The organism is Nocardia sp. GCM10030253 (assembly GCF_042675075.1).
In the GTDB taxonomy this organism is placed as follows: domain Bacteria; phylum Actinomycetota; class Actinomycetes; order Mycobacteriales; family Mycobacteriaceae; genus Nocardia.
This window is the reverse complement of the sequence record NZ_JBHTDL010000006.1, coordinates 792,010-849,680: the sequence shown is the minus strand read 5'-3', so window position 1 is coordinate 849,680 and position 57,671 is coordinate 792,010. Positions and strand designations below refer to the sequence as shown.

Genomic DNA, 57,671 nt, shown 5'->3' with positions numbered 1-57,671 from the left:
GCGCGTCCAGCACGGCCCGCACGATGTGTTCACGCGGAAAGGCGACGGAGGCGAAGTAACTCCAGATCCTGGCGTCCTCCGGGCCGGGCAGCAGCACCACCTCGGCGCGCTCGGTCCCACGACCCGCACGACCGACCTGCTGGTAGTAAGCGATGGGGGAGGACGGCGCGCCGACATGCACGACAAAACCGAGATCGGGTTTGTCGAAGCCCATGCCGAGCGCGGAGGTCGCGATGAGCGCCTTGACTTCGTTGTTCAGCAGCGCGGTCTCGAGCGCTTCGCGTTCAGCGGTGTCGGTCTGCCCGGTGTAGGCGGCGACATTGTGCCCGTGCGAATTCAGGACGTCGGCGAGATCGTGCGCGGCGGCGACGGTGAGCGTGTAGACGATGCCGGAGCCGGACAGTGCGCCGAGGTGGCCGCTCAGCCAGGCGGTGCGCTCCACCGCGTCGGCGAAACGCACCACCGACAGATGCAGCGATTCCCGGTCCAGGGTGCCGCGCAGCACCAGCGTGTCGGTGCCGATCTGGGTGGCGACATCGGTGACCACCCGATCGTTGGCGGTCGCGGTGGTGGCGAGCACCGGAACATCGGAGCCGAGATCGGCGATCAACGTGCGGATACGGCGATAGTCGGGCCGGAAATCGTGGCCCCAGTCGGACACACAGTGCGCCTCGTCGATGACGACCAGCCCCGCGTCGGCGGCGAGTTTCGGTAGCACCTGGTCGCGAAAGTCCGGATTGTTCAGCCGCTCCGGACTGACGAGCAGCACGTCCACATCGCCAGCCGCCACCTGATCGTGGATCTCGTCCCATTCGGTGACGTTGCCCGAATTGATGGTCGCCGCGACGACTCCCGCGCGTTGCGCGGCCGCGACCTGGTTGCGCATCAGCGCGAGCAGTGGCGACACGATCACCGTCGGCCCGCGCCCCGCCCTGCGCAGCAGCTTGGCCGCGATGAAGTACACCGCCGACTTACCCCAGCCGGTGCGCTGCACCACCAGCGCCCTGCGCCGCTGCACCACCAGCGCCTCGATCGCCGTCCACTGATCCTCGCGTAGCCGCGCCCGCGGTCCCGCGAGTTCGCGCAGCAATTCTTCGGCACGCTCGCGCAGATCTGGCGAGGTGAGGTCGATGGCTTCGCTGTGGGCCGCCGTGGTCATGGGCTCCATCGTGCCGGATGGCACCGACAGCGGTTCAGGCCACCGTCGCCGGGGACCGCCAGCGGCGGACGTGCCCGACGTGATCCAGCCGGCTTGCGGGCGGCGCGATACCCCACGGCCAACCGGTCCGGTGCCGCAAAGGTCCTGCCGTGCGGTCCGAGTACGGTCGGGCACTGACGTGGTCCTGGCCGCCCGCTGTCCTTGCGGGCATCGGCAAGCCCTGCGGCGAACCGGTCCGATACCGCAGGGGTCCTGCCGTTCGATCCGGACAACGGCGGGCGCCGACCTACCCTGCGGCGGTCCCGTTACGAAACGCGAAATCCCGCTGGACAACGGACAATAGGGTGAGAGGATTTCCTCGGCACCGCGGGATCGCGCAGGAGGCACACCATGTCGAGCAGCTATCAGCCACCGCCCGGTTGGTCGCCGCCCGGCGCCCAGTTCCGCACCAGAGGCAACGGTTCCCGGACGGTCGTCGGCGCCTTGTTCGGGTTGGTTGTGACGCCGATCGGGATCGGACTGGCTGCCAACGGCGCACTGGACACCCGGCAGTGGGTCATCTTCGGTGACGCGGGCGCGCGGTGGGGTTCCACCTTCCAGATGGTCGGCGGCGCGCTACTGCTGTTCCTGGTAGCGGCCTTGGCAGGCTATTCCCCGGCGGGCACGGTGATCGCGGGTCTGGTCTGGGGCATCATCCCGGGCATCGCACACTTCACCTTCCCCGACGACACCTGGCGATTCGTCGAAGACCTACCCCGCTTGTCGGGCGAGATGCACCAAGCACTGCACGCCTGGCTGATGAACGGCTTCGCTCTCATCAGCGGCATGCTCCTGGTCGGCTCCGGCATCGCCGCCACCATGAGACGCCGCTGACCCCAGCGCCCGGCATCCCGGGTTCCGGCACACCGTCCTCCATGAACCGCTCAGCGCCGGGGCAGGGAACTCGTCGGTTTCGTCCCGATGTTCGCCCGCAGGGAACGGTGCCGCCGGACGTCGCCTGGCCGCGCTGGACGCCTCGGCCGCGCCGAACCTGAGTGGATGTGCCGGACGCCGCCAGCCGCTGTGGGCCGCGCCCACACTCGGTGGGCGCGACCTCGAGCCGGCTCAGCCCTTGACACAGAGCACTTGGCGCAGAGTGGCCACGATGTCGACCAGGTCGCGCTGGGCCGCGATGACCTCGTCGATGTCCTTGTACGCGGCCGGGATCTCGTCGACGACGCCTGCGTCCTTGCGGGACTCGACGCCCTCGGTCTGGGCGATCAGGTCGGCGACGGTGAACTGCTTCTTGGCCGCGTTCCGGCTCATCCGCCGTCCCGCACCGTGCGACGCAGACTGGAATGAGGCCGGATTTCCCTTGCCGCGCACCACATATGAGCGCGTTCCCATCGAACCCGGAATCAACGCCAGATCCCCCGCGCCCGCCCGCACCGCGCCCTTACGGGTCACCAGCATCGGCACACCGTCGATCAGCTCCTCCGCCACATAGTTGTGGTGGCAATTCCCGGTAAGGATGTTGTCTTCCAGAGCAAAAGAGTGTGTGCCCTCTACGACAGCGCAGAAGACCTCCGCCACGTCCGCAGTCGGCCTGACGGAACGAACGGTCCATCCCCGTCGCTCGACAGCCTTACTGTTGGCGGCCCAACGCAGGCGGTGCTCCGCATGGACGAAGAACTCGGGAGTGAGGTCGCCGCGCGAGATGCCCATGACGAATATTGCGGTCTCGGACCGGCCGAACCCTGTGCGCACCCTCCGCCGGATCGGGAGGGTGAAGATACCCAATACATCGCAGGCAGCCTTGAAGAATTCGAGATCCTTGCGTTCGACGGACCAGATGGCCGGACGGCCGGTCTTGCCGACCTCGCCGTCTGCCGCGAAATAGCCTGCGAGCCAGCCGTAGAGGTCGGAATCCGATCCGTCGAGTGCGGGGTACTCGCGCTTCCACTCGCGCGGAAGTTCGCCGAGCCGCTCATACTCCTGCACCGTATGGCCGTCTCCGAACACGAAGCCGCGGGCGATGCCGTCCCGAGATGGCTGGAGGGCATCCGCGCGCTTCGGGTAGACGTAGGCGAGGCGATCCCCGACGCGCAAGCCCGAAGTGATTGCCTCGGTGCGATGATGTGCCACCTTCGGTCGGAGCACCCAGCGATGGTCACCTGTCGCGCGGATCGTGCGTTCTTGCCCGTAGCGGCCGATGACCACATCCCAGAGTGGTTGATGCCCGAATGACTTGATGGGCGCTTTCACCCACTCGCCGCCTTCTGTGAGCACAGTGTGCGTCCCACCCGCGAGTTCCGCGATGGGACGGCAACCTCGGTCCGTCATGACCGAGGTCTCTCCTGCAAAGCAGGAGATGGGCTCGTCGAAACGCACCTCGCGCCCGGCGAATTCCGCGCGCACCGCACCACATACCAGGGACAGCATGACCGCACGGTTGCGCGCGGCGTATTCCTGCGCCCAGGTGAGATCGCGCCGGTAAGCATCCATTTCCGGTGTGCTGGAAAGGAATACGGCCAGATCTCGATCGGGCAGGTCCTGGTTGTGCGGCAGTGCACGCGCGACGGTCATATGCCGCTCGGCGAGTTCTTTGCCGATATTGCGGCTACCGGAGTGCAGCAGGATCCACACCGAATCGTGCTCGTCCAGGCAGACCTCGATAAAGTGATTTCCGCCGCCGAGCGAGCCGATCTGCTTGTGCGCCTTCGACTCCAATGCCTGCACGCCCGGATTCAACGAGCCGAATTCGGACCAGAAGCGATTCCAGCCGGTGTTGTGCCGGGCCAGCTCGCCGTGTGAGGTGGCGAACTGCGCCCCCAGCTTCGCGACATCGACCGCATTCTTATGCGACTGGAACCCCACCGGTACCGCCGCTTCGATGCGTGAGCGCAGCGAATGCAGATTGTCCGGTAGGTCGGCGGCGGTGAGGTCGGTCTGCACGCTCTCCATTCCGCAGCCGATGTCGACACCGACGGCGGCGGGCGCCACCGCGTTCTTCATCGCGATGACCGAGCCGACCGTCGCGCCCTTACCGAGATGCACGTCCGGCATCACGCGCACGCCGTGCACCCAGGGCAGTTGCGCGATATTTCGCAGTTGCCGCAGCGCGGCCTGCTCGATCTCGTGCTCGTTGGCCCACATCAGCGTCTGCGCTCTGGTACCGCGCAGCTCGACGGGAAACATGGGGAATGTCCTTCTCTCGATTGATCTGTTTCCACGACGCTAGAGGTCGTTGCCCCGACCTCGCATTCCATTATCCGCCGTTACGGCTCCATGAAGACGGCCGCGAGGGCACATAATTCCCAGTCCCCGCCTCGGCGCGCCATCGTTCCGGTGCGTTGAACACCGTGGCCGAATTCACCCAGAATGAGTGCCCGACGTCGGTCTGTGATGCGGGAGGGGCGGGTAGTGATGCTGTGCGTTGCCGTGTGCGACGGCGGCGACCAGCCGTTCGGCGTCGGCGACGGTGATCGCGTCCGCGGCCAGCCATTCGTCGAGCAGCAGGCCGAGACCGCGGCGCCAGAGTTTCGCACCGAGATAGTGCAGTTCCGGCAGTCCGTAGCCGTCGGAGGAGTAGCACAGCGAACGGAATGGCGCGAGCTCGAGCGTCTCGGCCAGCACAGCCGAAGAGCGATGTCCCACATAGGGAATCGCCAGTCCGACGTCTATCAGCACATGCGGATACGCATGCGCGAGATAGGCGGCGTTGCGGTGGAAGGGCCAGCAGTGCAGGAGCACGACGGTGAGCCCGGTATCCGCGGTCGAACGCAGGAAATCGGTGAGCAAAAGGGGATCGGCGCGTGCCAAGCGCAGGTCGGTGTCGCCGAATCCGGTGTGGAACTGCAGCGGGAGACCGAGTTCGGCGCCGAGGCGCGCGCCGAGTCCGACCAGCGTGCCCAGCATGTCGGGGTCGGTGAGGCGCGGCTCGGGCGCGGCCGGTGACGTATGCACGAGCGGGAAGTCCAAGCCGCACCGATACGCGACTACGGTCTTCAATCCAACCGCGTGCCCGGCTCGCTCGCGCAGGGCTGCCTCGACGTGCTCGAACAGCGTTGCGGGCATGCCGATCTCGGCAATGACCTCCTCGGCAACCTGTTCGAGCCGCACGACCTCGCCGACCTCTCCGTCGGCGAGCGCGGCGAAGTCCGCCAGGTCGTTCGACCCGAAACCGGTGTCAAGGAACCATCGAGTCGTGCCCGCCGCACGCAGTAGGCGCGCCGAGACCTCGCGCCAGCCGAGTTCAGCGCGGCGAGCAAGATAGTCGTCCGCTTCGGTGTGTGGCGGCAGGTCGAGGACGGGCGCGCACCAGCGCCGCACCGCGAGGCCGATCGATGACTCGAACGTCCCGCGCGGCCCCTCGCTGAGCAACTCCTCGAAGTGCGGCAGGTCCAGGTCACCAGCGACCACACCGTGACAGTGGTGGTCGGTGAGCGGGACGTCGTCGGTGAGCACCGCTAGAACCGCCAGCGCGTCAGCTCGGCCAACTTTGCCGGGGTGGTGTCCCGATAGCGTTCGGCCTCGGCGCGGCGCACGGTGAGCAGCGCGTCGTGCAGCTCGGGTCCCATGGCCTCGGCGAGCACGGTGGACTCCGCCAGTCGGTCCGCCGCCTCCGCTGCGGAGGTCGGCAGTCGCCGAACGCCGGAGATCATCAACGCTTCGGCATCGAATGCCGCTGGGTCACCTGTGATTTCGGCGGGCAGGCGAATCTCGTCGGCGATGCCCGCGAGTCCGGCGGCGATGACCGAGCCGACGATCAGGTACGGATTTCCGGTCGCGTCGAAGCACTTGACCTCGGCGTTGGCCGCCCATGGTTCGGTGCCGTGGACGCCGGTGACATAGCGCAGCGCCGCCTCCCTGGTCTCGCGGCCCCAACATTGCCAAATCCCGGCCCACCGTGACGGTTCCAGGCGCAGGAAGCTCGCCGGATTACCCGCGCCGACGGCGACCAAGGCGGGCAGTTCACGCAGCACACCGGCAAGGAACGACTCGCCTGCCGTGCGCATGCCGTACGGGCCGTGGCCACTCGCGAACAGTGATCCTTCGTTGTCGTGCGCCGAAAGGTGCAGGTGGGCACCGGAACCGGCGCCCCCGGGTTCGATGCACGGCGCGAGCAGCGCGCGCCAGCCGTGTTGCAGGCTGACCTGTCGAATGGTGTGCCGGACCAGCACCGCGTCATCGGCGGCCGCGACCGGATCCGCCGCTGCGACAGACAATTCCAGTTGTGACAGCGCGTATTCGGGATGGAACTGCTCGACGGTGATCCCTTGCCGCTGCAGCGCGGTGACCAGATCCTTGGCATAGTCGCCGACCTGACCGAACCGAATGATGCCGTAGGCCGGGCCGTGCACCGCGGGGGTGAAACCGCGGGCGTCGGGATCGTCCCGTCCGACCGACCACTCGGTTTCGAAGGCCATCGACAACCGCACGCCCACGCGCTGCGCGGCCTCGGTCTGCCGCGCCGCATAGGCACGCTGACACGCGGTGAAACGCGCGCCGTCCTGGGTGAACTTGTCGGCGGGCGCCCACGCCCAGCCGGGCTGGCAGGCGAGGTCGGTGAGCCTGGACAAATCCGGAACCAGGCGCAGATCGCCGTCCGGGCCACCGAGATACCACCCGACAGCCATCAGGTCGTCGAACGCGAACGTCTCGAAGCACGGCGACACCCCGACCCCATACCGCGCCGCATGCGCGAGACGGGATTTCGGCACCGCCTTCACTCGGGTGATACCGGCGTTGTCCACGAACGACAGCACGACCAGATCGGCATCCAGCCCGCCGATGACGGCCTCCGCGTCGCCGTCGGCGGGTATGCGCTCCGGCATGGTTGGCATGAACCCCAACGATAGTCGGCGGCGGCCACAGTCGGAGGAGGCTCGGCGGCGGCGTGTTCGAGAGTGCGTTACCGCGTCGGGAGCGCCGCCTCGATGCGTTCCTTTGTCGGTATCGAGGAACTCGCACCGAGTGTGGTTGTCGCCAGCGCACCGGCCGTGCTCGCCCACGCCAATGCCGACTCGGGCCCGCGGTGCCAGGCGGCGGCGAGGGCGCCGGTGAAGGCGTCGCCCGCGCCGGTGGTGTCGATCGCCTCGACTCGTGGGCTCGGCTGTGTCAGTTCCCGGCCGTTGGGGCCTCGGTAGACAGCGCCGTCCGCACCGTGGGTGACCACCAGATGCGCGACGGGATCGAGATCCGAGCCGAGTTGCTTGGCCTCGCCCGAATTGACCACCGCCACATCGACGTGCGCCCACAGATCGGCCATCAGATGTTGTGCCGGAGAGGGATTCAGTACGACGACAGTCCCGTTCGCGCTGGCGTGCATGACCGCGGCCGCCACGGCGTCGACCGGAATTTCCAACTGGCACAGCAGAATATCGGCCGCCGCGATGACCGCCAGATCCTCGTCGGTGAGGTCGGTCATGGTGGTGTTGGCCCCGCCGACCACGATGATGCTGTTCTCGCCATCGGAATCGACCACGATCGCGGCGATTCCGCTCGGACCGGTGACGGTGCGCAATCGCCCGGTGCCGACGCCCGAATCGCTCAGTACGCTCCGCAGCTCACCGGCGAACACATCCGCACCGACCGCACCGAGGAATTCGACGGCCCCGCCTGCCCGCTGTGCCGCGATCGCCTGATTGGCGCCCTTCCCGCCGGGCACCATGGTGAATCCGGTGCCGAGCACGGTCTCACCCGGTGCGGGGCGCTGCTCGGTGGTGGTGACGAGGTCCATATTGATGCTGCCAAGCACGACGATCGCGGGCTTGCTCGGGTCGGCGGTCATACGCGCGACGGTAGTCCGAGTCCGCGGGGGTCCGCGTCACGTGGGGCCATGCGGGCGTGTGCCTCGGCGCCCCGGCCGTGTGGTCTGCCAGAGCGTGGCGTGTGCGTCGGCGTCGCCCTCGAATGAACCGGCTTCGTGCCCTCGTCGGGCCGGTACCGCGGGCCTCGAGCGGGTGAAAACGGTGGCAAACCGGATGCGTAGGCTAGTACCCATGACGTCAGGTACGACGACCGAGCAGGATACCCGCGAAGTGGTGCACGAAGCCGCGCGCAAGGCTCGCGTGGCGTCGCGTGCGCTGGCTCAACTCACCACGGCGCAGAAGGATGCGGCGCTGCATGCCGCGGCCGATGCGCTGCTCGCCGCCGCCGACAAGGTGCTCGACGCGAATGTCGAGGATCTGCTGGTGGCGAAGTCGGCGGGCGTGGAGGAGTCGCTGCTGGACCGGCTGCGACTGAACAAGTCCAGGGTCGACGGCATTGCCTCCGGGCTGCGTCAGGTCGCCGGGCTGCCGGATCCTGTCGGGACCGTGCTGCGCGGCTCGACGTTGCCCAATGGGTTGGAAATCCGCCAGGTGCGGGTGCCGCTCGGCGTGGTCGGCATGGTGTACGAGGCGCGGCCGAATGTCACCGTCGACGCGTTCGGGTTGGCGCTGAAATCCGGCAACGCCGTGCTGCTGCGCGGCTCTTCCTCGGCGTCGCATTCGAATGTCGCCCTGGTCGCGGTGCTGCGGGAAGCGCTTGCCACGCAAGGTATTCCGGAAGACGCCGTGCAACTGCTGCCGACCACCGACCGGTCGAGCGTGACCCATCTGATCCAAGCACGCGGCCTGGTCGACGTGGTGATCCCGCGCGGTGGTGCCGGCCTGATCAACGCCGTCGTCCGCGACGCGACGGTGCCGACCATCGAGACCGGTACCGGCAACTGCCACGTCTACGTGCACTCCGCGGCCGATCTGGAGATGGCCGAGAAGATCCTGATCAACGGCAAGACCCGCCGCCCGAGCGTGTGCAACGCGGTCGAGACGGTGCTCATCGACGACGCGATCGCCACCATCGCGGTACCGCGCCTGATCGAGGCGCTGGACCGGCACGGCGTCACCGTCCACGGAGATCTGCCCGGTCTGGTGCCCGCCAACGAGAAGGACTGGGGCGAGGAGTACCTGACCCTCGATATCGCGCTCAAGGTGGTCGACGATCTCGATGCGGCCGTCGCACACATCAACACCTGGGGTACCGGGCACACCGAGGCCATCGTCACCGGCGATCTTGCCGCGGCGCGCGAGTTCACCAGCCGGGTCGACGCGGCCGCGGTCATGGTGAACGCGTCCACCGCGTTCACCGATGGCGAGCAGTTCGGTTTCGGCGCCGAAATCGGCATCTCGACCCAGAAGCTGCACGCCCGCGGCCCGATGGCCCTGCCCGAACTGACCTCCACCAAGTGGATCGTCTGGGGCGACGGCCAGATCCGCCCCGTCTAGATCTGTATGTAGCGCGCGCCGATGGCGGTGGGGGCCGAGCGTGTGCTTCGGCTCCTCCCGTAGCGTGAGGGGTGGGTTTGGATGGAAGGACGCCACGTGGCCACGGATAGCGCAGTGCAGGAGCCGATCTTCACATCGGTCGACGATGTGATCGAACGGCTGGCCACGACCGGGTACCTGGCCGATAAGGCGACGGCGACGTCGGTGTTCCTGGCCGATCGCCTCGGCAAGCCGCTGCTCATCGAGGGCCCGGCCGGTGTCGGCAAGACCGAGCTGTCCAGGGCCGTCGCACAGACCGCTGGTGCCGAACTGGTGCGCCTGCAGTGCTACGAGGGTGTCGACGAGGCCCGCGCGCTTTATGAGTGGAACCACGCCAAGCAGATCCTGCGCATCCAGGCATCGAGCGAAAACGACTGGGAAGAAACGAAGGCCGACGTCTTCACCGAGGAGTTCCTGCTTTCCCGGCCGCTGCTGACCGCGATCCGGCGCACCGATCCGACCGTGCTGCTGATCGACGAGACCGATAAGGCCGACGTCGAGATCGAGGGCCTGCTGCTCGAGGTGCTCAGCGATTTCGCGGTCACCGTTCCGGAACTGGGCACCATCACCGCGGTCCGTAAACCGTTCGTGGTGCTGACCTCCAACGCCACCCGTGAACTCTCCGAAGCGCTCAAGCGTCGTTGCCTCTACCTGCACCTGGACTTCCCGGATGAGGAGCTCGAGCGCCGCATCCTGGCCAGCCGGGTGCCGGAACTGTCCGCCGCGGTCGCCGCCAAATTGGTGCAGATCGTGCATGTGCTGCGCGGTATGCAGCTGAAGAAGTTGCCTTCGGTCGCCGAATCAATCGACTGGGGCCGCACGCTGCTCGCGCTCGGCCTGAAGGATCTGGACGACACGACCGTGCGCGCGACGCTCGGTGTTGTGCTCAAACACCAGGCCGACCACCAGCGCGCGCTGGCCGAGCTGAAGCTGGCCTGACCATGGCGGCGGGACTGGTCCCCAAGGCGGTGCTGTTGTGAACGACCTGCAAGCAGTCGCTGCCGGGACACCGCTCAGTGCGCCGCATGGGCTGCCGGGCCATCTGGTCGGATTCGTCGAGGCGCTGCGGGCGCGCGGCATTCCAGTGGGCCCGTCGGAGACCGTGGACGCGGGCCGGGTGATGATCGTGCTCGATCTGATGGATCGTGAGGTGCTGCGCGAGGGCTTGGCCTGCGCGCTGCTGCGCCGCACCACGCACCGCAGTATCTTCGACGGACTATTCGATCTGTGGTTCCCGATCGCGGTCGGTGAGCGCAGCGGAGCCCTCGACGACCTCGAAATTCCACACAAGCCCTCGGGCGAGGTCGATATCCAGGCACTTCGAGAACTGCTCGCGGACCTGTTGACCCAGGAAGACGCCACCCAGCAACTGGAGATGCTCGCCGCGCAGTTGGTCGAGCAACTCGGCCAGTACCAATCGTCGCGCGGCCCGTCTTACTCCGCGTACAAAGCGCTCAAAGAGGTACAGCCGCAGACCCTGCTGGCCAAGATCCTGGCCGGCCTGTCCATCGGACCGGATACCAGCGAGTTCGACACCGAGATCGCGCGCCGTGCGGCACGCGAGCGCATCGCCGGATTCCGTGCCACCGTGGAAGCCGAGACCCAGCGGCGGGTGGCGGAACAACTCGGCCGCGATCGCGTCGCAAGCTATGCTGTCGCGCGCCAGGCCGAAGAGGTCGACTTCCTGCGCGCCTCGGAATCCGAACTGGTCGAGATGCGCCGCAGCTCCCAGCGCCTGGCCCGTATCCTCGCCTCGCGTCTCGCGGTGCGCCGCAGGCATTCCCGGCGCGGCGAGATCGATCTGCGCAAGACGCTGCGCAAATCCATGTCGACCGGCGGTGTGCCCATCGACCTGGTCAATCGCAAGCCACGGCCGGGCCGCCCGGAACTGGTATTGCTGTGCGATGTCTCGGGTTCGGTCGCTGGCTTCAGCAACTTCACCCTGCTGCTGGTGAGCGCGCTGCGCGAACAGTTCTCGCGGGTGCGGATCTTCGCGTTCGTGGACCGGGTAGACGAGGTGACCCGGTTCTTCGATCCGCATACCCAGTTGGATGAGGCGATGGCCCGCATCTTCACCGAGGCGCAGGTGATCGGCATGGACGGGCACTCCGACTACGGCAGTGCGCTGGCCGGATTCGCGCAGAACTTTCCCGACGCGGTCACCCCCCGCAGCTCGCTGCTGATTCTCGGTGACGCGCGCACCAACTACCGTGATCCGGAGCTGGAAACGCTGCGATCGCTGGTCGGTGTCGCGAAGCACGCGCACTGGCTCAATCCGGAACGGCAAACCCAGTGGGGCTCGGGTGATTCCGCCGCCGACAAGTATCAGCAGGTGATCGAGATGCACGAATGCCGGTCGGCCAAACAGCTGACCGCCGTGGTGTCCCGGCTGCTGCCGGTCTGAGGAGCGAGCATGGATGACGCGCAGCTGTTGCGGTACTGCCTGGCGAAACCCGGTGCCTGGCAGGACGAACCGTGGGAGGGCGACATTGTCGCCAAGGTCGGCGACAAGATCTTCGCGTTCCTCGGGTCGACCTCGGTCGGGCTGAAATGCGGCCGCAACCGGGAGGAAGCCGACGAGCTGATCCGGATCTACCCGCAGGACGTGGCGGCCTCGGCCTATATCGGCAGGTACGGCTGGAACACCATCAGGCTCGGTGGCACGGTGCCCGGCGACGAACTCGGCGAACTCGTCGACCAATCCTATGACGCCGTCGTGAGCAAGCTGCCGAAATCGAAACGCCCCACCGCCTGAAGGCTGTCAAGCTTTCGTTAAGCCAACCATTGGCGTGCACCACCACTATCGGTCGCCATGGTGAACAGAACGCCGGACGGTACCGCGTCGGTGGGGGACGGGGCGGCGGACCGCGGCTATTCGTTCCAGGTGGATCTACGGGGGATCGTCGATCTGCTGTCGCATCATCTGTATTCGAGTCCGCGGGTGTATGTGCGTGAGTTATTGCAGAACGCGGTCGACGCCGTTACGGCTCGACAGCAGCTGGACCCGTTGGCGCCCACCGCGATTCGGATCATCGTCGACGCGTCGGGACTGCGGATCGTCGATCCGGGTATCGGCCTCACCGAGTCGGATGTACACCGCTTCCTTGCCACCATCGGGCGTTCGTCGAAGCATGACGATATCGAGGGTGCGCGGCGAGAGTTCCTCGGGCAGTTCGGTATCGGGTTGCTGGCCTGCTTCACGGTGGCCGAGACGATCCGGGTTGTCACCAGATCGGCCGCGGAATCCGGGGCAGCGCCCGTCGAATGGTGTGCCGCCGCCGACGGGACCTACGCGTTGCGTCGGTTGGAACTCGAGGAGTGTCCGGAGCCGGGCACCACCGTGTTTCTCACTCCGCGTGTGGGCGCGGAGTCCTGGTTCACGCCGGGGCGAGTTGTTGAACTCGTCCGTGATTACGGGTCGTTGCTGCGGTATCAGGTGACGGTCGAGTGGGACGGTGTCGGACTGCGTGCCACAGATGGCCCGCCGGAGTGGCGGCGGACCTATGCGTCCGCGGCGCAGCGGCGGGCGGCGCTCTTCGAGTACGGAGAGCGGACGTTGGGCTTCACCCCGCTGGACATGATCGATCTCGATGTCGAAGCGGCCGGGGTGAGCGGCGTCGCGTATGTGCTGTCGCAACCGGGTAATCCCGCGGAAAGCAGTGCCCACCGGGTGTATCTGAAGGGCATGCTGCTCGGTGACGCGGTGCGCGGGCTGCTGCCGGACTGGGCCTTCTTCGTGCGCTGTGTGATCGACACCGACACGTTGCGCCCGACGGCCGCACGCGAGGGGCTCTACGAGGACGAGCGTCTCGCCATCGTCCGCGAAGCCCTCGGCGATCGGATACACCACTGGCTCACCGAGATTGCCACTGAGCAGCCCGAGCGCCTGACCGCCTTCCTGTCCGTGCACGCGCTCGGCGTGAAGGCAATGGCACGGCATTCCATCGACCTGCTGCGGATCATGCTGCCGCACCTATTGTTCGAAACCACCGACGGCCGCGTGCCGCTGACCGAGTTCGCGCGTCGTCATCCGATGATCCGGGTGACGACGACGGTGGAGGAGTTCCGTCAGGTCGCCGCGACCGCCGCGGCGCAGGGCGTCGGTGTCGTCAACGGTGGCTATACCTACGACGCGGAGTTGGTCGCACAGCTGCCGCGGATCGTGCCGGATGTGACGGTCGCGAAACTCGACGCGGACGCGGTGACCGCCGCACTGGACACCGTCGACCCGTCCGACGAACTGGCGTTGGCTCCGGTACTCGCCGCCGCACGTGCTGCCCTCGAGCCACTGGACTGCGATGTGATTCTGCGTGCCTTCCACCCGATCTCGGTGCCCGCCCTGTATCTGGACAGCCGCGATGCCCGCAACGACCGCACCCGCGCGGACACCGCACTCGACGCTGACGAACTCTGGACCGAAATCCTCGGCGCGATGCAGACCACCGCCCCGCGCGCCCAGTTGGTGTTGAACCACCACTGCGCGGTGGTCCGCGGTCTGCGCCGAATCGCCGACCCCGTCTTTGCCATGACCGCGGTCGAATCCCTCTACGGCCAAGCGTTATTGATGACCCATCGTCCCCTGCGCCCGGCCGACACCGCGCTACTCAACCGAGCTTTCGGTGAATTCCTCAGCTGGGCAACGCAACGCGCGGTCGGTGGGGGTGCGGCGGAGGGGTGACGTGGAGGGTGGATATGAGAGATCCAGGGGAGGCGTGAGATGGATGTGACGGAGATCCGAGGCGCGTTGGCGCAGAGTCGTTCGCTGCCGCACGGGCGAGTACGAACGGAACGATTGGAGATGCTCGCCGCGGCCGCGAAGGTGGGGCCCGACCGGTCCTTGGAGGGGACAGTGCTGTTGGAGTTGGCGAAAGCGTATACGCAAGGGGGAGAACGGGATCTGGTTCCGGGTGCCTACGCCAGGCTACTGCGGATCTACGACGACTTCCCCGCCGAACTCGGCGCCATAGCGCACTCGGTGCACTGGTATCTGAAGTGGATGACCTGGGGGCTGATCGAGAACCCCGCGGTACCGCTGCCGACGACCTATCGGTGGCTGGACGAGCTCGAAAACCGATATCGGCAGCAGGGATACAGTGCCAGGCCGGTGCTTGCGTTGCGCTCGAATCTGGCTCGGGAACTGGGCCACCACGAGAATGCCGCGCGCCTGCTCGACGCCGCGATGGCCGCGCCGCGCGACGGGATGTCCGACTGTGATGCGTGCGAACGCAACGAATGGGGCGCCAACCGCGCGCGGGCCGGTGACGACGAGGGTGCGCTGGCACAGTGGTGGCCGGTACTGGACGGCGAGCGCCGGTGCTCGGAGCAGCCGCACCGGGTGCTGGCGCATGCGTTGCTTCCGCTGGTGCGTACCGGCCGCGCCGTGCGGGCGCGCAATGCCCACCTGACCGGTTATCCGCTGGTTCGCAACACTCCCGATCTTCGGCACTCGGTCGCCGAGCACATCGAATTCTGTGCCCTCACCGGCAACGAAGCGCGTGGTCTCGAGATCCTCGCCGAGCACGCCGCGTGGCTGACCGATCGGGGTGCCGACGCCGCCGCTCGACTGTCCTTCACGGCCGGGGTGTCGGTGCTGCTGCGCAGGCTCGAAATCCGGGGACTCGGTGCTCTCTCGGTCGGTGCGGGAACGGTGCATTCGGTGCGGGCGGACCTCGATATCGAGATCGGCGAGCTGTCCGATCGATTCGACGCCCGCAACGGCAGCACCATTGTCGGTGCCCGCGTTGCGGCGCGGCTGGCGCAGCAACCGCTGCTCGAACACCTTCCGCTCGGCCTCCGAAATACCTTGCCGCGTCACGCCCGTCCGCTGCCCGCGGCCACTGTACCGGCACAGGTCACCGCCGCCGCCGAACGAAAAGCCGAGGCGCTGCGGTTGGCCGACCTGGCAGCGGCCCGACTCATCGATCAGCCCGAGGTCGCCGAACGGCATCTGCGGCAAGCGCTTTCGATCGGCGCGGCGGTATTGCCCGCCGAGCATCTGGCGCGGCTGAGCTCTCAGCTCGTCATGGTGATGTCCGGGCAGCCGGGGCGCGAGTTCGCACTGGCCGACGCGGCACTCGATGCCGTCGCACGGTGGGAGCGGATTTCGGAGGCGGACGCGGTGCACCTCACCTTCGTCGCCGCGCGGGCCTTTCATCGCGCCGGACAGCACGGCGAGGCCGCGGCATTGTTCGAGCAGCCGATCGCGGCGGGGAAGACGCCCTACCCGCCCGCCGAGATGGCGGTCCTGCGCCGCCAGTACGCCGAGTCGCTGCGCAGACTCGGCCGATTCCGTTCCGCGGCAGAGCAATTCGTCGAGGCCGCCCGCCTGGTGCAGGATGATCCCGAGCGCATCGAGCTACAGGCCGACCTGGCATGGGCGGCGGCCACCGCTCTGGAGAACTGCGACGAGGACGACCGAGCGCTGGCCGCTTATCTGCGGGCCGCCCAGCTCTGGGGTGCGCTCGGCCGGGTGGGTTCGCGGGCCAGGTGTCTGCGCTCGGCCGCTTGGGTGCAGATGTGGAGCCGCGACGTCGAATCCGACGAGCGGCCGTGGCAGGCGACGATGCGCGGGTTGCTCACCGAACTGGAGCAGCTCGCCGACACCGCACCGTCACCGGAGGTGGCCAACGAAATCGCGCATACCCGCAGCCAGCTCGCGGACATGCGGCGCGAGGTCGGCGACCCGCCGGATGCCTGACGTCCATTACTCGTTGATAAGCGAATCGATAGGGTGAAGCGGCATGGTCGGGGTGGACACCGAGACGAGCTCGGTGCGTCGTCGATTCGGGAGCTCCCACATGAAGAAGATCGCCGCAGTCGCCGTCGCAGGCGCTGTCACCGCAGTGTTGACGGCCTGTGGGCCAGGGGACGGGTCGGGAGTGGCAGCGTCGTCGGCCAGTTCTAGGCCGTCGGCGGGCGCTACGTCACCGGCGGGTTCCGCCGCGCCGTCGACCGTCCTTACCTCACCCCAGGCCGACCCGCAGGCCGCCTTCACCCCGGCCTCGATCCGGCTCGAAGGCCCGAACTACACGATCGACGTACCGCAGGTGAATGGCGGGAACGCCGCCGCTCGAGCGGAATTCAATGACGGGATGGGCGCGCTGGCGGGCGAATGGATCGCGCAGCTCGTTCCCGGCACCTCGATCACCGGCGGTGAGAGCAAGGTAGTGCATATCGGCACCCATGTACTCAGCGGCGAGCTGGTCGTCATCGTGTACGCGCAGGGCGCGGCGCACCCGAACAACTTCTACGCGACCCACGTGACGAACGTGGACACCGGCCAGCCGATAACGCTGACCAACCTGTTCACCGACACGCGGAGGGGATTGGAGGTGCTGTCCGCGCAGGCCGCCTTGCTGGTGCCGAAGACGAGGGCGGGCGCGGACTTCAGAAAGGAAGCCATCGCCCCAGAGGTTCGGAACTACGAGAACTGGCTGGCCACCCCGGAAGGCATGCGGATCGTGCTCGGTGAGATCGGGCCGCACGCGCTGGGCAAAATCGAGATCACCGTGCCGTGGTCCGAGCTGGACGGCGTGCTGCAGCCGGGCATGCGGGCAATCGTCAGCTCCTGACGCGGAGCGATACGGCGGCGCGACATGCGGGCGGTCGTCCGCCGACGATCCCGCGTCGAATCACTAGGCTGTACCAGCATCGTCTGGGGAGGTACCGCGAATGAAGAAGATCGCCGCCATCGTGGCCGCTGTGCTGGTCGCCGTGCTCACGGCGTGTGGATCCAGCGACAGGGCCGGTTCGGCCGTGTCGGTATCGACCACGTCCGCCCCGTCACCCGCGCCCGATTCGACCTGGGGTTTCACCGCGACCTCGGTGCGTTTGGAAGGCGTGGGATACCGCGTCGACGTGCCGCAGGTGGCCGGTGGAAAAGAGGACGCGCGAACCGAATTCGACAACGGGATGCGCGCCGAGGCGGACAAGTTCATCCGGAACGCGGGTCCGGATACCAATGTCACCGGATTCCGCAGTGAGATCACCCGTATCGGCCGCCACGTGCTCAGCGGCGTGTTGGGGATCGAGGTCGACACCGGCGGCGCGCATCCGGCCACCTTCAAGGCGACCCACGTGACGAACATCGACACCGCGACGGCGATTGCCCTGCCCGATCTGTTCACCGACCTGCAGCAGGGCCTGAATGTGCTCTCGGTACAGGCGGCGGAGTTGCTACCCAAGACACGGGTCGGAACAAACTTCTACTTCAAGGAAGACCTCGAGCCGAAGGTCCAGAATTACGAGCGCTGGGTGGCGACCCCAGCGGGTATGCGGATCTACCTCGGCGAGCTCGCTTCGCACGCGATGGGCTATATCGACATCACAGTGCCGTGGTCGGCGCTCGACAGTGTGCTGAAGCCTGGTCTGCTGGCAGTCGTCAGCAGTTGACGGGAAGTGCGCCGGCGCATGACCCCCGGTCAGCACACGCTCGTCGACGTCGTGAGCGGGTAACCCGTTAAGCTCGGCACTCATGCACGAGACAGGTCGGCGTCGACGCAAGCTGGGGGTGATGGGTGGCACCTTCGACCCCATCCATCACGGTCACCTGGTCGCCGCCAGCGAGGTCGCGAATCGTTTCGACCTCGATGAAGTGATCTTCGTCCCGACCGGACAGCCGTGGCAGAAAGCGGATAAACAGGTCAGCCCGGCCGAGGATCGCTATCTGATGACGGTGATCGCGACCGCCTCCAACCCGCGATTCTCGGTCAGCCGGGCCGACATCGACCGGGGCAAAGTCACCTACACGGTCGACACCCTGCGCGAGATGCGTAGCAAGCATCCGGACGCCGAGCTGTACTTCATCACCGGAGCGGATGCTCTGTCCAACATCCTGACATGGCAGGATTGGGCCGAACTGTTCGAACTGGCGAAGTTCGTCGGGGTGAGCCGACCGGGGTATGAGCTGAATGCCGATCATCTCGCGGAGCATCTGCGCGGCCTGCCGGTCGATGCGGTGACCATGATCGAGATCCCGGCCTTGGCGATCTCGTCGAGCGAATGCCGTCGCCGCGCGGCCGAGAATCGGCCAGTGTGGTACCTCGTCCCCGACGGGGTAGTGCAGTACATATCGAAGCGGCACCTTTACGTGCCTGCAGGAGCGGAAGGTAGCTGAACGTGAGCGAGCGCAGCGAGGTGGCGGCATGAGCGCATCTGTCGAATCGGTGGAGATGGCGCAGGTTGCCGCGCGTGCGGCGGACGAGAAGCTGGCGTCCGACGTCGTTGTCCTCGACGTCTCCGAGCAGCTGGTGATCACCGATTGCTTCGTGATCGCCTCCGCGCCGAACGAGCGGCAGGTGAACGCCATTGTCGACAATATCGAGGAGAAGCTGCGCGAGGCCGGGCACAAGCCGGTCCGGCGCGAGGGCACCCGCGAGGGTCGCTGGGCGCTGCTCGACTACGTCGACGTGGTGGTGCACATCCAGCACAACGACGAGCGCAATTTCTATGCGCTGGAACGGCTCTGGAAGGACTGCCCGGTAGTTCCGGTGGAGGGCATCGGCGCACCGCAGAACCTGCCCGTCGCGAGCAATGGTGAATCCGTGAACAGCGAAGCGGCGAACGGCGAAGCGGGGGACGACGCCGAGTGAGCAGACATGCCGGCGTCCGCACCCTGATCCTGTTGCGGCACGGGCAGACCGAATGGAACGCTTCCGACCGGATGCAAGGCCAGATCGACACCGACCTGACCGAACTCGGCCGTCGCCAGGCGAAAGAGGCTGCGCGTGAGCTGGTCTCACGCAACGCCATCGCCATCGTGTCCTCTGATCTGCGGCGCGCTTTCGACACCGCCTCCGCACTGGCAGAACACACCACGGTGCCGGTCGTTACGGATACGCGGCTGCGGGAAACCAACCTCGGTGACTGGGAGGGTCTGACCCACCTGGACGTGGATGCCGACTACCCCGGCGCACGCGTGGCCTGGCGACTGGACGCGACGTACACCCCGCCCGGTGGCGAGAGCAAGCTCGAGGTCGGCGCGCGGTCACTTCCTGTGGTGCAAGAATTGTTCGCCGACCGGCAGGATTGGCCGGGCCGGACTATCATCCTGGTGGCGCACGGCGGGCTGATCGCCGCCCTCACGGCCGCGCTGCTCGACCTGCCGCCGCGGAACTGGCCTGCCCTTGGGGGCTTGGCCAACACCAGTTGGGTGCAGCTGAGCAGCCACGGTCCGAGCATTGATCAACCCGGTTGGCGCCTGGATGTGTGGAACGCAGCGGCGAAGGTGGCCCCCGATGTCCTCTGAAGAACCGATTCGACAGGTTCCGGACGAACTATTCCGGCGCATATCGGCCAAGCCCGAGCGGGCTGTCCCCGACGCGTTGTTCGGACCCCCGCCGGTCAAGAAGCCCGTCGAGCCCGAGCCGGTCGAGCCCGAGGCTGAATCCGCGGCCGACGGTGCGTCCGAGCCTGCGGCGACCGCGGTGGAATCCGGGCGCGGTGCCGCCGAGTCCGTGTCCGCCGCTGGGGAATCCGCAGCGGGCGCCGGCGAGCAGGCTTCGGCCGCAGCGAAATCCGTGTCCGGTGCAGACGAGTCGGTGGCAGACGCTGGGCAATCTGTATCCGGTGCTGCCGCGACGGTGGCCGGTGCCGCGGAATCCAAGTCTGGTGCTGCCGAGTCCGCGTCCGGTGCTGCGAAATCCGAGTCGGGTACTGGCTCGTCGGTGTCCGGTGCTACCGAGTCCGCGGGCGGTGCCGCTGCGCAGGCGGGTGGTGCCGGAGAACCTCCAGGAGCCACCGATTCGTCAACTCCTGCGGCGCAGCCGGTGGCCGATGCGGCCGCGGCTGATGCCGACTCTGTGTCTCCGGTGGCTGAGTCCGGCTCTGCCGCAGTGGAATCCGCGTCCGGCGGTGTCGAGTCCATCACCGATGCTGCCAAGCCTGATGCGGGCGCTGGTGCGCCTGCCGACGATGCCGGGGTGCTGGCAGATGCTGCGGAGTCCGTGGCTTCGGCTGTCGAGACAGCATCACCCGCGGCGGAAACTTCCCCCTCCATCGCCGAGTCTTTGTCTGGTGCTGCCGCGTCCGTCAGCGGCGGCGAGTCGGCGAACGGAACCGGATCCGTCGGCCCGGCGGCCGACGCCGCGGAATCCGCCGACGAGGTCGAGTCGGCAGGCCAGGTCGGAGAGACCGCGGCTCCGGCAGCAGCGCTGGTCGGCGGTGTCGCTCCCGAGGGGGCTACTGCTGAATCCGCGATGAGCGTGACTACATCTGGGTCCCTCGTAGGAGAGTCGGTTGGGTCCGCGGCTTCGGGCGCCGAGGTGTCCGTTGCCGAATCCGACACCACGGCAAGCGAATCCGGCAGTGCCGTCGACGCTCTGACCGCTGTGACGGACTCCGCTGTGACGGACTCCGCTGTGACGGACTCCGCTGTGACGGACTCCGCTGTGGCGGCGAAGCCGTCTGCGGAGCGGCCGGTGTTGTTGGTGATCGCGGACTCGCTGTCCTATTTCGGGCCGAAGGGTGGGTTGCCTGCGGATCATCCGCAGATCTGGCCGAACCTCGTTGGCGCCGAACTCGATTGGGACGTCGAGTTGGTCGGGCGAATCGGCTGGACCTGTCGCGACGGGTACTGGGCGCTGATCGGCGACCCACGCGTGTGGGCCGCGGTGCCGCGCGCGGGTGCGGTGGTGTTCGCGGTCGGCGGGATGGATACATTGCCCTCGCCGCTGCCGACCGCGCTGCGTGAGCTCATCCGCTACGTGCGCCCGCCCGCCATCCGCCGGATGGTCCGGGGTACCTATAACTGGCTACAGCCCAAGCTGTCGAAGCTCGGTCGTCCGGTGGCGCTGCCGCCGAAGGTGAGCGTGGACTACCTGGAGCAGTCGCGGGAGGCGCTGGCGCACTTGCGTCCCGACCTGCCGGTCGTCGCGGTGCTGCCGTCGGTGCACAACTGTGCTGCCTACGGCCGTGTGCACTCGGGCCGCGAGCGCGCGGTGAAGGCGCTGCGCAAGTGGTCTGCCAAGACCTCGGTGCCGCTGGTCGATCTCGGCGAAGCGGTACGCGACAACATCTTCTCCGGTGAGGCGAACCCCGACGGCATCCACTGGGGCTGGGCCGGGCACACCGCGGTGGCCAATGCGATGGTGAAGACCCTGCAGGAGGTTCGGTAGTTGGCCGTTGTGGTCGTCACCGATTCCTCCGCCAGCCTCCCTGCCGAACTCGTCGACGAGCTGGGCATTGCCGTCGTCCCGCTGCACGTCCTGGTGGGTGATCGCGCGATCCGTGAAGGCGTCGACCCCATCGACATCGACTATTCCTCGGACACCGTGACCACCTCGGCGGCCTCGCCCGGCGAACTGCGCGCGGTCTACGAACGGGCCCTCGAACGCAGTGGCGGTGACGGTGTTGTCGCGGTGCATATTTCGCGCCAGCTATCGGGGACCTGGGAGGCAGGCAGGCAGGCGGTCCGCGATATGGACGCTGCCGACCGTGTCCGTCTGGTCGATTCGCTCGGCGCTGGCCTGGCCACCGGGCTGCCGGTGCTTGCGGCGGCCCGCCGAGCGCGTGACGGCGCCACACTGGACATCGTCTACGACACCGCCGTTGCCGCATCGAGCCGCTCACGCACCTTCATCCTGGTGAACCGCACCGAGCAGCTGCGCCGTGGCGGCCGATTGAGTAGCGCCGCCGCATTTTTCGGCAGCGAACTGGTCACCAAACCACTGCTCCAGATCGTCCAGGGCCGCCTCGAACTCCGTGAAAAGGTCCGCACCCGCTCCAAGGCCTACGCCAAACTCGTTGCCGCAGCGGTCGATGCGGCTGGCGACGACGGCGCGGCGGTCGCCGTCCAACATCTCGGCGCGGAAGAAGCGGCCCACACCGTGGCCGCCCAACTCCGCGACCTCGTCCCCGGCATCCGCGAACTCATCATCGCCGAATTCGGCCCCACCCTCGGCGTCCACCTCGGCACCGGTGCCGTAGGTGTCCTGGTAGTCCCCGGCGGCTGCGCCTGAATCGCTGGTGTGCCATTCGTGAGCTTGTACTCCGCGTGCGGGGCGGCAGGTAAACAATCTTGTTGATCGCAAAGGGTTTCGGTGACGGCTGGTCCGGTTAGTGTCGCGGCATGACGAGTTTCGGGACGTCGCCGACCCGTCCGACACTGTTCGTGGAGTCGACGGACTGGGAGCACCAGGACGCCGTCACTCTTCGTGCGGAGATGGCTGCCGAGGTCGGTCCTCGGTACGCCTACCTCGCCGAGCAACTGGGCGGCAATCCGCAGGCCGTCGATCCCGCGACGGTGCACCGAACCTTCGTCGCCTATTCGGGTGGACCGGTCGGCCACGCCGCGGTCCGATGGAATGCCGGTGACCTGGAGTTGAAGCGCATGTTCGTGCGTCCCACCCACCGCGGCACCGGCGTCGCCGCCCTCCTGCTCACCGCCGCGGAAGATGCCGCACGCGAACTCGGCCAGCCGCGCCTGATCCTGCAAACCGGCCACCTGCAACCCGAAGCCGTCCGCTTCTACGAACGCAGCGGCTACCACCGGATCCCCCTGTTCTCCCCCTACGAACCCCTGCCCCTCTCCAACTGCTTCGCCAAGCACCTCCACTGACACGGTGCGTTGCCACCGCCGGTGGCGTAAACGTCTCCGCGAGTGGCACATGGCTGCGGCGACACGCCGGATAGTCACTCCATAGTGTGCCGCTCGTGGGTGCGGTGGGCATCTACCATTCGCGGGTGACCGGATACGACCACCTCGATGCGTTCGAGCACCTCGACACCTCGACGCTGCCACTGCGGCAGCAGCAGATTCTCACCACGATTCGGGACTGCGTTGTGCGGCACGGGTATCCGCCGAACACCCGGGAGATCGGCGATGCGGTCGGGCTGCGGTCTTCGTCGTCGGTGTCCAAGCATCTGAAAAGCTTGGAGGACAAGGGGTTCCTGCGCCGCAGCGAGACGATGTCGCGCCCGATCGATGTCCGGATGTTCCTGGCCTCTGCCGCGCCGCGGGAGTTGTCCGACGAATCGGTGGCGGTGCCCGTTGTCGGCGACATCGCCGCGGGCAGCCCCATCCTTGCCGAGGAGCACACCGACGACATGATGACCCTGCCGCGCGAACTCGTCGGTCGCGGCACGGTTTTCGGCCTGCGGGTGCGCGGCGACTCGATGATCGACGCCGCGATCTGCGACGGCGACATCGTGGTGATCCGGAAACAGCATGAAGCCCACTCGGGCGAGATCGTCGCCGCGATGATCGACGGCGAGGCCACCGTCAAGGTGTACCGCCGCCGCAACGGACACGTCTACCTCGAGCCCCGCAACCCCGCCTATGCCGTCATCGACGGTGACGAGGCCGTCGTGCTCGGCAAGGTCGTCTCGGTGATGCGCCGGGTCTGACGCCGCGTCGTCCGCGGCGGCTCATGGTGCTCGCCACACTTCGGCGCCGTGGCGCTGAAATTCCGTTGTTCAGCGCTATGACCAGCTGTAACGTCACTTCGGTTTGTCACAGATCAACCGAAGGAGTCGATGCCGTCATGAAAGCCGTCACCGAACGCGACATCAGGTCGTCGTTCATCAACTGTTCCAAGACCACCGCCAAGAAGCTACCGGTGCCCCGCGATCTGGACGATCGTCCATGGGATGACCTGGACTTCCTCGGCTGGGGTGACCCGTCGCTGCCCGGACGCGGCTACCTCGTCGTTCCGCAGGATGATCGCATCATCGGTGTCACGCTGCGCTACGAAATAGGTGGATTCGGTCGGGCGCAGATGTGCGCGATATGCATGACCACGCACACCAGCAAAGGTGTCTCCTTGATGACCGCGCACAAGGCGGGCGAATCCGGCCGCCGCGGTAACTCGGTCGGCACCTACATGTGCACCGACCTCGCGTGTTCGCTGTACGCGCGCGGCAAGAGAACGCCCGCGCTCGGCAACCGGTACCGCGAAGACCTCATTTCCGTCGAAACGAAGGTCGAGCGAGTCCGGGACAACATCAACGCCTTCATCGCGAGGCTGTACACCTAAAACACTGATCTACCAGGCAGTCAGCGCTGCCGACACGAAACGGAGGTAGATGCCGTGCGCCGACACTCAGGAACCGGCCCCCGACGCATCCCGAGTTCAGCCACACCACCAGAACTCGGGATGCACAGGATTGCTCTCCGGTTGAGACGGCCCGGACACCGACCGGGCCACCCCATCCGGAGAGGAACCAGTCCAGAATCGTGGGAAGCGCCCGTCATCCGGTCACTGACCGCCTACGACCACTAACCAGGGTTCGGACTTACTCGTCTAGCTCGGTTCGGAATGGAGTTCGTCCACTGAGCGGGCCTCGGGGGTGATCCACGTCACTGGTTAATGCTGTCAGGAATTCGGGGGCTGTCTCGTTCAGGGAGCACGCGAACCAGACAGGAGCGAATCATGCAGCACCGTATCGTCGTCCTCGGGGCCGGATACGCCGGAGCCTTCTCCGCCGGATACCTGGCCCGCCAACTCCACTCCGACGACTTCGAGATCACCGTCGTCAACGCCGAGCCCGATTTCGTCGAGCGGCTGCGCAACCATCAGCTCGCCGCCGGGCAGGATCTCCGCCACCGGCCGCTGGCGGACGTGTTCGCGGGCACCGGCATCCGGCTACGAGTGGCGCGGGTAACCAACATCGACGCCGAGCACCGGACTGTCGCCCTCGCCGACGGCGAGGGCATCGACCGGCTCGAATACGACACCCTCCTCTACGCGCTCGGCAGCACCGCCGCCGACCACGGCGTTCCTGGCGTCGACGAGCACGCCTTCCACGTGGCCGCGCGGCCGGCCGCGCTGCGCCTGCGCGCACGCCTGGATGAGCTGGGCGAGGACGGGAAGGTACTGGTAGTCGGCGGCAATCTGACCGCGATCGAGGCCGCCACCGAGATCGCCGAATCCCGTCCAGGACTTCGGGTCAGCCTCGTCACCAGCGGCGAACTGGGCGGCTGGCTGGGCATGAAGGCCCGCCGTCACCTGCTGCGTGCCTTCGACCGATTCGGTATCACGGTCCACGAGCACACCACCATCGAGCGCGTCGAGGAGGCGGCGGCGGTCGCCACCGACGGCACCGCTTTCGCCTCCGACGCGACCGTGTGGGCCGCCGGCTTCGCCGTCCACCCGATTGCCGCCGCCAGCGGCATCGAGGTGATAGCCAACGGCCAGATCACGGTCGACCGTCAGATGCGGTCGGTCTCGCACCCGGATATCTACGTTGCCGGTGACAGCGCCTTCGTCATCGGCGAGAACGGTCTGCCGTTGCCGATGTCCTGCGCTTCCGCTGGACCCACCAGCAAGCAGGCGATCGCCGCGATCATCGGCGACCGGACCGGACGCAAGATCACGCCGACCGCGCTGTCGTATGTCGGCAACCACATCAGCCTCGGCCGGAAGGACGGGATCTTCCAGCTGGTCGACGGTGACGCGCGATCGAAGTCTGGGGCCCTACGTGGCCGGACGGCCGCGCGCGTCAAGTCGGCAATCCTCGATACTGCCGCCTGGGCCGTGAGCCACCCGACCTTCGGAAAGCCGAGTCACAAGTACCGCTTGGCCACTACCCGAGAGCACTCGCTCGACGTGGTCGCCGGATAGAGTCGTGCTCATGGACACTGCCACCGTGGCGTGTTTCGAGGCCAGCCGGAATCGGCTGGCCTCGCTCGCCTACCGTCTGCTCGGCTCGTCCGCCGACGCCGAGGACACGGTGCAGGACGCGTTCCTGCGGTGGCAGGCCGCCGACCGGGAGTACGTCGAGGTGCCCGAGGCATGGCTGACCAAGATCGTCACCAACCTGGCGCTCGACCGGCTCCGTTCGGCGAAGATGCGGCGCGAACGCGCGGTCGGCGCCTGGATGCCTGAACCGCTCCTCGACGGCGACCCGATGCTTGGCCCGGCCGACACCGTCGAGCAGCGCGAATCGGTGACCCTGGCGGTGCTGACGCTCATGGAGCGTCTGTCGCCGGTCGAACGGGCCGTTTACGTGCTGCGCGAGGCCTTTGCGTACAGCCACGCCGAGATAGCCGAGATTCTCGGCATCACCGAGTCCGGGAGTCAGCAGCACACCCACCGAGCCCGGCGTCGAATCACCGCCGCCGGCAACGGCACTGACATCGACCACGCCTCCGCGCGTCGAATCGTCGAGGCGTTCGTCGATGCCGCCTCCTCGGGCCGGACCGAACGGCTGCTGGCGCTGCTGACCGACGACGCGACCGGCATCTCCGACGGCGCCGGGCTGGGGCTCGCCGAGAAGCTGATCCGGTACTCGACCCCGGAGCGGATCGCCGGCGCGGTGCGGGCCGGCTTCAAACCGACTCCGGCCAAGCGGAGACTCGCCGGTGGCTCGCCCTCGATCCATGCCGTCGTGGTCAACGGCTGCCCGGCCATGCTCGCCACGCTCGACGACCGGGTCGTGGGCGTCGTGATCCTGGAGATCCGTGACGAGAAGATCGCAGGCGTGCGCGGCATCGCCGCCCCGGACCGACTCGGTCGCCTCACCGAGGAATGGCAGCGGCATGAGCATGATGTCCCGCTGATCGAATCGTGGTAATCGGCCGTCCGACACTCGATCTCACGTTCGTCCGTCAATTCCCGTCGAACCATTCGGCGAGCACCGCGGCTCGGCCGTGGTCTACGTCGTGGGTGGCGGTGAGCAGGGTGACGTGGTGTCGTCCGGCTACTCGATCGCGTGATGAGCTGCGGACCGAGACTGTTGAGTGATATCAGTCACATGCTGTCAGGATGTTCTTCGACGCGGTGTCTTGTGCTCGAGCCCTACGGAGAGAAGGACACCATGAGCAAGAACATCGATGTGGTCGTGATCGGCGGCGGATATGCCGGTGTTATGGCGGCCAATCGTTTGACGCAGTGCGACGACGTGACGGTGACCGTGATCAATCCGCGCTCGGTCTTCGTCCCGCGGCTGCGCCTGCATCAGCTGGTGGGCGGGACCCACGATGCGGTCGTCGACTACACGGAAGTCCTCGCCGAGGGTGTCCAGTTGGTCATCGACAGCGCGACACGGATCGCCGCAGCTGGGCGCAGTGTGACGCTTGCTGAGGGCGGCGGTATCGGCTACGACTACCTGATCTACGCGGTGGGCAGCGGCAGCGCCGGCCCGCGGGTGCCGGGCGCGGCCGAGTTCGCTTACCCGATCTCCACGTTGGAGGCGGCGCAGCGACTGCGGTCAGTGCTCTACGACACGCCCGTGACGGCCGCGGTGACGGTCGTCGGGGGTGGTCCGACCGGCATCGAGACCGCCGCGGAGCTGGCAGAACAGGGTCGCACCGTCACGTTGGTCTGCGGGGGTGTCCTCGGTCCGTACCTGCACCCTCGAGCTCGACGCACCGCCCGTAAGTACCTCGCCGAGCTGGGGGTCGACGTGTTGGAAGGCTCGGATGCGTCGGTCAATGCGGTGACGCGGGAGTCCGTGGAACTCGGTGACGGCCGCACGTTGGCGAGTCAGGTCACCATTTGGACCGCGGGCTTCGGTGTGCCCGACCTGGCGGCCTATAGCGGCTTGCGCACCGATGCCGCCGGGCGCCTGCTCACCGACGAAACACTGACCAGCATTGACGACGAGCGAATCGTCGCGGCGGGTGATTCGTCAGCACCATCTGACCTGCCGTTCCGGATGAGCGCCTACGCCGCGGGTTGCCTGGGCGCCCATGCCGCCGACACCGTCCTGAACCGGATCGCGGGTGAGCAGCCGGCACCGATCGACCTGTCGTTCCCCGCCATGTGCATCAGCTTCGGCCGCCGCACCGGGATCTTCCAGCTCGGCCACAAGGACGACACCGCGATGCGGATCTACTTCAGTGGGCTCGTGGGCAAGACGCTCAAAGAGTTCTCCTGCGCCGCCAGCGTCAAACACCTGGTCACCGAAGCGCGCAAGCCCGGCTCGCACTCCTGGCCCAAGGACGGCAAGCACCGGCCGCAGCTGCTGCAGGCCCAGCGCAGCGACGCGCCCGCACCGATCGCCTGAGACACCGACACCGCCGTCGTCGTGTCGGTCGCCGGTGATCTCGGCTGCACGATGTGCGGCAGTGCCCGAATCGCGGACGCCGCCGCTCATCGTGTCGCATCGGCGAACCGGCGCGGACCCAACGGCCACTAATAGGAGAGGACTCCATGGACACAACAGGTGAACCCGACAGGCAGCGGCGGGCCGACAGCGAGGCAGCGGGCCTCGACAGCGACGACCACGCCACTGTCGACGCGACGGAGACGTTCGTCGTACACCGCAATCTGCTGTTCACCGTCGCCTACGAGATGCTCGGATCAGCCGCCGACGCCGAAGACGTCCTGCAGGACACCTGGCTGCGATGGGTGAAGGTCGACGTGGGACAGGTGAGCGATCAACGCGCCTACCTGGTGCGGATCACCACCCGGCAAGCGCTCAACCGGCTGCGCTCGATGAAACGGCGCAGAGAGTCGTACGTGGGCTCGTGGCTGCCGGAGCCACTGCTCACCACTCCGGATGTGGCCGCCGACGTCGAACTCGCCGAAAGCGTGTCGATGGCGCTGATGCTTGTCCTCGAGACACTGACCCCGACCGAACGGGCGGTGTTCGTGCTACGCGAAGCCTTCGGGATCGGCTACGACGACATCGCGGCCGCGGTCGACAAGACCCCCGCCGCCGTGCACCAGATAGCCCACCGCGCCCGCTGCCATGTCGAAGCCCGCCGCCCGCGCCGCGCGGTCACCGCACGACAGGCCGAGGTGGCTCTCGAAGCCTTCCAGCGTGCGCTCGAGACCCGGGATCTGCAGGGCCTGCTCGACGTGCTCGCCCCCGACGTTGTCGCGATCAGCGACGGCGGTGGTATCAAGCAGGCCACCCCGCGTCCGGTCGTCGGCGCGGACAAGGTGGCCCGGTTCATCGTCGGCGGACTCACCAGGAACGACGTGCCGCTTACCGTCGAGCCGACCGTGGTCAACGCTGGCCCGGCACTGGCTCTGCACGTCGACGGTGAACTCGACGGTGTCATCGTGATGCATATCGAGGACACCCGTATCACCGGCCTGTACTTCGTCCGCAACCCGCAGAAGCTGACACACATCGAATCCGCGACCCCGCTCACCCTGCGATGAATACCGGTCACGGCCCGACTTCGAGGAGTAGACATGACCCTGCGGGCACCACTCGCCACCGACACACTTCCGTCACGATGGTCGACGGTGGCCGGAGCAGTCGTCCTGCTCACGGCGATCACAAGCATGTTGCTCATCGCGTTCGCCTGGCCGTCGGTGCGGTCGTCGGTTCACGATGTGCCGATCGCTGTCGCCGGGCCGGCCAGCGCGGTCGCACAGATCCGTACCGCACTCGATCAACGTCTGCCGGGCGGCTTCGAGATCACCGAAGTCGCCGACACCGATGCCGCTGAACAACTTATCCGCGACCGGCAGGTGTACGGGGCTATAGACCTCGGCTCCGGCCCCCCCGCAGGTCATCATCGCCTCTGCCGCCAGCACCGCGGTCGCCCAAACCCTGCAGACCATGGCGACCGGCCTCGGCCAGGCAGGCAAACCCGGCACACCGGTCGCCGTCCGCGACCTCGCCGCCCTGCCCTCCGACGACCCGCGCGGCTCCGGCCTGGCCGCAGGCGCACTGCCACTGGTCATGGGCGGTCTGCTGGCCGCAGTGCTGCTGACCAGGCTCGTCCACGGCACTGTCCGCCGGGTGAGCGGGGCAATCGCCTTCGCGGCAACCGGCGGCCTGACCGTGGCAGCGATCCTGCAATTTTGGTTCGGCTCACTGAGCGGGTCCTACCCGGCCAACGCCGGCGCCATCGCGCTGACCATCGCAGCCACATCCCTGACCGTCCTCGGGCTGGAATCCCTACTCGGATACGCCGGAATCGGGATCGGCGCCGTGGTCATGATGCTCATCGGTAACCCACTCTCGGGCACGGCGACCGCACCCGAGATGCTGCCAGGCTGGTCCGGCACGCTCGGCCAACTACTGCCCCCCGGAGCAGGCGGCCGGTTGCTGCGATCGACCGCCTTCTTCGACGGCCGCGGCGCCACCCACGCCGTCACCGTCCTGGTCGCCTGGATCGCGCTCGGTGCAGTGCTCTGCGTGGCCGGCGGCCTGCACGCACGCCGGGCCGCCAAAGCCGCAGCCTGACTTCGGACGATCTGCACATCAGCAGCCGACGCCACGTCAGCACCTCACACCTATCGTCAGCCTCTCTCAGATAGGTGGACTGGTCGGTATTATTTTCTCGTTACCGGGCAGCACCGTTCGAGTTCGCGAGAGGACCGGCGATGGTGGCGAGGCGGGCGTGACACGGCTGCCGTATTACGCGGCGATGCTGGCGACAGCCGGCGCCCTTCCCGAGGATGGCTCGCAATGGAACTACGAGGTGAAGTTCGACGGCGTCCGAGCTACCGGATACATCGGCAGTGAGCTGCGGCTGATGTCGCGCAACGACAAGGACATCACTGCGGCCTGGCCTGAGCTGGCCGATATCGCACCCGCAGACCCTCCTTTTGTTGTCGACGGCGAAATCGTCGCATTCGCTGCCGATGGCCGGACCTCGTTCGAAGCTCTACAACCGCGGATGCACCAGCGCAATCCCGCGATGATCCGCGCCCTGACACAATCGGTCCCTGCCACCTACATGATCTTCGACCTGCTCCACATCGGCGACCGTTCCCTGATCGATCTGCCCTACCGGCAACGACGCGAACTTCTGGAACGACTGGATCTGCGCGGCCGACGTTGGCAGGTCCCGCCGCGGTTGGCCGGCACCGGCGCCGACATTCTCGCCGAGTCGAAACGCCTTGGGCTGGAAGGCATCGTCTGCAAGCGACTCGACAGCCCCTATCTCCCCGGTCGCCGCAGCCCGCTCTGGATCAAGGTGAAGAACACCGCCGATCAGGAGGTCGTCATAGTCGGCTGGCGACCAGGAACGGGTCGCCGCGCGGGCACCATCGGCTCGCTGCTGATGGCGGTCAACGACGACACTGGGACACTGCGCTATATCGGCAACGTCGGCACCGGCTTCACCCAGGCGACACTCGCCGACCTACAGGCCAGGCTCCAACCGTTGCAAAGATCGACCGCCACGGTCGACGCCGCCGTCAAAGACGCCATCTGGGTAGAACCCGGAGTCGTCGGCGAAGTCGCCTTCACCGAATGGACGAGCGACGGCCGACTCCGGCACCCGTCCTGGCGTGGACTGCGTCCCGACAAATCGCCACGTGAAGTCACACGCGAGCCGCAACCGCGAGACGAGCGAAACTAGCCTCTCCGCACGGATTGGCTTGCCGATCTCCGACATGACCAAGACCCGCAGCGCGGCCGTTGCCCGTCGGGCTGGGTTCCGCCTCGATCGGATCGGGCCGCGTGAGAAGACCGCTCCAGCTGACTCGGGCCGGGCGATGTGTTGGACCGATGCGGCACCTCGGGTCCACACGTGCCGAATCCGATTGCCCAACAGGAACTTTCATGCTCCGATCATGGTGCACGGTCAGGCTGTGCGCGGCGCCTGCCTCGAGCGTCCGTTGGGACTCCGCCATCGTCATGCGAGATGTTCGGCGCGTGGAGTAGGGCGAGTATCGCTGTTACGCGGGATTTTCGTAGTCGGCGGACGGCCAGATGCCGCGTAGTGGGCGCATGCCGTCCTCGACGTAGTCGGCGATGGGGCGGTTGCCGGCGTCGAGGTACCGCTGCTCGAGGGCGGCGAAGTACCCGAAGACCAGGGCGTTGGTGGCCACGCGAGCCTGTGTTTCGCTCAGCTGTCCGGTCGACGCGATCAGCGGTGTGAGCCGCTGGCTGGTGCGGTCGGCCGAGGCGCAGGCGGCCATGCGCACCGAGGGTTCGGTGAAGTGATAGCGGACGCTGCTGCGGCCCATTGAATAGTACCGACCGGTCCGGATTGATCAGGTCGCCGACGGCCAGCCGAAGCGCGGTTTTCCACAGGGGCGCAGTTATCAACAGACCTATCGAATCCCGTGTTCAGCGTCGATCCCGGGTGCTCGAACAGCACTACCGTCGCCGCCATGTCACGACACGACGAACGCGAGCGGATCCGACAGCGCCTCAGTGCGCTGATGATCAGAGTCGGCGCGAGCAGAACAGCGGGTGCTGGGGTTCGTGGCGTGGTCGAGCCCGCACCATTCCGGGGCGGACGTATGCCTGGCGCGGGGCGCCCCCGCACATCCGGCGGCGCCGGATTGGTGGGCAGCGTTCAGCGATCGGGCGGTGAGCCGATCGAGGGCTCTGCGCAGTCGGGGAGCGGGGAGTGGTCCAGGAAGGGGGAGCTGTCGGAAAGGGTTGGGCGGGCAGGAAGTGTCCAGCGGCCGGGGAGTGTCGGGGTGTCGAGTGGGGATGGGCGTTTGGAGCACGGCGAGCGGTCGGGACGTCGTATGCGGGCGGAGACGGGCGGGGTGCGGAGGGTGGCTGAGCGGTCGGTCAGTGGCGAGCGACCAGGGAGCGCCCAGGGACCAGGCGATGTGGCCCTGTTCGGCGATGACGAGCAAGCCTCGGATCGTGAGTGGTTGGGGAGTGCTGAATGTCCCGGAGCCGACGGGCGATCGGAGGATCGCGAGGTTTTCGGGAGTGTGGGGTTGCCCGAAGACAGCGAGCCATCGGAGGGGCATGAATGGGTGAGGGATGCGGAGTCGGCGGCAGCGGAGCGATTGGGAAAGGTGCGGCGGGTGGGGCAGATCGGACGGGCTGGGGTGATGGGTGGTGGGCGATGGGATGACGACCGGTTGTCGTCGAAGGGGATGGAGTCCGACGAACGGGATGGCGAGTCCGGTGGCGATCGAGACCCGGCAGGCGGGGTTGGTGAGGTGCGGGTGCCCGGTTGGCTGGAGGAGGCGAGCAGCGGCTCGTTGTGGCGGGATCGGCTTGTGCCGGAAAGATTTCGGGGTGCGCGGTTCGATCCGGGGTGGCGGGGTGTGGTGACCTTGGCATTGGTGGGGCTGGCGGCAGTGGTCTTGGCGACGGTAGTGGTGCTGCGGGAACGGCCGGTCGCGCAGCCGGTTCCACCCTTGCCCGCCGTGCGCACGACGACCACCGCTCCCGCCGCGGCGCACCTGTCGAGCTCGGCCGAAGTGCCGAGCGCCGGTGCGCCACCCGGCGCGGCCCCGGCGCCGCCTGACGGTCCGGATGGCGTCACTACGGTCGAACTGGTAGTCAGCGTCATTGGTTTGGTGCACAACGGTGGACTGTTGCGGATGCCCAACGGATCTCGGGTGGCCGACGCCATCGCGGCGGCGGGCGGCGCGAAAGTAGGCGCCGATCTCAGCGGGCTCAATCTGGCCCAGCGCTTGCAGGACGGCGATCAGGTGCTGGTCGGCGCCACCGGCCCGAATCCTGGGCCGCCGCATTTGGGCAGCACGACGGTCAGCGCCGCCGGAGGCGCCGCTGCCGCCTCGGCTCCCCGTTCGAATTCGGCGCCGCCGCCGCCCGCCCCGACCGGCCGCATAGATCTCAACACCGCAACCGAGTCCGACCTCGACGCCCTGCCCGGCGTCGGCCCGGTCACCGCCCGCGCAATCATCACCTGGCGCACCAAGAATGGCCGCTTCACCGATATCGAACAGCTCGGCGAGGTAGACGGCATCGGCCCCACCCGACTCGGGCGCCTGCGTGGGTTGGTGAGGGTATGAGGATCGGAATGGTCGGTCGAGTACCAGTGATCGCGCGGACCAAGGATTACGTGCGGGTGGTGCCTGTGGGCTGCCCGATTCGGCGAGGATTTGTCATGTGCGCCGCAGCGCAAGGAGCAATGGGCACCGCTGCGCCGGTGAGCCTCATATGAGCAGTCGACGGGCGGTAGGCAGTAGACGGGTGCGCGGTGACAACCCCGACGCGGACCGGGGCGAGGGTGGCTCCAACCTGATCGAAGACCGGCCGCGAAGCGCCCGCAGCCTGCCCCGACTTCGCAGTCTCGCGGACGGCCGCGGTGAGCGACGTGCCGGTGCTGTGCCTTGGTTTCGCGGTGTAGGTGACGAGTCGCGGGTCGGCGGGGGAGGGAACACGGAGGGCGCACGAGGGGCCGGCGGCGGTGTCGATGCCGACGGATCTGAAGCGCCGCAGGTACTTGATGCGCGGCTGCTGCCTGCGACGTTGTGTTGTTGGGGTGCGACGATTGTGGCGATCACGGGCGGGTGGGTAGTCGGGCTGGTAGTCGCGGTGGGGTTGTTGGTGCTGGCCGTCGGGTTGTGGGTGTTGCTGTTGTGGGCGGTTGCGCATCGCAGCGAGCGGTGGCGGATTGTTGCGGTCGTGGCGCTAGCCGCGGTGCTTCTCGGGATGGGGTTTGCGGTTGCCGGGGCGTGGCAGGAACATCGGGTCGCCACACATCCGTTGCCCACGGCGCTGGGTGCGTCGGTGCGGGTCGTGGCGACGCCGACGGATGACCCGAGACCGGTGCGGGTCAACTCGTTCGCGGGGGAGCGGCGGTGGACCGTGCGCGCGGAGCTGCGCGAGTACCGGTGGGGTGGGGCGACGGTGCGAGCCGGTGGGATGGTGGTGATTCTCGCCTCGAGTGAGGAGTGGGCGCAGCTGCTGCCGGGACGGCCGGTGGAATTCCGTGCGCGAGTTGATCAGCCCTGGCAACGCGATCTCACTGTCGCCACGTTGCGTGCGCTGGGGCCGCCGGTCGCGGTCGGGCCACTGCCGTGGTGGCAAAGCGTGGCTGCCTCGATGCGTAAGGATTTCGCCGCCGCCGCGTCTCGCGCACTGCCCGCCGAGCCGGCCGGGCTGTTGCCCGCGCTTGTCGTGGGCGACACGTCGGCGTTGCCCGATGAGGTACGCGATGAGTTCACTATCGCTGGGCTGCAACACCTTTGCGTAGTCAGTGGTGCCAATTTCACTATTCTGCTGTCGGTGGTGCTGCTCGTCGTTCGTGCGCTCACCCTCGGTCCGCGTCTGGCTGCCACGGTCGCGGCGGCGGCGCTGCTCATGTTCGTTGTGATGGCAAGACCGGACCCAAGTGTGCTGCGGGCCGGTGCAATGGGCGCAATCACCTTGTTGGCGTTGGTCACCGGTCGCAGGAAGCAGGCGTTGCCCGCGTTGTGTGCCGCCGTGCTCGGACTGCTCGCGGTGTGGCCCGAGCTGGCGGTGCGGGCCGGGTTTGCGTTGTCGGTCGTCGCCACGGCCGGGCTGATCCTCCTTGCGCCCAGCTGGGCCGATTGGCTGCGCGCTCGCGGCTGGTGGCGCGTCCCCGCGGAAATTGTCGCGGTGTCGGCAGGTGCGTTCGTGGTCACCACGCCGCTCATGGTCGCCTTGACAGGACAGCTCAGTCTCGTGGCAATCATCGCGAATATCCTTGTCGCACCGGTCGTTGCGCCGATCACGGTGATCGGCGCGTCCGGCGCCGTGCTGTCGTGCATCTGGCAACTACCGGCGGAGCTGGTCCTGCGCTGTGCGAGACCACCGATGTGGTGGCTGCTGATGATTGCCGAACGCGCCGCCGATGTACCGGGTGCGACCATCGAGGTTCCTGGCGGATTGTTCGGTGGTTCGGTCACCGCCGCAGTCGTCGCGGTGATCGTGTGGTCGCTGCGGTCCGCGACTGTGCGCCGGCTCACGGCCGCTGCGGTTCTCGGGGTAGCGGCCGTCCTGATCCCAGTCCGCATTTGGCACCCGTGGTGGCCACCACCTGTTTGGGTACTTGCCGCCTGCGACGTCGGACAAGGCGACGGCCTTGCTCTGTCGATCGGCGACGGCGCGGCGATAGTGATCGACGTCGGCCCGGAACCCCGACCCATCCGCACCTGCCTGGATCGCCTCGGCATCACCCGAATTCCCCTGCTGGTCCTGACCCATCCGCACGCCGACCACATCGGCGGCCTCACCGGCGCGCTCCAAGGACGCTCGGTCGCGGCACTGGCTGTCGGTCCGGGCGAGCTCCCTGCGACACCTGGCCTGCGTCACCTGGGTACTCCTGACGGCATCGGCGACAACCCGGTCAGTTCAGGGGAACCTACGGCTGACGCGCGCGCCACGGCGGGAGGCTCGGGCACCACGGCCAACGGACCGGCGCGGGTAGCGTCCGTCGCCGTACAGGCGGGGATCCCTGTTCTCGATCTGTCGGCCGGGCAGGTAATGAGTTTCGGCGCAGTCGAATTGACGGTGCTCGCGCCGACGGCAACGGCGCGACACCCCGCAGGCAGCGCTCCGGCCGACGATGCCAACGACCGGTCGATCGTCATCGCCGCCACGACACCCGCCGGCCGGATCCTGCTGACCGGCGACATCGAAGGTCCTGCTCAACACCGCCTACTGAACTCCGGAGCCCACGTCCAGGCCGACATCCTCAAGGTCCCACATCACGGATCACGAACCACCGCACCGGAATTCCTGGCCGCCGTCGCCCCTGGACTCGCGATAGTCAGCGTCGGCGCGGACAACACCTTCGGCCACCCCCATCCCGGCCTACTCGCCGACTTGGCGCGCGTCGGCAGCAGCGTGATCCGCACCGACCAGTTGGGCGACGTTGTGATCACAGGTGCAGGATCGAAGATGCGAGTGGTGACATCGCAATCGGCGAGATCTCGATAGCGAGCGAGGAGGCAGCTCAGGATGCATGGCTGAGCATTCGGGCATTACGACCGCAGACCGGAGCCGAAACAATCGCTGGATTAGTCACAACGACGAAGTTGCGCGCTGAAGTGCTGACAACCGGATCGACGTGACCGGCAGTTCATGTGAATGCGCCGCCCGATGCAAAATGGATGTCCAAGGCACTAGAATCGCACTCGGGCGCATTGTCCGGAAATATTCCGGCACCTCCATCCAGCGCGTAACGCACTGGATGCGGTGTAAAACATGTCCGGAGAAGATTATATTCGGCTCACCTGCGCGGGCTGCTCAGCCGGTGGTCTCAGAGGCAGAGGATGACACTGCCGAGGTCGAAACACAGATTGATTGATCCCCCCGCGGGGGTGGCTGAGGTCGACGTGGGCCCAGCGGATGGAATCGTGCTGGCCGAAGCTGCGGGAGCTGCGACGACACCCAGAGACAAGGCTATGGCGGTCGCGGCGAAGATTTTAATGGTTTTGGTAGACATTTTGCGTCCTTCGATTTGGATAGATTCTTTACTTCGATCGCTCATCACCCTCCATCACCCCCCCCAGTGTTCACCCACCCGACGTCGAATGCCAGACAAGGGAAAGAAATACCTCTGGTCTCTTTTGTCCCCCAACAAATCGGTCGAAGGCGATCACCTGGAGTTCAGCGTATGATCGTTGCGCACTGGAGACCGAAGCTTATTCAGAATGTTTCTGAGCAAAACTGAAAAGAAACACTCTTTCACCGAGCAGGACGCGGTCGCCGTCCGGCTGGTTTCACAGACCGTGCGATACCGGACCCGTATTGCCTCGATCTTCCCCATGACCGTCTTGATCGCCACGATCAACTCGCGCAGCGTGGTGGTTCGCCGTGGGAGCTTCTTCGCCACCGTCGAGCCAGTCGGCGATCTGGTTGGCCAGTTCCGCGCCGGGCTCGGCGGATCTCGCCGCCCGAGTTGCTTTCTTGCCGTCGACGGTGGCAGGTCGGGTTCGGACCGCGCGGAGTGGCCGTCGCGGCAGGAGGTGTCGGTGGCGGACCGTAGGATCGGGCCCGTGAGCGAGCGAGCTGCGGCGGTGCACTTGGTGCTCGGCGAAGAAGAGCTGTTGATCGAGCGGGCGGTGGCGGAGATCGCCGCGCAGGTTCGGGCGGGATCGCCTGATGGTGATGCGGTGCCGGTCGATCGGTTGCGGGCAGGGGATGCCAGCACGGCTGAGCTGGCCGAGTTGTTGAGCCCCTCGTTGTTCGCCGAGGAACGGTTGATCGTGTTGGATTCGGCGGCCGAGGCGGGGAAGGACGCGGTCGCGGTGATCACCGAGGCTGCCGGGGATCCGCCCGAGGGCGCGGTGCTGGTGGTGCTGCACTCCGGAGGCGGTCGGGCGAAGGCGCTGGCGCCTGCGTTGCAGAAGCTGGGCGCCGAGGTGCACAACTGCGCCAAACTGACCAAGGCGGCCGAGCGGGTCGAATTCGTGCGCAACGAGTTCCGGGCCGCAGGGGTGCGAGTGTCGGGTGAGGTCGTTCAGGTGATGCTGGAGGCGGTCGGTTCGGAGCTGCGTGAGCTCGCCGCCGCCTGTTCGCAGCTTGCCGCCGACACCGGCGGCAAGATCGACGTCGCGGCCGTGCGTCGCTATTACTCCGGCAAGGCGGAGGTCTCCGGTTTCGATGTCGCCGAGCTGGCTGTCGCGGGCGACCGTCCCGGCGCGATGGAGGCACTGCGCTGGGCCAATGACCGTGGCGTCCCGCATGTCCTACTCGCGGACGCACTCGCCGACTCCGTGCACACCATCGCCCGCGTCGGCTCCGCAGGCCGCGGCGACCCCTTCAAGCTGGCCCAACAGCTGGGCATGCCCCCATGGAAAGTGAAGAAAGCCCAAGCCCAGGCCCGTGGCTGGAGCTCCGCCACCATCGGCTCCGCCCTCCAGGTGGTCGCCACCCTGAACGCCGACGTCAAGGGCGGCGCCGCCGACGCCAACTACGCCCTGGAACACGCCCTCACCCAGATCCTCGACCTGCATTCGGCGGGCTGAGTACCGACGACCTCGACCGCACCCACCGCCAGCAGGCCTCCTCACCTCCCTCGCCGACGATCTGCGCAGCGGGGCACCTTCACCGACGTCGGCACCTGCTGCCCGTCGCGCACCGCACTATCGTGCTCTCCGACGGCTGGAGCGCGACAGACTTCCTGCGCACCGTCGGCTCGGCCGACAGCCCACCGTTGAATTCCGCACCCTCCGGGTGCCGCGCTACGACGTGATCGACGGTCAGGACGTCAACATCATCGACCCGGTCGCCATCCGGCGCGAGGTACGCGCCGCCTTCGGCGCAGCCGACCCGACCACAACGTCGAGCGCCCCGTCTACGACGTCCAAAGCCGGTCAGATGTCTGTCGGAGGCGCGCACTGCGGTGATACGAGTAATGTCGACGCAATTCGATTCGATCCGGGGGGTTTCCTGTGTTGATCTGGGGCTGGCGGCGCACCGTCCAGCAACTCGCCATGCTCACTCTGGTGTGCGGGTACTGCCACAATCCGGCGGCGCACGCACTGCGCAAACTTGTCACCAAGTTCACGCTTTTCTTCATCCCGCTCTTCCCGCTGAAAACCAAGCACATCCTGCAATGCACCTGGTGTGGAGTGGAATCCGAAGTGCCCCAACAGCGCCTCCCCGAACTGCTGAGCCAGGCGCATTCACCGGGCGCCGGGCAGGGTGCGTGGCAGCCACCCGCCTCGGCGACACCGGATCAGCCCTACCCGAGGTAGCGAACAACGGTGCGGTGTTGTCTCACATCGCTTTCGGCGTATGCACCAGCGCGGCGGTCACTCGGCGCACGAGCGGCAGCACCAGCAGCAGTGTGGGAAAGGCGATGGGCCATGACACGGCCCAGGAACGCAGCCACATTCCGACCGCGAGCCCATCGCTCATCAGGGTGCTGATCAGGGAGACGATGCAGGTCATCAGGATCGACAGCAGCATCGGCAGGATCACCGACGCATAGCGCGCCGGCAGCTTGAAGCCGGTGTGGGAGTTGATGTTCGCGGAAGTCATCGGTTCGCTCCGTAAGGTTGTCATAGCAGCGATTCCGCCGGGCGGCGGGACCGGTGCGTTGGTTGACGTGAACGCTTACGGCGACGCGATGTCGCGGATCCGAGCATAGGACAGCGTCCCGCGGCGGGGCAAGCCGATGTCCGCACCGCCGCGGATCGGGTCGAACTCAGTTGCGCCCTCGCACCTTCAGGTCGCCGAAGGTCACGCTCTGCGCCATCGGCCTGGCAAGGAACTCGTGCGGGAAGCCGAGGTCGACGGCGCTGGCCTGCTCCAGTCGGGCCACCTGCTCTGCGTCGAATTCGACGTCGAGCGCACCGAGGTTGTCCTCGAGTTGCGCGGCCGTGCGAGCGCCGATGATCGGCGCGGTAACTCCGGGGTTGCGCAGCGTCCAGGCGAGCGCCACTTGCGACGGCGTCTTCCCCAGTTGCGCCGCAACCGCTTTCACCACATCGGCGATGGCAAGACCGCGCGCGGTGAGCGAGCCGTTCGCGGCGGCCACATTCTTGCGTGACCCCTCGGGCGATGCCTCCGCGTTGTGCGCCAGATCGGCGCTGCTGTACTTGCCGGTGAGCACGCCGCTGGCCAGCGGCGACCACGGGATCACCCCAAGGCCCATTTCCCGCGCCATCGGAATGAGATCGCGCTCGACGGTCCGCTCGATCAGGCTGTACTCGATCTGCAATGCGATCAGCGGCGACCAGCCGCGCAGGTCGGCGATGGCCTGCATGCGGGAGACCTGCCAGGCCGGTGCATCGGAGATGCCGACATACAGCACCTTGCCGGCGCGGACCAGGTCGTCCATCGCGCGCAGGATCTCCTCGACCGGGGTAAGGAAATCCCAGGCGTGCAGGTACAGCATGTCGATGTAGTCGGTGTTCAGCCTGCGCAGGCTCGCCTCCACGGAGGCGAACATGCTCTTGCGGTGGTTGCCGCCCGAGTTGGGGTCCCCCGGTCGGCGCAGCATCGTGTATTTGGTTGCCAGCACCAGGCTTTCGCGGTTGTCCGCGGTGAACTCGCCGAGCAGCTGCTCGGAGGTGCCGTTGGTGTACTGGCTGGCGGTGTCGATGAAATTGCCGCCGCGCTCGACATAGGTGTCGAAGATCTTGCGGGCTTCGTCCTTGTCGGCGCCCCAACCCCAGTCGGCGCCGAAGGTCATGGTGCCCAGAGACAGCGGTGAGATCCGCAGCCCTGAGCGGCCGAGCAGTCGGTAGGTGTCGAGGGTGAGGCCTGCGGACATGTCGCGCTCCTGTCGTCGTTCGGTTCGAAAGCCAGTCTGGAACGACGCAGGGCAGACGATAAGGGAACGTTCTTCCTGGGAAAGCCGGTACCACCCAGCCGTAGGATCAAGATGATGACTGGCACGGTGAACGCGACACGGGAACTGGCGGCTTTCCTGCGGGCCCGGCGGGAGCGGCTGGCCCCCGGCGACCTCGGGCTGCCCGAGCGTAGGCAGGCGCGAAGGACACCCGGCCTGCGTCGCGAAGAAGTCGCCGAATTGGCGGGGGTCAGTATCGATTACATCGTTCGACTCGAACAGGGGCGCGGCTTGCGTCCGTCCGCGGACGTGCTGGAGGCGCTATCGCGTGCGCTGCGGCTGGACACCGACGAGCGCGCCTACCTGTTCGACCTGGCCCAGCAGCGTCAGCCCGACACCGGTAAACCGAGCACGGTGCCTGCGCCTGCCTTGCTCATGCTGGTCGAGGATCTCTCGCCGCTGCCTGCCATGTTGGTGAATCATCGCTACGACATTTTGGCGTGGAACCGGGAAATGGCCAGGTTGATCGTCGATTTCGACACTCTGCCGCCGGGCCAGCGCAACTCGATGTGGCTGTGCCTGATGCACCCGGATATGCGCGAGTTCTACGCCGACCGGGAACGGATCATCCGGGAAGGCATCGCCGATCTGCGGGCCGCATGGGCGGCACACCCCGACGATCAGGTCCTTGCGGACCTGATTGCCGAGTTCATCCGCAGTGAGGAATTCGCGCGGGCCTGGGACAGGCATGACGTGAAGGTGAACGGCCGCGGCAGCAAGCCGTTGCGGCATCCGGTGGTGGGGCCTTTGGTCGTCAACTACGAAGTGCTGATGCCGATCCAGGACCCCGACCAGCGGATCATCATCTACCGCGCCGCGGACGCCGATTCCCAAACGGCGCTGGACCGGTTGGCCGGGTCCTGAGCTCTACTCGACAGAGGTGAGCGTGAGCTCCTCTTCCTCGTCGGACTCCTCGTAGCGGCCGTCCCATTCCTCGTAGAACGGCACGTCGTCGTCACGGGTGACGATCCACTCCAACGAGTACGCGCCCTCACCAGCGGGAACCATGATGTTCTCGATCTTCAGGCCGATCTGGAGGACGTCGGCAGCCCGGATGACATCGGGCAGGTCCTCGGACCGAACTACAGTCTGGTTCGCATACAACGTGATGGTGTTGCGGTCGCCGTCCAACGGTAACTCCAATCATTGGTGAAAACATTGCTGACGAGTGCCCTCGCCTGGCAGACACTACCGCCGATCCGGAGGAAGCCGGGCGTTTGCCCGAAACCGTTCACACACCATTCGCCTGCCCACGCTCGTCCCCGCAGATCACAGCCCCGGCCGACCTCAGGCGCGGGTGCGTACGGCGCCATCGCGGCGATCGGGCACGACAAAAGCCGCCGTGGTCATCGAGGCCACGGCGGCTGCGTCAATAGCAAGGTGCGGTATCCAGCGATACCGGCTGACTAGATCTTGTTGAGGGCCAGCGCGAGGGCCGACTTCTTGTTGGCAGCCTGGTTGGCGTGGATGACGCCCTTCGAGGCAGCCTTGTCCAGCTTGCGGCTGGCGAACTGCAGCTGCTCGGCAGCCTTGTCCTTGTCGCCTGCGGCTGCGGCTTCGCGGAAGCTGCGGATCGCAGTGCGCAGAGCGGACTTGACCGACTGGTTGCGCTTGCGCGCCTCCTCGTTGGTACGGATCCGCTTCATCTGGGACTTGATGTTGGCCACGCCGGTTTCCTCGTGTTCCTGTCGCTGAGTGGACTGTGCTGAAAAGTTCGCGAGCGTGCGACACACCCGATGTAAATCGGTAACGCAACGCCGAAGATCGAGGGTACCAGCCGTTGCTTGGCACACGAAATCGGTGTTTTCGGCAGCCGATAGCGCTGAGGCAGACCCGCCGGTTGGTCTGACAGAATTTTCACACGCAACGCAGGAGTGATGCAAGAAATTTACCTGTGTCTCACACGGCAAAGCCGCTGCATGGCGCACGATTCTTGCATGACTTCCGCCTCGCCGCCGCGTTCGGCCCGATCTCCTGTGCCGCCACCGGTCCGGTCGAACGGACGTTCGGGAGGCATCGGACGGGCGCCGGCCACCGGACTTTTCGAGGGCTATCGACCCGGCCGATACGCACAGGCCTTCGACGAGATGTTCGACAACGCGGGTCGGGTGCGCCAGCCTTACAAGGGCATCTTCTCCGCGCTCGCGCCCATTGATGTCGCGGATCTGGCGGCGCGTTCGGACGCCCTCGACCGCGCATTCATCAATCAGGGCATCACGTTCTCGCTGTCGGGCCAGGAGCGGCCTTTCCCGCTCGACCTGGTGCCGCGGGTCATCGCGGCCGCCGAATGGAACAAGCTCGAGCGCGGCATCAAACAGCGGGTGACCGCGCTGGAGCTGTTCCTCGCCGACATCTACGGCGAGCAGAACATCCTGCGCGAAGAGGTGATCCCGAAGCGTCTCGTCACCTCCTGCCAGCATTTCCACCGGGAAGCCGCAGGCCTGGTGCCGCCGAACGGGGTGCGCATCCACGTCGCCGGCATCGACCTGGTGCGCGACCAGCACGGTGAATTCCGGGTCCTGGAGGACAATCTGCGTTCCCCGTCCGGTGTCTCCTATGTGATGGAGAACCGGCGCACCATGGCGCGAGTCTTCCCGGATCTGTTCTCCTCGCACCGGGTGCGCGCGGTGGGGGACTACCCGAGTCACCTGATGCGGGCGCTGCGGGCCTCGGCCGCGCCGAACGAGGCCGATCCGACGGTCGTCGTGCTGACTCCCGGCGTTTACAACTCGGCCTATTTCGAGCATTCGCTGCTGGCCAGGCAGATGGGAGTGGAACTGGTCGAAGGCAGGGACCTGTTCTGCCGGGACAACGTGGTGTACATGCGCACTACGGCGGGGGAGCGGCAGGTCGACGTGATCTACCGGCGTATCGACGACGCCTTCCTCGACCCGATGCACTTCCGGCCCGATTCGGTGCTCGGCGTCGCGGGCCTGCTGAATGCCGCGAGGGCTGGCAATGTCGTCATCTCCAGCGCGATCGGCAACGGCGTCGGCGACGACAAGCTGATCTATGCCTACGTGCCGACGATCATCGAGTACTACCTCGGTGAGAAGCCCGTGCTGCCGAATGTCGACACCTATCGCTGCTGGCTGGACGACGAGCGCGCGGAAGTGCTCGACCGGATCGGCGAGTTGGTGGTCAAGCCGGTGGAGGGTTCGGGCGGCTACGGCATCGTCATCGGTCCGGACGCCACGCTGCGTGAGCTGGAGGCCGCGCGCCGCCGGATCAAGGCGGACCCACGTGGCTGGGTCGCGCAACCGGTGGTGCAGTTGTCCACCGTGCCGACCAAGATCGGCAACGAGCTGGTTCCGCGCCACGTCGACCTGCGCCCCTTCGCGGTCAACGACGGCGACGACATCTGGGTATTGCCCGGTGGACTGACCAGGGTCGCGCTGCCGGAGGGCTCGCTGGTGGTCAATTCCAGCCAGGGCGGCGGTAGTAAGGACACCTGGGTGCTGTCCGGACGCGACTCGCTCGCCGACCGAGAACTGGCGGGTGCGGAGCTGGTAAGTGAACCGCCGCAGGCGGACTCGCGCGAGCTGGGCCGGGAACTGACTGCCGAGCAGGCGAATCGGCAACAGCAGCAGCAACAACAGGAACAGCGCCAGGGCGGGATACAGCGGCAAGGCCAGGTGCAGCGGCAAGGCCACGGATCGGGGCAAGACCAACAACAACAATCCGGCCCCGGGGTGCACTGATGCTGGCCCGCAACGCCGAATCCCTGTATTGGATCGGACGCTACGTCGAGCGCGCCGACGACACCGCCCGAATCCTCGATGTCGCCGTGCACCAACTGCTCGAAGACGCGACAGTCGATCCGGATCGCACCTCGCGAGTGTTGTTGCGGGTGCTCGGTATCGAGCCGCCCGATGGCGAACTCGATGTCTGGTCTGTCACCGATCTGGTGGCGTTCAGCCCCGAACACGGTGCCTCGATCACCAACTCGATCTCGAATGCCCGCGAGAATGCCAGGGGCGCACGCGAAGTCGCCTCCAGCGAGATGTGGGAGTGCTTGAACGCCACCTACATCGGGCTGGCCGCTGCCGAACGCGCCGCACGCAGTCTCGGGCCGCACGAGTTCTTCCACTACATCAAGGACCGGGCGGCGATGTTCGCCGGACTCTCGGACTCGACGCTGAGTCGCGACGACGGCTACCGGTTCCTGCTGCTCGGCCGCTCCATCGAACGCGCGGATATGACTGTGCGCCTGCTGCTTTCGCGAGCCGGTGACCGTACCTCTTCACCCGCCTGGGTGACCGTGCTGCGCTCGGCGGGCGCACACGACACCTACCTGCGCACCCATCGTGGCGCGCTGGACGCCAATCTGGTGGCGGAATTCATTCTGCTCGACCGGCTCTTCCCACGGTCGCTGTTCCATTCGGTGCGGGTAGCCGAGGACTGCCTCGCCGAACTCGATCAACGGCCGACCAGTCGGGTCGGTGCCAGGCACGAGGCGCAGCGACTACTCGGCCGGGCTCGCAGCGAACTCGAATTCCTGCCGCCCGGTGTGCTTTTGGAAGACCTGCAGAATCGGCTGCTGCTACTGCAGAAGAACTTCCGCGAGGTCAGCGAGGCGATCGCCCTGCAGTACTTCCACGCCGCGCCATGGGTGGCATGGACCGATCTGCGCAGCAGTCACGACAACCACGCGCAGGTGGAGGGAGAACTGTGAGCGAGCGAACCATAGGCACAGCGTCCCAAGGAACGACGGAACCGAGCGTCAGCGAGGTGGAGTCGTGAGTTGGCGGATTCGGGTGGTGCACACCACAGGTTATGTGTACGACGCGCCGGTCACCCGGTCGTTCAACGAGGCTCGGCTCACCCCGCGCGCCGACAGCAGACAGAACGTCATCCTCAATCGGGTGGAGACAGTGCCATCGACCCGCTCCTATCGCTACACCGACTATTGGGGCACCGCGGTCACCTCCTTCGACCTGCATGCGCCGCATACCGAGTTGGAGGTCACCGGCTCCTCGGTGGTGGAGACAGACCCGTTCGCGGGCCCGGCCGAGGAACTCGGTTGGGAAGCACTACACCGTGAGCGGACAGCCGACCGGTTCGACGAAATGCTCGCCCCTACCAGCTATGTGCCGGAAAATCGGAAACTTGCGACGGTCGCGCGGCAGTTGGCGCGCGGCGTACCGCCCGCGAAAGCCGTTGTGCGAGCGGCAGAATGGGTGCATCAGGAGATGACCTATCTGGCGGGCACCACCTCCGTGCACACCTCGGCGGTGCAGGCGTTCGCCGAACGGCAAGGGGTCTGCCAGGATTACGCACACCTCACCCTGGTCCTGTTGCGCAGCATGGGCATACCGAGTCGGTACGTCTCCGGATATCTGCACCCCAATCCCGACGCCGAGATCAATACGACGGTGGCCGGGCAATCGCACGCCTGGATAGAGGCGTGGACCGGCCAGTGGTGGGGCTACGACCCGACCAACAACATCGCCATCAATGAACAGCATGTCTCGGTCGGTGTCGGACGCGACTACGCGGACGTGCCGCCGTTGAAGGGAATCTTTTCCGGCGGCGGTTCCACGGACCTCGAGGTCATCGTAGAGATCACCCGCCTCGCGTAGCTCCGCGCATTTGCCGGTCGCGGGTGCCTCGACGGTGTCGTCGCGGACCGGCGGTCGAATGGTCGGCTGAGTCCCGGGCCTACCCGGCGAGTTACCCATGTGACCGAGAAATCAGCCGTCCCGTGTCGGGGTTGTTGTGGAGCACATCCGCCTCGCGTAACGTCCCGATCGGATCGACAACTTCGGCCAACATCGAACGCAGCAGGACCCCATGCAGAACAAGTGTGCTCCCCGTGCACGCGGGGATGTCCTCTCGGAAGGTGACAGGTATGCCCACTGCTCAGGAAGCTATCGAGGAAGCCACCGAGCCCACCCCCGACTCCAAGAAGTGGGCCGCTGAGGCGCTCGGCACATTCGTTCTCGTCATCGGCGGCGTCGGCACCGCGGTGCTGGCCAGTGAGCGGGTGGGGGCGCTCGGTGTGGCGTTCGCCTTCGGGCTCACCCTGCTGTTCTTGGTCTATGCGATCGGGCCGATCTCCGGCTGCCACGTCAATCCGGCGGTGACCGTCGGCCAGCTGCTGCTCGGCCGGTTGTCGGCGATCACCGCGGTCGGCTATGTGATCGCCCAGCTGATCGGCGGGTTCCTGGCCGGGCTCGTGCTGTTCGCCCTCGCGAAGAACCTGCCCTCCTACGACCGCGCGGCAGACGGGCTCGGCGCCAACGGCTGGGGCAAGCACAGCCCGTCGGCGACGACAGGCCCGCTCGGCGAGGTCGTCATCGAGAACGGCTACGGCCTGTCCGCGGTGATCATCATCGAGGTAATGCTGACCGCGCTGCTGGTGTTCGTGGTGCTGGCCTCCACCGACCAGCTCTCCGATGTCCCGCTGGCAGGCCTCTCGATCGGCGCCGCCCTGGCCGTCATCCATTTGGTCGCGATCCCCGTGGACAACGCGGCGATCAACCCGGTCCGCGCCCTCGCCGTCGCGCCCTACCAGGACGGCGCGATGGGCCAGGTCTGGGCCTTCGTCGTGTTCCCGCTGATCGGCGGTGCCCTCGGCGCCCTTGTCTACGGCCTGCTCTTCGGCCGCTCCCGCGAAATGATCAGCTGAGGTCGGTACCCGACCTGCGAGCAGTCGCTAGCGGTGCCGTTTCGAGCGACCTGCAAGCAGTCGCTAGCGGTGCGTCCCCGATTCGGCCGCCACGCCGGATCGGGGTACCGCGCCGCAGGTCAGCGTGACCAGGGCGGGCAGTGGGAACAGCAGGAGGAAGAGGTTCGGAATCCACCAGGCAGGGCTGAAGTCGCCGCGCAACGCCCAGAATGCGATCGCCTGGAGCCCTGCCGTGCTGGTCAGCGTGAGCGACACCGTCATCAGCGTCCGTGAGCCGTTGCCACGGCACAGACTGGCGAGGCCGGTCGCGCTGGCCGCGAGATCGAGCGCGACGAACGAGAAATTCCAATCGCTGAGCACCGGATCGGCGTAATCCTTGTACGCGAATTCCGGCGGGATCAAGTGGGCGAAGGCGATCGCCCAGTAGAGCAGGAAGCCGATATCGGTGATCAGCATGGCCACCTTGGTCGGCCCGAGTACTCGGTCGATCATCGTCAGCTCCAGTGGTATTCGATGACCAGTCGGTGTGCGACCAGGTCGAATGTCTTGCGGGCCACGATGGCGCCCTCCCTGCGGATACCTGCTTCCGGCACATCGAGCACGCGATCGAGGCGGACCCAGCTCGGCCTGCCCTCGTGATCCCAACTGCCGCTGCCGATTCCGACCCAATTGCGGTCGTGCGCCCGTTCCGGGTTCGACGACAGCATCAACCCGAGCAGGGTGTTGCGGTCGCGTCCGACGACCAGTACGGGGCGGTCCTTGCCGTTGTTCGGGTCCTCCTCGTAGGGAACCCAGGTCCACACGATCTCACCGGGATCGGCGCGGCCGTCGAGGTGCGGCGCGTAGACGATCTGCCTGGCTCGCTCGCCGGTCGGCACGGGGGTGGACGCAGTGGGGCGTACGGCGACGGCGGGCGACTTACGCTGCGCGATCGTGCCGACTGCCCGTTCCAGCAGTGACGAGCGCTGCAGCTTGTCGACCAGCTTCGGTCCCTGCTGCTTGACGATCCTGGGCCCCTGCTCCTTCGCGATGAGGCCGAGCTGCTTGCCGAGCGTGTTCCAACTTCGGGCCATCATTGGAGAATAACGGCGCGCTGCCGTCTTCTCATCCGCACGGATTCCGACTGCGACAGCTCGGTCGCCGGACCAGTGGCGGGCTCGCCGGTCCGCCCATGGGACGATAGACGGCAGTTTGCCGATACCAATGAGGAGTGGAGTGCCCGCCAGCTTCGCCGACACGACGTTCACCGATCCCGCGCGGATCCGGAACTTCTGCATCATCGCGCACATCGACCACGGAAAGTCGACGCTGGCCGATCGCATGCTGCAGCTGACCGGTGTGGTCGAAGAGCGGCAGATGCGCGCCCAGTATCTGGACCGGATGGATATCGAGCGCGAACGCGGTATCACCATCAAGGCACAGAATGTCCGGCTGCCGTGGCAGGTAGACGGCACCGACTATGTGCTGCACCTGATCGACACGCCCGGCCACGTCGACTTCACCTACGAGGTGTCGCGGGCGCTGGAGGCGTGCGAGGGCGCGGTGCTGCTGGTGGACGCGGCCCAGGGCATCGAGGCACAGACGCTGGCGAACCTGTATCTCGCGCTGGACAAGGATCTGACGATCATTCCGGTGCTGAACAAGATCGACCTGCCCGCCGCCGACCCCGATCGCTATGCGAGCGAGATCGCGCACATCATCGGCTGCGAGCCCGATGATGTGCTTCGGGTGTCGGGCAAGACCGGCGTCGGTGTCGCGGAGCTGCTCAACGAGGTGATCAAGACGGTCCCCGCGCCGGTCGGCGATCCCGACGCGCCCGCCCGCGCGATGATCTTCGACTCCGTCTACGACACCTACCGCGGCGTGGTCACCTACGTCCGCGTGGTGGACGGCAAGATCGTGCCGCGCGAGAAGATCAAGATGATGTCGACGGGCGCGACCCACGAATTGCTTGAGGTCGGCATCGTGTCCCCGGAGCCGAAGCCGACCCAGGGTCTCGGTGTCGGTGAGGTCGGCTACCTGATCACCGGTGTGAAAGACGTGCGTCAGTCGAAGGTCGGTGACACGGTGACCGCCGCCCGCAACGGCGCCACCGAACCGCTCACCGGCTACCGCGAGCCGCGCCCGATGGTGTACTCCGGCCTCTACCCGGTGGACGGCTCGGACTACCCCGATCTGCGTGACGCACTGGACAAGCTGCAGCTCAACGACGCCGCGCTGACCTACGAGCCGGAAACGTCTGTGGCACTCGGCTTCGGCTTCCGCTGTGGCTTCCTCGGCCTGCTGCACATGGAGATCACCCGCGAGCGGCTGCTGCGCGAGTTCGATCTCGACCTGATCTCCACCGCGCCGAACGTGGTGTACCGGGTGGAGATGGAGGACGGCACCGAGCACATCGTCACCAACCCCTCGTACTGGCCGGAAGGCAAGGTGCGCACGGTCTTCGAGCCGGAGGTGAAGTGCACCGTCATCTCGCCGAGCGAGTTCATCGGCTCGATCATGGAGTTGTGTCAGCAGCGCCGCGGCGAGCTCGGCGGCATGGACTACCTGTCGGAGACCCGCGTCGAGCTGCGCTACACCATGCCGATGGCGGAGATCATCTTCGACTTCTTCGACTCGTTGAAGTCGCGCACCCGCGGCTACGCCAGTCTCGATTACGAGGAGTCGGGCGAGCAGATCTCGCAGCTGGTGAAGGTGGACATCCTGTTGCAGGGCGAGGCGGTCGACGCGTTCTCCGCGATCGTGCACAAGGACGCCGCCCAGGCCTACGGCAACAAGATGACCACCAAGCTGCGTGAGCTCATCCCGCGCCAGCAGTTCGAGGTGCCTATCCAGGCCGCCATCGGCTCGAAAATCATTGCCCGCGAGAACATCCGCGCCATCCGCAAGGATGTCCTCGCCAAGTGCTACGGCGGTGACATCAGCCGCAAGCGCAAGCTGCTCGAGAAGCAGAAGGAAGGCAAGAAGCGGATGAAGACCATCGGACGCGTGGAGGTTCCCCAGGAAGCCTTCGTCGCGGCGTTGTCTTCGGATGCGGCCTCCGACAAGCCGAAGGGCAAGTAGTAGGCAAGACCTGGCGCAGGCGCCCCCGGACGCGGCGCTGATGGCTGTAGAAGTCACGTCCAGGGACTCGGATATCAATAAGCGTGATCGCGTGGAGAAGCCCGCGGCGTTCGCCGCTCTGGTATCCCGATCTATCTGCTGATCGACCGGGATTCGACCGAGGTCGTTGTCCACAGCGTGCCGGCAGGCAACCGATACGAGGATGTGCACCGGTATGCGTTCGGCCGCGACGTGACGCTGCCCGAGCCGGTGAACGTCACACTGGACACCACGCCGCTCAAAGACTGGGTCGACTGAGTTCCATCTAGGATTTCGGTGTTGCGATCCATACTCGAAGACGGGTGCCGCCGAGATTGCTGTTATCGAGTTCGGCTGTGCCCGAATGGAGTTCGGCTTGCTGGCGGACCAGCGCGAGGCCGAGGCCGGAACCGGGGGAGCCGGGGCCTTTGACGAAACGGTCGAAGGCATCGGTGCGGAGTTCGTCGCGGATGCCGGTGCCGTCATCGTCGATGAGGATCTCGATGCCTGTGCTCGGGCCGGCACTGTTCGGAATGCTGGTGTTCGAGTCGATACGGTTCGAGTCAGCGTCTGACGAGTCGTCACTGGTCGGATCGTCTGCGCGGTAGCGGCGGGCCGCGACGGTGACGGTGCTGGCATGACCGTGCTGCACCGCATTGGCGACCGCGTTGGTGACGATCAGCATGAGACCACCGGGGAGGCCGGTCACTGTGGTCGGCGCGCATTCGGTGAGGTCGATCCGCACCTCGGGATGCCTGCGTCGGGCGTCCTGTACCGCGCGGTCGAGGGTTTCGCACAGCTCGAACGGTTCGAACGCATCGGATTCGGTGAGTTCGCCGACGGCCAGCTGTTCCAGATCGGTGAGTGTGTTCTCGATCTGGCGCTCGGCGAGCAGTACATCGGACAGCACCGCGCGTTGCTGCTCGGCCGGTAAATCCTTGGTGGCCAAGACTTCCAGGTCGGTGCGCATGGCGGTGAGCGGGGTGCGCAGTTCGTGCGCGCAGACCGCGGCGAAGTCGCGGGCGCCGGCCAGCGCGCGGTTGGTCGCGCCGTGCGCCGCCTCCAGGCGCGTCAGCATCCTGGTGATGGCGTCGGAGAGTTCCTCCGCTTCGCGTGCGCCGCGCCCCGACAATGGTGGCAGTCGTTCCAGGGTCTCGATGCCGTGCGTCGCGGTGGCCAGCCTGCGCAGCGGCCGTGCGGCGTACCCGGCCAGGAACCAGCCCAGCACCGCGGCGATCAATATGCCCGCGAGTCCGATCCCCAGCCCGATGAGTTGGCTGCGCCGGATGGCCGAGTCCACTAGTGAGCGGTCGGCTTCGAGCCGCACCACCAGTCCGGGAAGGCCTTCCACGGTGGTGCGGACACCGTCGGGAGTCGCGATCGCCAGTGCGCGCATCGGAACTCCGGGCAGCGGCGGTCCCGGTGGCGGAACTCCGGGTACCGCCGGTGCCAGTGGCGGAAAGTTGGGCAGCGGGGGTCTTGGCGGCGGAAAGTTGGGCAGCGGGGGTCCTGGCGGCGGAACTCCGGGTCGCGCGGGTTCTGGTGGTCGAACTTCCGGCAGGGCAGATCCTGGCGGCAGCGCCGGAATCGTCAGGTGCGGAGGGATTTCCACTGGTTGGGCGACGGCGACGCCCATGGTCGACACCGTCTCGTCGAACTGCCGGGAACCGGTCGCGTCGAGCAGCGCGGCATAGGCGATGCCGAGCGTGACGGCGACGAGGGCGGCCACGACGCCCGAGACCAGTGCCACCCGAGCGCGCAACGACAGCGACGCGCCCTTGCTTCGCACGCTCGCGACGGTGTCTTTCATTCGGTTGTTCACGGCTGCTCCCGCAACACGAATCCGACACCGCGCACGGTGTGGATCACCCGCGGCGCACCCGCCGCCTCCAACTTGCGGCGCAGATAGGAGACGAACACATCGACCACATTGGTATCGGTGGTGAAGTCGTAACCCCATACCGCGGAAAGGATTTGCTCGCGGCCGAGCACGATGCCGACGTTCCTGGCGAGCATTGCGAGTACCTCGAATTCACGTTTGGTCAGTTCCACTATTGCGCCGTTGGCCCGCACGCGGTGTCCCCCGTGGTCGACCTCCACCTGACCGACTCGGCACAGGTCACCGGGCGGCTCGGTGACCGGTGGCCTGCGGCGCAACAGCGCCCGCAACCGTGCGACGAGCTCGCCGAGATCGAACGGTTTGGTGAGGTAATCGTCGGCGCCGCGTTCCAGGCAGGCGATGCGATCGCTCACCGCGGTGCGTGCGCTGAGCACGCAGATCGGGATGTCGTTGCCCATCGCACGCAACGCCGTCACTACGCCTGCCCCATCGAGATTCGGCATGTTCACATCGAGCACCATGGCGTCGGGCGCCGCTGTGCGGACCATCGTCAGCGCCTCGGCGCCGTCGCCCGCGGTGATCACCTCGAAGTCCGAGAGTTCGAGGCCGCGTCGCAGGGACGTGAGAACTCGAACCTCGTCGTCCACGACCAAGATGCGTTGTCCGGTCATGGGGCCACCATAGAGCCGCTGATCGATCAGCTGCCGCTACTGCCGGTAGGCGCGATCCGCGCAGGTTGCGCGGGTTGCGTGTAGACAACGACGGATTCGCCGGGTCCGCCTCTTTCGATGGTCACCCGCGGCCTGCCGGGCTCGGCAGGCCGGACCGAGATGATGCCGTGCGGGCCGAGTTCGGGGCAGTCCGGCAGGGCAACGCCCGGCGGCAGCGGTTCGACCTGCTCGATGCGGACCTGCGGGCCGGGTCGGGTAGGCAGCGGTTCGACCTGCTCGATGCGGACCTCTGAGCCGGGCCCGATGGGCAGCGGCACATCCGGTGGAGCTGGGATGGCGCAGACGATGGTTGGGCCGCCGGGCTCGGCTGGTACCGGCAAGGATGGCTGGGCGGAAGCGGCGCCCGACACGATCGCTGCTGCACCGCCCGCGAGTGCCGTCCCGGTGAGGACGGCCGCGATGCGGGCTCGGCGGCGTCCGATGAGTGCCGTCATGCTGAGGTCTCCTTCGCTGCGATGCTGCCGACCGACTGGTGCGGCGAGATCGACAGTAGGGAGCGGATCTTCAGCGCCTCTCCAGTAATTGTTAGAGATCTCTTAATCTTCGTCGGCACGACTTCGGTGCGCGCTCGCGATGCGAGTCGCCTGCGCGGATAAGGCCCGGTAGGGACACATATTTGAGACTGCGTCCAGTTTGGAATGCCCCGGGAAAAGGGGCTTCCGTTCCGGTTATTGCCATGGCAGGGTTGCCGGAGAATGTGACAGCCGCGATTTCCGGAAATATCGTTAGGTGATCTTCACTCGGGTCTGCCCGGCGTTGGTGAGGATGCTGGAAACCCGAGAGTGGAGCTTGCATGACGAGTGACCTGCCCTTCGACAGCAATGAAACCGAAGCTGCCGACCGCGCGGGCGATACCGCGTACCGCGTCGCCACCGGCGTAGCGCGGGTAGCGAGGGCGGGCGCTTACGTGACCGGCGGCGCTCTGGTGGCCGCCAATGGCGGCGGCACACCCACCCATCCCGGATCGCAGCGGCTCGACAGCTGGCACACCGGCTGGGCGGCGGGCAGCAACGATCCGGAACCCGATGCGCCGAGCCCTGTGGTCACATTCCCGGAGCCGGACTTCCATTCGATTCCCGCGCCGCCGGTCACCCGCGACGTCGGCAACCACGGCTTCCAGATGCCCTCGTTCCCGACCACGCCCCCGGCTCCCAACGGACACGCTCCGTCGGGACCGTACATTCGCGTCGGTGCTCAGGAGGGCCAGGGCCAGACCTCCTCGACCTCGAACTGGCCGGAGTCGAACAACCCGCCCAATTGGCATACACCGTCGACGACCGACTGGCGCGACTCGACGCCCGAAACGCACACTCCCTCAGACCCGCCCGGATTCCAGCTGCCCGAGTGGCACACGCCCAATTGGTGGGACGCGATCACCGGAGGCAAAGACGGGCAGTCGGAAGACGACGACTCGTCCGACAGCGGACAGGGTTTCGGTCTGCCAGGACACGGGTTGGGCCCGGCTGGACACGGTTTCGGCATGCCCGACAGCGGCGGCTTCGTCGCGCCGGGTTCGAATGTCTTCGGCCTGCCTCGGGTTCCGGTCGCCGCGGACAGCACGAAGGCGCATGCGGTCAGCGACGTGGCGGCCGACACGGTGCCGGGCAGCATGTTCGACGAAACGCCGACTGCGGTGCCGGGCCACATGTTCGACGGGATGTCGAACGCGATGTCGGGTCATCACTTCGACGGGATGCCTGACGGAGCGTCGGGCCACCAGCCCTTCGACGGAGTCGGCAACGGGGATTTCGGTGTATTCCTCGGTGTGCAGGCCGGGGTGGACGTGCAGACCGAGTTCAACGTGGACTTCGGAATCGGGCCAAAGGGTGCGTATCTGAGCACCGATCTGAAGGTGGAAGCCGCCGCGGGCCTGAAGGTCGTCACGGCCGCGGGTAGCAATGTCGGCGATCAGGTCGACCGTTTCAACGACTGGCTCGACAACAGCGGTCACGGTACGCATACGGCGAGCCCGTCCGGGCGTTCCAGCGCGGATCAGCACGGGAGTACGCCGGGCACTTCGGGTCTCGGCAGTGGCGGGGTCGGCCACCAGCCGGTGGCTCCCGCGGTGGCCCCTGCGGTGGCACCGCCGGCCTTGTCCACTGTCGCGGCGCAGCCGATCGCGCCGGTACCGGCGCCCGTCGCGCCGCCCGCGCCCGTGGTGAATGTCGCGCAGCCGGTGGCGGCCACCCCGCTGCAGACCACGATCCAGCCGGACGCGGCGAGTACACCGATCGCCAATGTGCTTGCGCCGCCGCCGGGTCCGTCGCCGCTGACCGCGCCCGCCGCGGTGCTGCCCACCCTGTTCGACCAGCCCGTACAGCCGGTTCCGGTGAAGCCGGTGGTGGACATCCTGCCGACCACCATCCCCGTGCCCACCGCGACAGTGCCGACTATTCCGACCACTATCACCCATACGGTGCCGACTCCGGGCAATGTCACGATCGATCCGAAGATCCCCGACCTCGGCACCACCAAGCTGCCGACGGCGGGCATCACCCCGACACCGGGCGCCGGCACCGGGATCGACGTGACCAAGATTCCGGGCGTGCCCGGCACCCAGTCGCCGGGAACGACCGTCGTTCCGACGCGTCCCTCTACACCGGGTGACGACATCACGCTGCCGAGCACCGGTGGTGGCGTAGGTGCGGGCACCACCGGCCACACCGCTCCTACCACGCAGACCTATCCCAGCGCGGAGATTCCGACGGTGGCTGTGCCGACTCAGCAGCCTTCGCTGCCGCAGCCGACGGTCTCGCACGCCGCGCCCGCGCCGACGCTGGTACCGATCACGCCGCCGATGGACATCGAACTGCCGACCGCGCAGAATCCGCTTCCCACCGGGCAGAATCCCTTTCCCACCGGGCACGGCCCTGCCACCCCCATGCAGCCGCCGATCGGCTTGGATCCGAAGCCGCACGGGATCGCGGGCGACCTCGACAACCCGATGAGCGCGCTGCTGGCGCACACCGACGCATCGATGTACGCCACGCCTGTCGCCGACGACCATTCGGCGTTCACCCTCATGGCGGCGGGCGGCTTGTCCACCCCGCTGATGCCGGAGGCGAGCATGTACGAGGCCCATCACCTGCTGCCCGGTGGAGTGGACAGCGCACTGATGTAGTCGGAGAGCACCGAGCCCGGTACGGGGTGCGTGCATGAGCGCACGCACCGCCATGTCATCGTTGAGCGAAGCGAACCAGAGTCAGGAGGAGTGTTGTCTGCCGCAGCCGGGCTCGAGGCCGTGACGGTGAAACACCCGGACGCGATGGCGCCGCTCATCCGGATTCTCGACGAACTGCGGGAGATGACCAGGTCCGCCGGCCGCGACGATCTCGGTGGTCGGCTCAATATGGTGCGGGCCAGGGTCAGCGATCCCCGGGTTCGGCTCGTGGTCGTCGGCGATTCCAAGAACGGCATGAGCACGCTGGTCAACAGCCTGGTCGGGGCGCAGGTCAGTGCTACCGACAGTGCGCTGAGCGTTCCGGTGATCGTGGAGTACGCACCCGAATCGACTGCGACCCTGGTGAAGTCGGTCGGCAACGGGCGCACCGAACGTCAGTCGGTCGATCCGCTCGACCCGGTCCCCGCGCTCAACGCAGAGGGCGTGATCCGCGCCGAATTCACCGAGCCGAGCCCGTTGCTCGCCGACGGTGTCGTGGTGATGGACGCCCCCGGCGCGAACGGTGACGACCACACCACCTGGTCGATGATCGCCGCGGCCGACGCCGTGCTCTACGTCGGTGAGGCGGGCGCCGAACTCGCTCAGCATCAGATCGCCCATTTGCAGCGCATCCAGCAGGTGTGCCCGACGGTGATCTGCGTGCTCAACAAGATCGACCTATACCCGCAGTGGTCGCACGTTCAGCAGCGCAATCGGGACCTGCTCGACGCGGCCGGGCTCGGTTTCGCGGTCGCGCCGGTTTCCGCGCGGCTGCACCGGGAGGCGGGCAACTACCAGCGCGACATCGAGTCCGGCGTGCCGCAGCTCATCGATCACCTGCGCGACTATGTGGTGGCAAGGGCGGACACCGTCGCGATCGACGCTGCCGTGCAGGACATTCGGCTCGTCACCGACCACCTGGCCATGACGCTGCG

General features: G+C 66.9%; 49 protein-coding genes and 2 pseudogenes (2 of these 51 only partly in view). 35 read left to right on the top strand and 16 right to left on the bottom strand.

The genetic code is table 11. The features are described 5' to 3' along the window. Window positions 1-1,159 carry the 5' portion of a RecQ family ATP-dependent DNA helicase gene (locus ACFQZZ_RS16065; RefSeq protein WP_378680396.1) on the bottom strand. 965 nt of this gene lie to the left of the window's left edge, so the window shows 1,159 of its 2,124 coding nt (coding positions 1-1,159); it begins with the start codon at window positions 1,157-1,159; its stop codon lies beyond the left edge, outside the window. 390 nt (window positions 1,160-1,549) lie between these two features. Here ACFQZZ_RS16065 and ACFQZZ_RS16060 point away from each other — a divergent pair, with 390 nt between their 5' ends. Then, complete coding sequence (locus ACFQZZ_RS16060) at window positions 1,550-2,032, top strand: hypothetical protein (protein WP_378680394.1); 483 nt, start codon at window positions 1,550-1,552, stop codon at window positions 2,030-2,032. A 231-nt stretch (window positions 2,033-2,263) separates the two neighbouring features. Here ACFQZZ_RS16060 and ACFQZZ_RS16055 read toward each other — a convergent pair. From ACFQZZ_RS16055 to ACFQZZ_RS16035, 5 genes and pseudogenes are all read right to left on the bottom strand, one after another. Further along, window positions 2,264-2,731, bottom strand: a pseudogene (locus ACFQZZ_RS16055) (RtcB family protein); the annotation flags it as partial. Window positions 2,732-3,502: 771 nt separating this feature from the next. Next, window positions 3,503-4,336: pseudogene (locus ACFQZZ_RS16050) on the bottom strand (RtcB family protein); the annotation flags it as partial. 174 nt (window positions 4,337-4,510) lie between these two features. Then, the gene (locus ACFQZZ_RS16045; RefSeq protein ID WP_378680390.1) at window positions 4,511-5,605 is read right to left on the bottom strand and encodes an amidohydrolase family protein; all 1,095 of its coding nucleotides are present in this window, start codon (window positions 5,603-5,605) and stop codon (window positions 4,511-4,513) included. A 2-nt stretch (window positions 5,606-5,607) separates the two neighbouring features. Further along, the gene (locus ACFQZZ_RS16040) at window positions 5,608-6,984 is read right to left on the bottom strand and encodes a glutamine synthetase (protein WP_378680388.1); all 1,377 of its coding nucleotides are present in this window, start codon (window positions 6,982-6,984) and stop codon (window positions 5,608-5,610) included. Window positions 6,985-7,052: 68 nt separating this feature from the next. Continuing rightward, a complete protein-coding gene (locus ACFQZZ_RS16035) occupies window positions 7,053-7,931 on the bottom strand; it encodes a ribokinase (protein WP_378680385.1) in 879 nt (292 codons plus the stop codon). A 211-nt stretch (window positions 7,932-8,142) separates the two neighbouring features. On the opposite strand from ACFQZZ_RS16035, the gene ACFQZZ_RS16030 reads away from it, so the two are divergent. From ACFQZZ_RS16030 to ligD, 22 genes are all read left to right on the top strand, one after another. Then, on the top strand, window positions 8,143-9,408 hold the full coding sequence (locus tag ACFQZZ_RS16030; protein WP_378680383.1) for a glutamate-5-semialdehyde dehydrogenase: 1,266 nt from the start codon (window positions 8,143-8,145) through the stop codon (window positions 9,406-9,408). A 96-nt stretch (window positions 9,409-9,504) separates the two neighbouring features. After that, window positions 9,505-10,386, top strand: coding sequence for an AAA family ATPase (locus ACFQZZ_RS16025; protein WP_378680381.1), 882 nt, complete (start codon window positions 9,505-9,507; stop codon window positions 10,384-10,386). 46 nt (window positions 10,387-10,432) lie between these two features. Continuing rightward, window positions 10,433-11,851, top strand: a complete 1,419-nt coding sequence (locus tag ACFQZZ_RS16020; RefSeq protein ID WP_378680585.1) for a VWA domain-containing protein — start codon at window positions 10,433-10,435, stop codon at window positions 11,849-11,851. Between the two features lie 9 nt (window positions 11,852-11,860). Beyond that, window positions 11,861-12,202 carry an MmcQ/YjbR family DNA-binding protein gene (locus tag ACFQZZ_RS16015; RefSeq protein ID WP_378680378.1) on the top strand — a complete coding sequence of 114 codons (342 nt, stop codon included), beginning with the start codon at window positions 11,861-11,863 and terminating at the stop codon, window positions 12,200-12,202. A 57-nt stretch (window positions 12,203-12,259) separates the two neighbouring features. Continuing rightward, entirely contained in the window at window positions 12,260-14,125 is a 1,866-nt protein-coding gene (locus tag ACFQZZ_RS16010; RefSeq protein ID WP_378680376.1) for an HSP90 family protein, read from the top strand. 39 nt (window positions 14,126-14,164) lie between these two features. Next, window positions 14,165-16,144, top strand: a complete 1,980-nt coding sequence (locus tag ACFQZZ_RS16005) for a hypothetical protein (protein WP_378680373.1) — start codon at window positions 14,165-14,167, stop codon at window positions 16,142-16,144. A 100-nt stretch (window positions 16,145-16,244) separates the two neighbouring features. Continuing rightward, the gene (locus tag ACFQZZ_RS16000) at window positions 16,245-17,018 is read left to right on the top strand and encodes an RsiV family protein (protein ID WP_378680371.1); all 774 of its coding nucleotides are present in this window, start codon (window positions 16,245-16,247) and stop codon (window positions 17,016-17,018) included. A 100-nt stretch (window positions 17,019-17,118) separates the two neighbouring features. Further along, on the top strand, window positions 17,119-17,838 hold the full coding sequence (locus tag ACFQZZ_RS15995; protein WP_378680368.1) for an RsiV family protein: 720 nt from the start codon (window positions 17,119-17,121) through the stop codon (window positions 17,836-17,838). Window positions 17,839-17,920: 82 nt separating this feature from the next. Beyond that, window positions 17,921-18,562, top strand: a complete 642-nt coding sequence (nadD, locus tag ACFQZZ_RS15990; protein WP_378680366.1) for a nicotinate-nucleotide adenylyltransferase — start codon at window positions 17,921-17,923, stop codon at window positions 18,560-18,562. A gap of 28 nt (window positions 18,563-18,590) precedes the next feature. Further along, window positions 18,591-19,037, top strand: a complete 447-nt coding sequence (rsfS, locus tag ACFQZZ_RS15985; protein WP_378680363.1) for a ribosome silencing factor — start codon at window positions 18,591-18,593, stop codon at window positions 19,035-19,037. Then, window positions 19,034-19,693, top strand: a complete 660-nt coding sequence (locus ACFQZZ_RS15980; protein WP_378680360.1) for a histidine phosphatase family protein — start codon at window positions 19,034-19,036, stop codon at window positions 19,691-19,693. The genes rsfS and ACFQZZ_RS15980 overlap by 4 nt, the downstream gene beginning before the upstream one ends. Before the next feature lie 1,126 nt (window positions 19,694-20,819). Continuing rightward, window positions 20,820-21,560, top strand: coding sequence for a diglucosylglycerate octanoyltransferase (octT, locus tag ACFQZZ_RS15975; protein WP_378680582.1), 741 nt, complete (start codon window positions 20,820-20,822; stop codon window positions 21,558-21,560). Beyond that, on the top strand, window positions 21,561-22,403 hold the full coding sequence (locus ACFQZZ_RS15970; RefSeq protein ID WP_378680357.1) for a DegV family protein: 843 nt from the start codon (window positions 21,561-21,563) through the stop codon (window positions 22,401-22,403). Window positions 22,404-22,513: 110 nt separating this feature from the next. Then, window positions 22,514-23,002, top strand: coding sequence for a GNAT family N-acetyltransferase (locus tag ACFQZZ_RS15965; RefSeq protein WP_378680354.1), 489 nt, complete (start codon window positions 22,514-22,516; stop codon window positions 23,000-23,002). Window positions 23,003-23,127: 125 nt separating this feature from the next. Continuing rightward, complete coding sequence (gene lexA / locus ACFQZZ_RS15960; RefSeq protein WP_378680351.1) at window positions 23,128-23,790, top strand: transcriptional repressor LexA; 663 nt, start codon at window positions 23,128-23,130, stop codon at window positions 23,788-23,790. A 137-nt stretch (window positions 23,791-23,927) separates the two neighbouring features. Next, the gene (locus tag ACFQZZ_RS15955; RefSeq protein WP_378680348.1) at window positions 23,928-24,419 is read left to right on the top strand and encodes an FBP domain-containing protein; all 492 of its coding nucleotides are present in this window, start codon (window positions 23,928-23,930) and stop codon (window positions 24,417-24,419) included. A 396-nt stretch (window positions 24,420-24,815) separates the two neighbouring features. After that, complete coding sequence (locus tag ACFQZZ_RS15950; protein WP_378680345.1) at window positions 24,816-26,006, top strand: NAD(P)/FAD-dependent oxidoreductase; 1,191 nt, start codon at window positions 24,816-24,818, stop codon at window positions 26,004-26,006. A 10-nt stretch (window positions 26,007-26,016) separates the two neighbouring features. Then, the gene (locus tag ACFQZZ_RS15945) at window positions 26,017-26,958 is read left to right on the top strand and encodes a sigma-70 family RNA polymerase sigma factor (RefSeq protein WP_378680342.1); all 942 of its coding nucleotides are present in this window, start codon (window positions 26,017-26,019) and stop codon (window positions 26,956-26,958) included. Window positions 26,959-27,201: 243 nt separating this feature from the next. Then, the gene (locus ACFQZZ_RS15940; RefSeq protein WP_378680339.1) at window positions 27,202-28,392 is read left to right on the top strand and encodes an NAD(P)/FAD-dependent oxidoreductase; all 1,191 of its coding nucleotides are present in this window, start codon (window positions 27,202-27,204) and stop codon (window positions 28,390-28,392) included. Between the two features lie 146 nt (window positions 28,393-28,538). Continuing rightward, entirely contained in the window at window positions 28,539-29,498 is a 960-nt protein-coding gene (locus ACFQZZ_RS15935; RefSeq protein ID WP_378680337.1) for an RNA polymerase sigma-70 factor, read from the top strand. 406 nt (window positions 29,499-29,904) lie between these two features. Next, entirely contained in the window at window positions 29,905-30,534 is a 630-nt protein-coding gene (locus ACFQZZ_RS15930; RefSeq protein WP_378680335.1) for a hypothetical protein, read from the top strand. Between the two features lie 157 nt (window positions 30,535-30,691). Then, complete coding sequence (gene ligD / locus ACFQZZ_RS15925) at window positions 30,692-31,657, top strand: non-homologous end-joining DNA ligase (protein ID WP_378680332.1); 966 nt, start codon at window positions 30,692-30,694, stop codon at window positions 31,655-31,657. Between the two features lie 319 nt (window positions 31,658-31,976). Here ligD and ACFQZZ_RS15920 read toward each other — a convergent pair whose 3' ends face one another. Continuing rightward, entirely contained in the window at window positions 31,977-32,267 is a 291-nt protein-coding gene (locus tag ACFQZZ_RS15920) for a hypothetical protein (RefSeq protein WP_378680329.1), read from the bottom strand. An 804-nt stretch (window positions 32,268-33,071) separates the two neighbouring features. On the opposite strand from ACFQZZ_RS15920, the gene ACFQZZ_RS15915 reads away from it, so the two are divergent. From ACFQZZ_RS15915 to ACFQZZ_RS15900, 4 genes are all read left to right on the top strand, one after another. Then, window positions 33,072-34,031, top strand: coding sequence for a ComEA family DNA-binding protein (locus ACFQZZ_RS15915; RefSeq protein WP_378680327.1), 960 nt, complete (start codon window positions 33,072-33,074; stop codon window positions 34,029-34,031). A 484-nt stretch (window positions 34,032-34,515) separates the two neighbouring features. Further along, entirely contained in the window at window positions 34,516-36,927 is a 2,412-nt protein-coding gene (locus ACFQZZ_RS15910) for a ComEC/Rec2 family competence protein (protein ID WP_378680325.1), read from the top strand. Between the two features lie 1,061 nt (window positions 36,928-37,988). Further along, on the top strand, window positions 37,989-38,960 hold the full coding sequence (gene holA, locus ACFQZZ_RS15905; RefSeq protein ID WP_378680322.1) for a DNA polymerase III subunit delta: 972 nt from the start codon (window positions 37,989-37,991) through the stop codon (window positions 38,958-38,960). A 426-nt stretch (window positions 38,961-39,386) separates the two neighbouring features. Beyond that, window positions 39,387-39,692 carry a hypothetical protein gene (locus tag ACFQZZ_RS15900; RefSeq protein ID WP_378680320.1) on the top strand — a complete coding sequence of 102 codons (306 nt, stop codon included), beginning with the start codon at window positions 39,387-39,389 and terminating at the stop codon, window positions 39,690-39,692. A 22-nt stretch (window positions 39,693-39,714) separates the two neighbouring features. On the opposite strand, the gene ACFQZZ_RS15895 is transcribed toward ACFQZZ_RS15900, so the two are convergent. Then, complete coding sequence (locus tag ACFQZZ_RS15895) at window positions 39,715-39,978, bottom strand: DUF2798 domain-containing protein (RefSeq protein WP_378680318.1); 264 nt, start codon at window positions 39,976-39,978, stop codon at window positions 39,715-39,717. 166 nt (window positions 39,979-40,144) lie between these two features. Further along, entirely contained in the window at window positions 40,145-41,215 is a 1,071-nt protein-coding gene (locus tag ACFQZZ_RS15890) for an aldo/keto reductase (RefSeq protein WP_378680316.1), read from the bottom strand. 111 nt (window positions 41,216-41,326) lie between these two features. On the opposite strand from ACFQZZ_RS15890, the gene ACFQZZ_RS15885 reads away from it, so the two are divergent. Further along, on the top strand, window positions 41,327-42,157 hold the full coding sequence (locus ACFQZZ_RS15885; protein ID WP_378680314.1) for a helix-turn-helix domain-containing protein: 831 nt from the start codon (window positions 41,327-41,329) through the stop codon (window positions 42,155-42,157). A gap of 3 nt (window positions 42,158-42,160) precedes the next feature. Here the strand turns inward: ACFQZZ_RS15885 and ACFQZZ_RS15880 are convergent, their stop codons facing one another. Both ACFQZZ_RS15880 and rpsT read right to left on the bottom strand, forming a co-directional pair. Then, on the bottom strand, window positions 42,161-42,424 hold the full coding sequence (locus tag ACFQZZ_RS15880; RefSeq protein WP_378680312.1) for a hypothetical protein: 264 nt from the start codon (window positions 42,422-42,424) through the stop codon (window positions 42,161-42,163). Window positions 42,425-42,699: 275 nt separating this feature from the next. Next, entirely contained in the window at window positions 42,700-42,960 is a 261-nt protein-coding gene (rpsT, locus tag ACFQZZ_RS15875; protein WP_366528276.1) for a 30S ribosomal protein S20, read from the bottom strand. A 270-nt stretch (window positions 42,961-43,230) separates the two neighbouring features. Here rpsT and ACFQZZ_RS15870 point away from each other — a divergent pair, with 270 nt between their 5' ends. The 4 genes from ACFQZZ_RS15870 (at window position 43,231) to ACFQZZ_RS15855 (ending at window position 47,924) form a co-directional block, all read left to right on the top strand. Then, window positions 43,231-44,994 (top strand): circularly permuted type 2 ATP-grasp protein, encoded by a 1,764-nt coding sequence (locus ACFQZZ_RS15870; RefSeq protein WP_378680309.1) that lies wholly within the window; start codon window positions 43,231-43,233, stop codon window positions 44,992-44,994. Further along, window positions 44,994-45,968: an alpha-E domain-containing protein gene (locus ACFQZZ_RS15865; protein ID WP_378680307.1), complete on the top strand. Its 975-nt coding sequence runs from the start codon at window positions 44,994-44,996 to the stop codon at window positions 45,966-45,968. The genes ACFQZZ_RS15870 and ACFQZZ_RS15865 overlap by 1 nt, the downstream gene beginning before the upstream one ends. Before the next feature lie 64 nt (window positions 45,969-46,032). Next, a complete protein-coding gene (locus ACFQZZ_RS15860) occupies window positions 46,033-46,875 on the top strand; it encodes a transglutaminase domain-containing protein (RefSeq protein WP_378680305.1) in 843 nt (280 codons plus the stop codon). 269 nt (window positions 46,876-47,144) lie between these two features. Then, on the top strand, window positions 47,145-47,924 hold the full coding sequence (locus ACFQZZ_RS15855) for an aquaporin (RefSeq protein WP_378680303.1): 780 nt from the start codon (window positions 47,145-47,147) through the stop codon (window positions 47,922-47,924). Window positions 47,925-47,987: 63 nt separating this feature from the next. On the opposite strand, the gene ACFQZZ_RS15850 is transcribed toward ACFQZZ_RS15855, so the two are convergent. Together ACFQZZ_RS15850 and ACFQZZ_RS15845 are read right to left on the bottom strand one after the other, a co-directional pair. Further along, window positions 47,988-48,416, bottom strand: coding sequence for a DUF5360 family protein (locus ACFQZZ_RS15850; protein WP_378680300.1), 429 nt, complete (start codon window positions 48,414-48,416; stop codon window positions 47,988-47,990). A gap of 2 nt (window positions 48,417-48,418) precedes the next feature. Continuing rightward, entirely contained in the window at window positions 48,419-48,997 is a 579-nt protein-coding gene (locus tag ACFQZZ_RS15845) for a type II toxin-antitoxin system PemK/MazF family toxin (protein ID WP_378680579.1), read from the bottom strand. A gap of 130 nt (window positions 48,998-49,127) precedes the next feature. Between ACFQZZ_RS15845 and lepA the strand changes: the two genes are divergently transcribed. Then, window positions 49,128-50,987 (top strand): translation elongation factor 4, encoded by a 1,860-nt coding sequence (gene lepA, locus ACFQZZ_RS15840; RefSeq protein WP_378680298.1) that lies wholly within the window; start codon window positions 49,128-49,130, stop codon window positions 50,985-50,987. A gap of 304 nt (window positions 50,988-51,291) precedes the next feature. On the opposite strand, the gene ACFQZZ_RS15835 is transcribed toward lepA, so the two are convergent. The 3 genes from ACFQZZ_RS15835 to ACFQZZ_RS15825 are packed head-to-tail and all read right to left on the bottom strand — an operon-like array spanning window position 51,292 to window position 54,010. Continuing rightward, window positions 51,292-52,827: a sensor histidine kinase gene (locus tag ACFQZZ_RS15835; protein ID WP_378680295.1), complete on the bottom strand. Its 1,536-nt coding sequence runs from the start codon at window positions 52,825-52,827 to the stop codon at window positions 51,292-51,294. Next, window positions 52,824-53,516, bottom strand: a complete 693-nt coding sequence (locus ACFQZZ_RS15830; protein WP_378680292.1) for a response regulator transcription factor — start codon at window positions 53,514-53,516, stop codon at window positions 52,824-52,826. The genes ACFQZZ_RS15835 and ACFQZZ_RS15830 overlap by 4 nt, the downstream gene beginning before the upstream one ends. A 26-nt stretch (window positions 53,517-53,542) precedes the next feature. Continuing rightward, window positions 53,543-54,010, bottom strand: a complete 468-nt coding sequence (locus ACFQZZ_RS15825; RefSeq protein ID WP_378680289.1) for a hypothetical protein — start codon at window positions 54,008-54,010, stop codon at window positions 53,543-53,545. Window positions 54,011-54,369: 359 nt separating this feature from the next. Here ACFQZZ_RS15825 and ACFQZZ_RS15820 point away from each other — a divergent pair, with 359 nt between their 5' ends. Both ACFQZZ_RS15820 and ACFQZZ_RS15815 read left to right on the top strand, forming a co-directional pair. Beyond that, window positions 54,370-56,697, top strand: a complete 2,328-nt coding sequence (locus tag ACFQZZ_RS15820; RefSeq protein WP_378680286.1) for a hypothetical protein — start codon at window positions 54,370-54,372, stop codon at window positions 56,695-56,697. 93 nt (window positions 56,698-56,790) lie between these two features. Continuing rightward, window positions 56,791-57,671, top strand: partial view of a dynamin family protein gene (locus tag ACFQZZ_RS15815; protein WP_378680284.1) — the start only. 916 nt of this gene lie beyond the right edge of the window; 881 of the gene's 1,797 nt are visible here — the first part of the coding sequence; its start codon is at window positions 56,791-56,793; its stop codon lies beyond the right edge, outside the window.

Coding starts and splice junctions, on each gene's coding strand:
- nadD (WP_378680366.1), top strand. CDS start 17,921: ATGCACGAGACAGGTCGGCGTCGACGCAAGCTGGGGGTGATGGGTGGC.
- ACFQZZ_RS16040 (WP_378680388.1), bottom strand. CDS start 6,984: ATGCCAACCATGCCGGAGCGCATACCCGCCGACGGCGACGCGGAGGCC.
- ACFQZZ_RS15995 (WP_378680368.1), top strand. CDS start 17,119: ATGAAGAAGATCGCCGCCATCGTGGCCGCTGTGCTGGTCGCCGTGCTC.
- ACFQZZ_RS15825 (WP_378680289.1), bottom strand. CDS start 54,010: ATGACGGCACTCATCGGACGCCGCCGAGCCCGCATCGCGGCCGTCCTC.
- ACFQZZ_RS15890 (WP_378680316.1), bottom strand. CDS start 41,215: ATGTCCGCAGGCCTCACCCTCGACACCTACCGACTGCTCGGCCGCTCA.
- ACFQZZ_RS16000 (WP_378680371.1), top strand. CDS start 16,245: ATGAAGAAGATCGCCGCAGTCGCCGTCGCAGGCGCTGTCACCGCAGTG.
- ACFQZZ_RS15855 (WP_378680303.1), top strand. CDS start 47,145: ATGCCCACTGCTCAGGAAGCTATCGAGGAAGCCACCGAGCCCACCCCC.
- ACFQZZ_RS15920 (WP_378680329.1), bottom strand. CDS start 32,267: ATGGGCCGCAGCAGCGTCCGCTATCACTTCACCGAACCCTCGGTGCGC.
- ACFQZZ_RS15820 (WP_378680286.1), top strand. CDS start 54,370: ATGACGAGTGACCTGCCCTTCGACAGCAATGAAACCGAAGCTGCCGAC.
- ACFQZZ_RS15865 (WP_378680307.1), top strand. CDS start 44,994: ATGCTGGCCCGCAACGCCGAATCCCTGTATTGGATCGGACGCTACGTC.
- ACFQZZ_RS15845 (WP_378680579.1), bottom strand. CDS start 48,997: ATGGCCCGAAGTTGGAACACGCTCGGCAAGCAGCTCGGCCTCATCGCG.
- ACFQZZ_RS15945 (WP_378680342.1), top strand. CDS start 26,017: ATGGACACTGCCACCGTGGCGTGTTTCGAGGCCAGCCGGAATCGGCTG.
- ACFQZZ_RS15955 (WP_378680348.1), top strand. CDS start 23,928: ATGAAAGCCGTCACCGAACGCGACATCAGGTCGTCGTTCATCAACTGT.
- ACFQZZ_RS16015 (WP_378680378.1), top strand. CDS start 11,861: ATGGATGACGCGCAGCTGTTGCGGTACTGCCTGGCGAAACCCGGTGCC.
- ACFQZZ_RS15850 (WP_378680300.1), bottom strand. CDS start 48,416: ATGATCGACCGAGTACTCGGGCCGACCAAGGTGGCCATGCTGATCACC.
- ACFQZZ_RS16010 (WP_378680376.1), top strand. CDS start 12,260: ATGGTGAACAGAACGCCGGACGGTACCGCGTCGGTGGGGGACGGGGCG.
- ACFQZZ_RS15935 (WP_378680337.1), top strand. CDS start 28,539: ATGGACACAACAGGTGAACCCGACAGGCAGCGGCGGGCCGACAGCGAG.
- ACFQZZ_RS15870 (WP_378680309.1), top strand. CDS start 43,231: ATGACTTCCGCCTCGCCGCCGCGTTCGGCCCGATCTCCTGTGCCGCCA.
- ACFQZZ_RS15895 (WP_378680318.1), bottom strand. CDS start 39,978: ATGACTTCCGCGAACATCAACTCCCACACCGGCTTCAAGCTGCCGGCG.
- ACFQZZ_RS16005 (WP_378680373.1), top strand. CDS start 14,165: ATGGATGTGACGGAGATCCGAGGCGCGTTGGCGCAGAGTCGTTCGCTG.
- ACFQZZ_RS15940 (WP_378680339.1), top strand. CDS start 27,202: ATGAGCAAGAACATCGATGTGGTCGTGATCGGCGGCGGATATGCCGGT.
- ACFQZZ_RS15930 (WP_378680335.1), top strand. CDS start 29,905: ATGGCGACCGGCCTCGGCCAGGCAGGCAAACCCGGCACACCGGTCGCC.
- ACFQZZ_RS16060 (WP_378680394.1), top strand. CDS start 1,550: ATGTCGAGCAGCTATCAGCCACCGCCCGGTTGGTCGCCGCCCGGCGCC.
- ACFQZZ_RS15950 (WP_378680345.1), top strand. CDS start 24,816: ATGCAGCACCGTATCGTCGTCCTCGGGGCCGGATACGCCGGAGCCTTC.
- ACFQZZ_RS15965 (WP_378680354.1), top strand. CDS start 22,514: ATGACGAGTTTCGGGACGTCGCCGACCCGTCCGACACTGTTCGTGGAG.
- ACFQZZ_RS16030 (WP_378680383.1), top strand. CDS start 8,143: ATGACGTCAGGTACGACGACCGAGCAGGATACCCGCGAAGTGGTGCAC.
- ACFQZZ_RS15885 (WP_378680314.1), top strand. CDS start 41,327: ATGATGACTGGCACGGTGAACGCGACACGGGAACTGGCGGCTTTCCTG.
- ACFQZZ_RS15830 (WP_378680292.1), bottom strand. CDS start 53,516: ATGACCGGACAACGCATCTTGGTCGTGGACGACGAGGTTCGAGTTCTC.
- ACFQZZ_RS16035 (WP_378680385.1), bottom strand. CDS start 7,931: ATGACCGCCGACCCGAGCAAGCCCGCGATCGTCGTGCTTGGCAGCATC.
- rsfS (WP_378680363.1), top strand. CDS start 18,591: ATGAGCGCATCTGTCGAATCGGTGGAGATGGCGCAGGTTGCCGCGCGT.
- lepA (WP_378680298.1), top strand. CDS start 49,128: ATGAGGAGTGGAGTGCCCGCCAGCTTCGCCGACACGACGTTCACCGAT.